This window comes from Rhodococcus sp. P1Y (assembly GCF_003641205.1).
In the GTDB taxonomy this organism is placed as follows: domain Bacteria; phylum Actinomycetota; class Actinomycetes; order Mycobacteriales; family Mycobacteriaceae; genus Rhodococcoides.
Genome location: NZ_CP032762.1, coordinates 3,562,459 through 3,620,129, shown reverse-complemented (window position 1 = coordinate 3,620,129; position 57,671 = coordinate 3,562,459). Strand labels below are relative to the sequence as shown.

General features: G+C 63.7%; 52 protein-coding genes (2 of these 52 only partly in view). 14 read left to right on the top strand and 38 right to left on the bottom strand.

Annotation, left to right across the window (positions count from 1 at the left end; translation table 11 throughout):
• The 7 genes from inhA to D8W71_RS16750 all read right to left on the bottom strand — a co-directional run.
• A protein-coding gene (inhA, locus tag D8W71_RS16780; RefSeq protein WP_121114925.1) for an NADH-dependent enoyl-ACP reductase InhA crosses the window boundary here: on the bottom strand, positions 1 to 14 show its 5' portion. 811 nt of this gene lie to the left of the window's left edge; only the first 14 of its 825 coding nucleotides appear in the window; its start codon is at positions 12 to 14; the stop codon falls past the left edge of the window.
• Positions 15 to 68: 54 nt separating this feature from the next.
• Entirely contained in the window at positions 69 to 791 is a 723-nt protein-coding gene (gene fabG1 / locus D8W71_RS16775; RefSeq protein WP_121114922.1) for a 3-oxoacyl-ACP reductase FabG1, read from the bottom strand.
• 66 nt (positions 792 to 857) lie between these two features.
• The gene (locus tag D8W71_RS16770) at positions 858 to 1,850 is read right to left on the bottom strand and encodes a VWA domain-containing protein (protein WP_121114920.1); all 993 of its coding nucleotides are present in this window, start codon (positions 1,848 to 1,850) and stop codon (positions 858 to 860) included.
• On the bottom strand, positions 1,847 to 2,818 hold the full coding sequence (locus D8W71_RS16765) for a DUF58 domain-containing protein (RefSeq protein ID WP_121114918.1): 972 nt from the start codon (positions 2,816 to 2,818) through the stop codon (positions 1,847 to 1,849). The genes D8W71_RS16770 and D8W71_RS16765 overlap by 4 nt, the downstream gene beginning before the upstream one ends.
• The gene (locus D8W71_RS16760; protein WP_236077467.1) at positions 2,815 to 4,158 is read right to left on the bottom strand and encodes an AAA family ATPase; all 1,344 of its coding nucleotides are present in this window, start codon (positions 4,156 to 4,158) and stop codon (positions 2,815 to 2,817) included. The genes D8W71_RS16765 and D8W71_RS16760 overlap by 4 nt, the downstream gene beginning before the upstream one ends.
• Positions 4,159 to 4,335: 177 nt before the next feature.
• Entirely contained in the window at positions 4,336 to 5,820 is a 1,485-nt protein-coding gene (locus D8W71_RS16755; RefSeq protein ID WP_121119383.1) for an NlpC/P60 family protein, read from the bottom strand.
• A 451-nt stretch (positions 5,821 to 6,271) separates the two neighbouring features.
• Complete coding sequence (locus D8W71_RS16750; RefSeq protein ID WP_236077466.1) at positions 6,272 to 6,862, bottom strand: Rv1476 family membrane protein; 591 nt, start codon at positions 6,860 to 6,862, stop codon at positions 6,272 to 6,274.
• A 323-nt stretch (positions 6,863 to 7,185) separates the two neighbouring features.
• Here D8W71_RS16750 and D8W71_RS16745 point away from each other — a divergent pair, with 323 nt between their 5' ends.
• Positions 7,186 to 9,996: an aconitate hydratase gene (locus D8W71_RS16745; protein ID WP_121119379.1), complete on the top strand. Its 2,811-nt coding sequence runs from the start codon at positions 7,186 to 7,188 to the stop codon at positions 9,994 to 9,996.
• A 114-nt stretch (positions 9,997 to 10,110) separates the two neighbouring features.
• Positions 10,111 to 10,686, top strand: a complete 576-nt coding sequence (locus D8W71_RS16740; protein WP_121114916.1) for a TetR/AcrR family transcriptional regulator — start codon at positions 10,111 to 10,113, stop codon at positions 10,684 to 10,686.
• A gap of 10 nt (positions 10,687 to 10,696) precedes the next feature.
• Here the strand turns inward: D8W71_RS16740 and D8W71_RS16735 are convergent, their stop codons facing one another.
• Together D8W71_RS16735 and D8W71_RS16730 are read right to left on the bottom strand one after the other, a co-directional pair.
• The gene (locus D8W71_RS16735; RefSeq protein ID WP_236077465.1) at positions 10,697 to 10,966 is read right to left on the bottom strand and encodes a helix-turn-helix domain-containing protein; all 270 of its coding nucleotides are present in this window, start codon (positions 10,964 to 10,966) and stop codon (positions 10,697 to 10,699) included.
• A gap of 115 nt (positions 10,967 to 11,081) precedes the next feature.
• On the bottom strand, positions 11,082 to 12,713 hold the full coding sequence (locus D8W71_RS16730; RefSeq protein WP_121114913.1) for an ABC-F family ATP-binding cassette domain-containing protein: 1,632 nt from the start codon (positions 12,711 to 12,713) through the stop codon (positions 11,082 to 11,084).
• A 171-nt stretch (positions 12,714 to 12,884) separates the two neighbouring features.
• Here D8W71_RS16730 and D8W71_RS16725 point away from each other — a divergent pair, with 171 nt between their 5' ends.
• From D8W71_RS16725 to ku, 3 genes are read left to right on the top strand one after another with little or no spacing between them, the layout of a single operon-like run.
• Positions 12,885 to 13,673, top strand: coding sequence for an SDR family oxidoreductase (locus D8W71_RS16725; RefSeq protein WP_121114911.1), 789 nt, complete (start codon positions 12,885 to 12,887; stop codon positions 13,671 to 13,673).
• Positions 13,670 to 14,788, top strand: coding sequence for a lycopene cyclase family protein (locus D8W71_RS16720; protein WP_121114909.1), 1,119 nt, complete (start codon positions 13,670 to 13,672; stop codon positions 14,786 to 14,788). The genes D8W71_RS16725 and D8W71_RS16720 overlap by 4 nt, the downstream gene beginning before the upstream one ends.
• Positions 14,789 to 14,840: 52 nt before the next feature.
• A complete protein-coding gene (ku, locus tag D8W71_RS16715; protein ID WP_121114907.1) occupies positions 14,841 to 15,812 on the top strand; it encodes a non-homologous end joining protein Ku in 972 nt (323 codons plus the stop codon).
• 66 nt (positions 15,813 to 15,878) lie between these two features.
• On the opposite strand, the gene D8W71_RS16710 is transcribed toward ku, so the two are convergent.
• Genes D8W71_RS16710 through D8W71_RS16680 form a run of 7 tightly spaced genes read right to left on the bottom strand, consistent with a single transcriptional unit; the run spans position 15,879 to position 22,285 of the window.
• Positions 15,879 to 16,277, bottom strand: a complete 399-nt coding sequence (locus tag D8W71_RS16710; RefSeq protein ID WP_236077464.1) for a metal-sulfur cluster assembly factor — start codon at positions 16,275 to 16,277, stop codon at positions 15,879 to 15,881.
• Entirely contained in the window at positions 16,274 to 16,753 is a 480-nt protein-coding gene (gene sufU / locus D8W71_RS16705) for a Fe-S cluster assembly sulfur transfer protein SufU (protein WP_121114905.1), read from the bottom strand. Before sufU ends, D8W71_RS16710 begins: the two co-directional genes overlap by 4 nt.
• Positions 16,753 to 18,039, bottom strand: a complete 1,287-nt coding sequence (locus D8W71_RS16700) for a cysteine desulfurase (protein WP_121114903.1) — start codon at positions 18,037 to 18,039, stop codon at positions 16,753 to 16,755. The genes sufU and D8W71_RS16700 overlap by 1 nt, the downstream gene beginning before the upstream one ends.
• A 3-nt stretch (positions 18,040 to 18,042) precedes the next feature.
• A complete protein-coding gene (sufC, locus tag D8W71_RS16695; RefSeq protein WP_121114901.1) occupies positions 18,043 to 18,846 on the bottom strand; it encodes a Fe-S cluster assembly ATPase SufC in 804 nt (267 codons plus the stop codon).
• Between the two features lie 29 nt (positions 18,847 to 18,875).
• Positions 18,876 to 20,093, bottom strand: a complete 1,218-nt coding sequence (sufD, locus tag D8W71_RS16690) for a Fe-S cluster assembly protein SufD (protein WP_121114899.1) — start codon at positions 20,091 to 20,093, stop codon at positions 18,876 to 18,878.
• Positions 20,094 to 21,500: a Fe-S cluster assembly protein SufB gene (gene sufB, locus D8W71_RS16685; RefSeq protein WP_442972056.1), complete on the bottom strand. Its 1,407-nt coding sequence runs from the start codon at positions 21,498 to 21,500 to the stop codon at positions 20,094 to 20,096.
• A gap of 35 nt (positions 21,501 to 21,535) precedes the next feature.
• On the bottom strand, positions 21,536 to 22,285 hold the full coding sequence (locus D8W71_RS16680; RefSeq protein ID WP_201265414.1) for a helix-turn-helix transcriptional regulator: 750 nt from the start codon (positions 22,283 to 22,285) through the stop codon (positions 21,536 to 21,538).
• A 342-nt stretch (positions 22,286 to 22,627) separates the two neighbouring features.
• Here D8W71_RS16680 and mptB point away from each other — a divergent pair, with 342 nt between their 5' ends.
• The 4 genes from mptB to D8W71_RS16660 are packed head-to-tail and all read left to right on the top strand — an operon-like array spanning position 22,628 to position 27,042.
• On the top strand, positions 22,628 to 24,271 hold the full coding sequence (gene mptB / locus D8W71_RS16675) for a polyprenol phosphomannose-dependent alpha 1,6 mannosyltransferase MptB (protein ID WP_121119373.1): 1,644 nt from the start codon (positions 22,628 to 22,630) through the stop codon (positions 24,269 to 24,271).
• A gap of 50 nt (positions 24,272 to 24,321) precedes the next feature.
• A complete protein-coding gene (locus D8W71_RS16670; RefSeq protein WP_236078025.1) occupies positions 24,322 to 25,230 on the top strand; it encodes an ABC transporter ATP-binding protein in 909 nt (302 codons plus the stop codon).
• Positions 25,227 to 26,027, top strand: a complete 801-nt coding sequence (locus D8W71_RS16665; protein WP_121114891.1) for an ABC transporter permease — start codon at positions 25,227 to 25,229, stop codon at positions 26,025 to 26,027. The genes D8W71_RS16670 and D8W71_RS16665 overlap by 4 nt, the downstream gene beginning before the upstream one ends.
• A 55-nt stretch (positions 26,028 to 26,082) precedes the next feature.
• A complete protein-coding gene (locus D8W71_RS16660; protein ID WP_201265108.1) occupies positions 26,083 to 27,042 on the top strand; it encodes a COX15/CtaA family protein in 960 nt (319 codons plus the stop codon).
• A gap of 120 nt (positions 27,043 to 27,162) precedes the next feature.
• Here D8W71_RS16660 and D8W71_RS16655 read toward each other — a convergent pair whose 3' ends face one another.
• Positions 27,163 to 27,549 (bottom strand): hypothetical protein, encoded by a 387-nt coding sequence (locus D8W71_RS16655; RefSeq protein ID WP_121114887.1) that lies wholly within the window; start codon positions 27,547 to 27,549, stop codon positions 27,163 to 27,165.
• Between the two features lie 62 nt (positions 27,550 to 27,611).
• Positions 27,612 to 28,628 carry a heme o synthase gene (locus D8W71_RS16650; protein ID WP_121119371.1) on the bottom strand — a complete coding sequence of 339 codons (1,017 nt, stop codon included), beginning with the start codon at positions 28,626 to 28,628 and terminating at the stop codon, positions 27,612 to 27,614.
• Positions 28,629 to 28,949: 321 nt separating this feature from the next.
• Here D8W71_RS16650 and tkt point away from each other — a divergent pair, with 321 nt between their 5' ends.
• The 5 genes from tkt to pgl are packed head-to-tail and all read left to right on the top strand — an operon-like array spanning position 28,950 to position 35,397.
• Positions 28,950 to 31,049 carry a transketolase gene (gene tkt, locus D8W71_RS16645; RefSeq protein WP_121114885.1) on the top strand — a complete coding sequence of 700 codons (2,100 nt, stop codon included), beginning with the start codon at positions 28,950 to 28,952 and terminating at the stop codon, positions 31,047 to 31,049.
• 4 nt (positions 31,050 to 31,053) lie between these two features.
• Positions 31,054 to 32,178 (top strand): transaldolase, encoded by a 1,125-nt coding sequence (gene tal, locus D8W71_RS16640; RefSeq protein ID WP_121114883.1) that lies wholly within the window; start codon positions 31,054 to 31,056, stop codon positions 32,176 to 32,178.
• Between the two features lie 3 nt (positions 32,179 to 32,181).
• Entirely contained in the window at positions 32,182 to 33,753 is a 1,572-nt protein-coding gene (gene zwf / locus D8W71_RS16635; RefSeq protein WP_121114881.1) for a glucose-6-phosphate dehydrogenase, read from the top strand.
• Positions 33,750 to 34,658: a glucose-6-phosphate dehydrogenase assembly protein OpcA gene (gene opcA / locus D8W71_RS16630; RefSeq protein ID WP_328588792.1), complete on the top strand. Its 909-nt coding sequence runs from the start codon at positions 33,750 to 33,752 to the stop codon at positions 34,656 to 34,658. Before zwf ends, opcA begins: the two co-directional genes overlap by 4 nt.
• On the top strand, positions 34,651 to 35,397 hold the full coding sequence (pgl, locus tag D8W71_RS16625) for a 6-phosphogluconolactonase (protein ID WP_121114877.1): 747 nt from the start codon (positions 34,651 to 34,653) through the stop codon (positions 35,395 to 35,397). Before opcA ends, pgl begins: the two co-directional genes overlap by 8 nt.
• 212 nt (positions 35,398 to 35,609) lie before the next feature.
• Here the strand turns inward: pgl and D8W71_RS16620 are convergent, their stop codons facing one another.
• The 20 genes from D8W71_RS16620 to D8W71_RS16525 form a co-directional block, all read right to left on the bottom strand.
• Positions 35,610 to 36,773 (bottom strand): epoxide hydrolase family protein, encoded by a 1,164-nt coding sequence (locus D8W71_RS16620; RefSeq protein WP_121114875.1) that lies wholly within the window; start codon positions 36,771 to 36,773, stop codon positions 35,610 to 35,612.
• Positions 36,774 to 36,839: 66 nt separating this feature from the next.
• Positions 36,840 to 39,671, bottom strand: coding sequence for a phosphoenolpyruvate carboxylase (ppc, locus tag D8W71_RS16615; RefSeq protein ID WP_121114873.1), 2,832 nt, complete (start codon positions 39,669 to 39,671; stop codon positions 36,840 to 36,842).
• A 103-nt stretch (positions 39,672 to 39,774) separates the two neighbouring features.
• Complete coding sequence (gene secG, locus D8W71_RS16610) at positions 39,775 to 40,008, bottom strand: preprotein translocase subunit SecG (RefSeq protein ID WP_121114870.1); 234 nt, start codon at positions 40,006 to 40,008, stop codon at positions 39,775 to 39,777.
• 124 nt (positions 40,009 to 40,132) lie between these two features.
• Positions 40,133 to 40,918, bottom strand: a complete 786-nt coding sequence (gene tpiA / locus D8W71_RS16605) for a triose-phosphate isomerase (RefSeq protein ID WP_121114868.1) — start codon at positions 40,916 to 40,918, stop codon at positions 40,133 to 40,135.
• Complete coding sequence (locus tag D8W71_RS16600) at positions 40,908 to 42,137, bottom strand: phosphoglycerate kinase (RefSeq protein WP_121114866.1); 1,230 nt, start codon at positions 42,135 to 42,137, stop codon at positions 40,908 to 40,910. Before D8W71_RS16600 ends, tpiA begins: the two co-directional genes overlap by 11 nt.
• Before the next feature lie 4 nt (positions 42,138 to 42,141).
• Positions 42,142 to 43,161: a type I glyceraldehyde-3-phosphate dehydrogenase gene (gene gap, locus D8W71_RS16595; RefSeq protein ID WP_121114864.1), complete on the bottom strand. Its 1,020-nt coding sequence runs from the start codon at positions 43,159 to 43,161 to the stop codon at positions 42,142 to 42,144.
• 121 nt (positions 43,162 to 43,282) lie between these two features.
• A complete protein-coding gene (whiA, locus tag D8W71_RS16590) occupies positions 43,283 to 44,266 on the bottom strand; it encodes a DNA-binding protein WhiA (RefSeq protein WP_121114862.1) in 984 nt (327 codons plus the stop codon).
• Positions 44,257 to 45,270 (bottom strand): gluconeogenesis factor YvcK family protein, encoded by a 1,014-nt coding sequence (locus D8W71_RS16585; protein WP_121114860.1) that lies wholly within the window; start codon positions 45,268 to 45,270, stop codon positions 44,257 to 44,259. The genes whiA and D8W71_RS16585 overlap by 10 nt, the downstream gene beginning before the upstream one ends.
• Complete coding sequence (gene rapZ / locus D8W71_RS16580) at positions 45,267 to 46,184, bottom strand: RNase adapter RapZ (protein WP_442971978.1); 918 nt, start codon at positions 46,182 to 46,184, stop codon at positions 45,267 to 45,269. The genes D8W71_RS16585 and rapZ overlap by 4 nt, the downstream gene beginning before the upstream one ends.
• The gene (gene uvrC / locus D8W71_RS16575; protein WP_236077463.1) at positions 46,181 to 48,391 is read right to left on the bottom strand and encodes an excinuclease ABC subunit UvrC; all 2,211 of its coding nucleotides are present in this window, start codon (positions 48,389 to 48,391) and stop codon (positions 46,181 to 46,183) included. Before uvrC ends, rapZ begins: the two co-directional genes overlap by 4 nt.
• Positions 48,392 to 48,439: 48 nt before the next feature.
• Positions 48,440 to 48,895, bottom strand: coding sequence for a PH domain-containing protein (locus tag D8W71_RS16570; protein WP_121114858.1), 456 nt, complete (start codon positions 48,893 to 48,895; stop codon positions 48,440 to 48,442).
• Complete coding sequence (gene ribH / locus D8W71_RS16565; protein WP_121114856.1) at positions 48,892 to 49,389, bottom strand: 6,7-dimethyl-8-ribityllumazine synthase; 498 nt, start codon at positions 49,387 to 49,389, stop codon at positions 48,892 to 48,894. The genes D8W71_RS16570 and ribH overlap by 4 nt, the downstream gene beginning before the upstream one ends.
• Positions 49,386 to 50,675 (bottom strand): bifunctional 3,4-dihydroxy-2-butanone-4-phosphate synthase/GTP cyclohydrolase II, encoded by a 1,290-nt coding sequence (locus tag D8W71_RS16560; protein ID WP_121114854.1) that lies wholly within the window; start codon positions 50,673 to 50,675, stop codon positions 49,386 to 49,388. The genes ribH and D8W71_RS16560 overlap by 4 nt, the downstream gene beginning before the upstream one ends.
• A 78-nt stretch (positions 50,676 to 50,753) precedes the next feature.
• Complete coding sequence (locus D8W71_RS16555; protein WP_121114852.1) at positions 50,754 to 51,368, bottom strand: riboflavin synthase; 615 nt, start codon at positions 51,366 to 51,368, stop codon at positions 50,754 to 50,756.
• A 7-nt stretch (positions 51,369 to 51,375) separates the two neighbouring features.
• Positions 51,376 to 52,440: a bifunctional diaminohydroxyphosphoribosylaminopyrimidine deaminase/5-amino-6-(5-phosphoribosylamino)uracil reductase RibD gene (gene ribD / locus D8W71_RS16550; protein ID WP_121114850.1), complete on the bottom strand. Its 1,065-nt coding sequence runs from the start codon at positions 52,438 to 52,440 to the stop codon at positions 51,376 to 51,378.
• Positions 52,437 to 53,117: a ribulose-phosphate 3-epimerase gene (rpe, locus tag D8W71_RS16545; protein ID WP_121114848.1), complete on the bottom strand. Its 681-nt coding sequence runs from the start codon at positions 53,115 to 53,117 to the stop codon at positions 52,437 to 52,439. Before rpe ends, ribD begins: the two co-directional genes overlap by 4 nt.
• Before the next feature lie 78 nt (positions 53,118 to 53,195).
• Entirely contained in the window at positions 53,196 to 54,707 is a 1,512-nt protein-coding gene (locus D8W71_RS16540; RefSeq protein ID WP_121114846.1) for an RsmB/NOP family class I SAM-dependent RNA methyltransferase, read from the bottom strand.
• Complete coding sequence (gene fmt, locus D8W71_RS16535; RefSeq protein WP_201265107.1) at positions 54,704 to 55,627, bottom strand: methionyl-tRNA formyltransferase; 924 nt, start codon at positions 55,625 to 55,627, stop codon at positions 54,704 to 54,706. The genes D8W71_RS16540 and fmt overlap by 4 nt, the downstream gene beginning before the upstream one ends.
• Before the next feature lie 85 nt (positions 55,628 to 55,712).
• Positions 55,713 to 56,363, bottom strand: a complete 651-nt coding sequence (locus tag D8W71_RS16530; protein ID WP_121119366.1) for a PadR family transcriptional regulator — start codon at positions 56,361 to 56,363, stop codon at positions 55,713 to 55,715.
• 226 nt (positions 56,364 to 56,589) lie between these two features.
• Positions 56,590 to 57,671, bottom strand: the 3' portion of a protein-coding gene (locus D8W71_RS16525) for a primosomal protein N' (RefSeq protein WP_442972055.1). Its footprint extends 952 nt past the window's final position; only the last 1,082 of its 2,034 coding nucleotides appear in the window; its start codon lies beyond the right edge, outside the window; it ends in the stop codon at positions 56,590 to 56,592.

Below are 57,671 nucleotides of genomic sequence, written 5' to 3'. Positions count from 1 at the left end.
AGCAATCCGCCCATGTGAAGTCTTCTTCCTAACCGATCGGTGTCAACGAGTATTCGAGTACGAACTGATCAGTGACCCATACCGAGGCCACCGTCGACGGGAATGACAGCCCCGGAGACGTACGAAGCATCCGGCGAAGCGAGCCAGCTGATCACGCCTGCGACCTCGTCGGTCGTGCCCTTGCGGGAGAGCGGGATAGCGCTGATGGCCATCTCCTGGTACTTGTCGTCGAGCGCCTGTGTCATCTCGGTGTCGATGAATCCGGGTGCGACCACGTTCGCGGTGATCGATCGCGAACCGAGTTCACGGGTCAGCGACCGGGCAAGACCGATGACACCTGCCTTGGACGCTGCGTAGTTCGCCTGACCGGGCGTGCCCATCAGGCCGACAGCCGATCCGAGGAAGATGAATCGACCGTACCGAGCGCGCAGCATGGACCGGCTCGCGCGCTTGGCAACGCGGAACGCGCCGGTGAGGTTTGCGTCGATGACTTTGGAGAACTGCTCTTCGCTCATCCGCATGATCAGCGTGTCGTCGGTTATGCCTGCGTTGGAGACGAGTACCTCGACGGGTCCCTGCTTCTCCTCGACCTCTTTGAATGCGGCGTCTACTGATTCGGAGTCGGTGACGTCGCACACGACGCCGAACAAACCTTCGGGCACGCCCGACCCGCGGTGGGTGACGGCGACCTTGTGCCCGTCGGCTGCGAGACGCTGGGCAATGGACAGACCGATGCCTCGGTTACCTCCGGTGACGAGTACCGATCGTGCGATGAAGTCGGGTGTGGACATGCCTGCAACCTATCTGTTCGTGCTGGAATGACAAAGCGGAACTTACTGGTGAGTAATACCAGCGAATCAGGGCAATCTTTGCCGAAGAACCAAAGCGGAACCCAATCCTGTTGCGGTGAAAAGAACTCCGAGAATCAACCACGGTCGGCTCGCGTCACCTCGGGTGATCTCGAATCCGATCTGTTCTTCGAGCGTGTCGTAGACCGCTCTCAGCTCCTCGAGTGACGAGGCTGTGAAGAAACTGCCACCGGACAGCGAGGCAATCTCGCGCAGCGACGGATCGTCGACGGGTACAGGCACGCGCTCACTACCCGATTCGCTCTCGATGTCCACGGTGCCGTAACTCGTACCGAAGGAGATCGTGGAGATCGGAACGTCCTTCTCGGCGGCGGCGCGCGCGGCGGTGTAGCCACCACGCGGATCGTCCGGGTTCTCGGGAACAGTCTGCTTACCGTCCGACAGCAACACGATCCGTGCAGGCGGCGCGGCGTCGCCGCCGCCGAGTACCGCGCCGAGTGTGTCGATCGACTGCAGCGACGTGAAGATCGCCTCGCCGGTGGCGGTTCGTTCACTCAGTTGAAGCTTGTCGATCGCGGCTTTGGTCGCTTCACGATTCGCCGTCGGCGACACGAGCACGGACGCCGTGCCCGCGAACGCCACCAATCCGAGGTTGATGCCAGGAGTGAGACCGTCGGCGAACGACTTTCCTGCTTCCTGAGCTGCGGCGAGACGAGACGGCTCGACGTCGGTTGCCTCCATGGACAGAGATACGTCGATGACAAGCATGACGGTCGCCCTGTTGCGAGGCACCCGTTGGTCGGATGTGGGGCCTGCCAACGCAACGGTCAGCAGCAACAGGCCGACGAGAACAAGCGCGGTGGGTACGTGACGGAAGTACCCGGGACGGGTCGGGGCGACCTTCTCCAGCAACTCCATGTTGGAGAAGCGAAGGGTGTACTTGTGGCGCCGACGCTGAACCACCACGTACCCGGCAACAAGCCCGGCGACGACCAGCAGGAACAGCAACCACCACGGGGCGGTGAACTCGGACAGGCTCACCGGCGGCCTGCCCGTGCCGTGTTGACCGCGCTCGATCCGAGGGTGTGTCTGCGCGAGGACACGAATCTGACCACGTCGGCGATCCAGTCGCCATCCGTACGCAGGGTGAGCCTGGGCGCGCCACACCGTCGAAGCACCCGCTCCACATCCGACCTGTGCGCGGCCGCGGCCTCGGCGAAATCGGCTCGCAGTTGCGGCGTCGTGCTGAACTCTCGGGTGCGCCCGGATTCGGGATCGTGCAACACCACATCTCCTACGTCGGGAAGCTCGAGGTCACGGGGGTCGACCACCTCGACGGCAAGCACATCGTGCCGCGCGGAGATCGCTCGCAGTGAGCGTTCCCAGTCGATCGGGCCGAGAAAGTCGCTGATGACAACGGCCATTCCGCGTCTGCGCTGCGGCCTGCGCAAGGCTTCGATGGCCCCCTTCAAATCGCCGCGGACACCGTCCGCCGCGCTGGGAGTGGTGGCAATGGCACGCAACATCGCCTGCGAGTGCACCTGTCCCCCTCGTGCCGGGATTCGGGTCGTCGTGGCGCCGTTCGCGACGACGGCACCGATTCGGTTACCGCCGCCGCTGGTCAGGTGGGTGATCGCTGCCGCTGCCGCAACGGCCAGATCACGCTTCTCGCACCCTGTGGTGCCGAAATCGAGGCTCGCCGACAAATCGAGCACCATCCACGTCTCCAGCTCACGATCGGCCACGGACTGCCGAACGTGCGGGTGCGTCGTCCGAGCGGTGACGGACCAGTCCATCTGACGCACGTCGTCACCCGGTTGGTACTCCCTGGCGTCCCCCGGTTCGGATCCCGGTCCGGGGATCAACCCGAGGTGGTCACCGTGTAGAACACCGTCGAGTCTGCGTCGAACCGTCAGCTCGAGCGTTCGCAGCGCAGCAGAAAGCGAGGGGTCGCGGATTTCGCCGCCACGGAACGACGGCGGCCTCGGCTCGTGTCGGCGCGCACTCACTGCTTCTGGCTACCCGCGGTCGACTCGGGGGTCGTCGACTTGTCGAGAGACGGAGCGTGTTGCTCGTATTGCCCCTGCGTTGCCGTTCCACCGTTGCCGGGAAACTGGCCCGCGGGTGGCTGTTGGACGGGGTGACCCGGCTGTGCATTCTGACCCGGCTGCGCATTCTGACCCGGCTGTGCAAATTGCTGACCCGGCTGCGCGAACTGCTGCGGTGGAAACTGCTGCTGCGGTGGGAATTGTTGCTGCGGGAACTGCTGCGGCGCGGCAGGACCGGCTGGGTTCGCAACGCCGCCCACTGCTTGCGGTGCAACCTGAGGCAGTCCCACGGTCTGCAGGATCTTGGTGATGACGTCCTCGGGAGTGACCTCATCTGCGAGTGCGTCGTACGACAGGACCAAGCGGTGCCGAAGCACGTCCGGGATCACTTCCAACACGTCCTGCGGTACGACGTAATCACGACCGCGAAGTAGAGCGAGTGCGCGCGAGGCCGAGATGATGCCCAGCGTCGCACGTGGTGATGCGCCGTAGGCGATCCAACTGGCGACGTCGTCCAGGCCGAGCTGTTCCGGTGTCCGGGTCGCTGCGATCACGCGGACGACATAGTCGACGAGAGCGTGATGCACGAACACACTGCTCGCCACCTTCTGCAGGCGGACGAGCTCCTCGGGGTCGAGGATCTGCTTCGGCACCGGCACCGCGGTTCCCATGCGGTAGACGATTTCTCGCTCTTCTTCGACCGACGGGTAGTCGACGACGATCTTGAAGAGAAAGCGGTCTCGCTGCGCCTCGGGGAGCGGGTAGACACCCTCGTTCTCGATGGGGTTCTGGGTTGCCATCACCAGGAACGGGTCAGGCATCGAGAAGGTTTTGCCACCGATCGTCACGTGCCGCTCGGCCATGACCTCCAGCAGCGCGGATTGGACCTTCGCCGGCGCGCGGTTGATCTCGTCGGCCAGTACGAAGTTTGCGACGACCGGTCCGAGCTCGGTGTCGAATTCCTCACGTCCCTGCCGGTAGATGCGAGTTCCGATCAAGTCCGTCGGAACCAGGTCGGGAGTGAACTGGACTCGCGAGAACGATCCGCCCACCACCTTCGCGAACGTCTCGACCGCGAGCGTCTTGGCCACGCCCGGAACACCTTCGAGGAGAACGTGCCCGCGGGCCAGTAGTCCGACGAGGATGCGTTCGACCAGCCGATCCTGGCCGACGATGACTCGCTTGACCTCGTAGACGGCCTTCTCGAGAATCTGCACGTCCGAGGCGAGTCCGGTTACGTCCGCTCGGCCCGAACCGCTCCCCGTTTCGCCGTTCGGTTCGCTGCCGTCACGTGATGCCACCAAGAATCCACCGCTTTCACTCGACACATTTCGCCGGGCACGTCCCTGCATGTCCGTCGCCAACTATTCCAGGTGACGGGCTGCGAACACCGACTGTCCCTCCCGAGGCTACCGACACCCGACCGCGAGCCTAGTCGTACCGACCGGTTGTCCCCGGTCGACTGCCCAACCCCCGTGTCAGGACACCATGCGAACCGCGTACGGCGTCATACCGTCGTAGCGGACCGGCGATACCTTGACCACACTGCCGGACTGCGGAGCCTCGAGCATCTTTCCATCGCCCAGGTACAGCGCGACGTGCTGGCTCGCGTTCGGTCCGTAGAACAACATGTCACCGCGTTTCATGTCGGAGGACGGCACCTGCTTGCCCGCGGTGTACTGGTACCCGGTGTAGTGCGGCAACGAGATCCCGAGACCGGCGAACGCGTAGATCATCAAACCCGAGCAGTCGAACCCAACCTTGTTGTAGTCGCCGAAACTGTCTGCGACGCCGCCGTCACGGATCCCCTTTGTCGGACCGTTCTCGTCTCCGCCTCCCCACGAGTACGGGACACCGAGTTGCGACATTCCTCGATCGATCGCGAGTTCGACAGCGGCACTGCCGGTGACCGACGGCTTGGCCTGACTCGAACTCTTCGGCTTCTTCGGCGTTGTTGTGGTCGTGGGCGCAGAACTGGAGTCGTCGTCGATGTCCGTGTGAGATCGCTGGCCGGCTGCAGCGGCTGCGGCGGCTGCCGACGCTGCCTGGTTCGCTGCCACCCGCGCGGCTGCCTGTACCGCGGCATCACGCGCTGCCGCAGCAGCAGCGGCGATGGCCGCATCCTCGGCCGCCTTCTGGGTCTCCCACGCCGAGTATGCGTCGCGCTGTCCTTCCAGGCCGGCGACGTCCGATCTCGCGAGGATCAGTTGACTCTGCGCCGAGTCCCGCTGGCCTTCGATTTCTGCCTTCTGCGCAGCCTGTGCGTCGAGCGCTGCGCGAGCAGTTTCGATCGCCTGCTCGGCATCGGCCTTCTTCGATTCGGCGTCGGCCGACGCTGCATCTGCTTGCTGCTTGGACTCACGGGCGGCCGAATCCTTGTTCGCCTGCTCGGTGCGCGCGCGCTGCAATCCGTCGAGGACGGCGTTCTGGCTGGTGGAGAGAACCTTCAGGACCTGTGCCCTGTCCAGGACGTCGTCCGGTCCGCTGGACCCGAGGAACGAAGACACGGACGCGACGCCGCTTCCCTGTGTGTAACTCGAGACCGCGAACTCGTTGAACTTCTGTTGCGCAGCTTGGATTTGGGTACCGGCGTCGGCGAGGGCCTGCTGAGCGGTCACTACGAACTGTGCGGCGATGTCGGCCGCGTCGCGCGCGTTCTGCAGATCGACGAGCGCCTTGTTCACGTCTTCCCGCTTTATCGCGACCTCGGCGTCGAGTTGTGCCAGTTGCTGGTTGGCCGCTGCGACCTGATTGATGAGCTGGCCGACGGCTCCAAGTTGCTGCTCGACGCGTGATCCGGCCGCAGCGATGTCGGAATCGGACGGGTTCGGCGGAGGCGGCGGAACGGCAGAGGCGGTACCCGTCGCAGCACCGAGCAGTGCTGCAACCACGCCAGCAGCGATCAGAAGTCGCGTCGTGCCCGAGAACGCGCTACGGCTGCTGCCGCGAAATGCTCGCCTCACAAATGTCTCCCTCGGTCCCGGCTCTCGCGAAGCCCTCCCGTGGAGGGTTTCGACGCCGGACGAACGAATTCGGAGACACCTCGGATCGGATGTCACCGTCACGTTCACCGGGCAGGGAGAAAGCGCGCAGCGACAACTCAGGTGTCGACCACGTCAGCCACACCCGAAGCACAGACCCCGCGAGCGAACCCGCGTAGACCTCTGCCCTCTGCGACACTCCTTCCCCAGCAGTGCCAATGGCACCGTACGACACTTTGCACCCTAAGGAAACTCCAGTCACAAACGACACAAATGTAATTCGACCTGCGAAAACGCGCTGAAATGGGACGTTCCACAAAAACAGTTTTTTGGACTTTTTCGACCGAACGTCAAAATGCCCCCGACCGAAGGGCCAGGGGCAAGGTGCCGGGCGTCGTGTCAGGTACGTCGTCGTGTCAGGTACGTCGTCGTGTCAGGTACGTGGGGCGGGTGCAGCGTTCGCGTCGTTCGAGGAGTCGACGTCATCCGAGGAGTCCACGGCCTTCACCCGGTTTCGCCGACGAACCTTCGCGGCCGCTGTGACCGCCGCGCCCGCTGCGACGATCACGATCAGGACAACGGTGATCAGTGACCACGGAGCCTGTGGCCCCACCAGTGTGTCCACGAAGTTGTTCGCCGCCACGACAGGATTCCCGGTATACGTCGTGTCCTGACCTGCCTCGAGCGTTACTCGACTGATCGTGTCGCTGAACGACCCGACCTGACCGGGACTCAGCACGAGCACGGTCCCGCCGTCCTCGGCTCCTACCGCGGTTGCGAGGTCGCGCAACTGGGAGTCGTGGCGTGGATTGTCCGGTACCACCACGATGCCCAGGTCGATGCCGTTCTCCTGAGCTCGCTGGACCGTTGCAAGGAGGTCGCCCTCGATCGACGCCGGAGCGCTCACGCCGTCGGCCGCAACCTCCGCCACGATGGAGTCGACGTCGACGCCGGCCGGTACGTCGGCCTTGAAGGGGAGCGTGGCCCCGAGAGGGGAAATGGACAGGATCGGTTCAGGCGTCACGGAGAATCCAGTCGAGTAGCGGCGGCAGTCTCATCGGCCCGAACCCTACGTGATGAGCCCGCCGTCGCATCCGCGACTTACCGTCCGCTCGCGCCGGACTGAGGATGCCCTGCATTGCGCAGGTTCGCGAACTGCACGAAGATCGATCATCGGGGCAGAACCGCAGAGATGTAGGCTGCCCTTCGTTTCAACAGGACAAGCGTACTGTTAGACTCGGCGTCGAGACGTGAGTTACGCGGCCCCACGGTGCCTGCGACATGCGTCTCGCTTCAACCGTCGACACAGCCCTGTCGGCGGTGTGCCTCAAGACGAGTGGAGCTGAAGTGACCGCCAGTAATGATTCGTTCGGTGCAAAGGGCACCCTCGAAGTCGGAGAGAACTCGTACGAGATCTTTCGACTTTCGGCCCTGCCCGGAGCCGAGAAGTTGCCCTATGCATTGAAGGTCCTCGCGGAGAACCTCCTTCGCACCGAAGACGGTGCCAACATCACCGCCGACCACATCCGCTCGATCGCGTCGTGGGATCCCTCGGCCGACCCGAGCATCGAAATTCAGTTCACCCCTGCCCGCGTCATCATGCAGGACTTCACCGGTGTCCCCTGCGTCGTCGACCTCGCCACCATGCGTGAGGCCGTCACAACCCTCGGTGGTGACCCGAACAAGGTGAACCCGCTCTCCCCCGCCGACATGGTCATCGACCACTCGGTCATCCTCGACGTCTTCGGACGCGAGGACGCGCTGGAGCGCAACGTCGACCTCGAGTACGAGCGCAACGGCGAGCGGTACCAGTTCCTTCGCTGGGGCCAGGGCGCATTCGACGACTTCAAGGTCGTCCCTCCGGGCATGGGAATCGTCCACCAGGTCAACATCGAGTACCTGGCACCGACGGTCATGACTCGTAAGGGTCAGGCCTACCCCGATACCTGCGTCGGCACCGACTCGCACACGACGATGGTCAACGGCCTCGGTGTTCTCGGGTGGGGCGTCGGCGGCATCGAGGCCGAGGCAGCCATGCTGGGCCAGCCCGTCTCCATGCTCATCCCCCGCGTTGTCGGCTTCAAGCTCTCCGGCGAGATCCAGCCGGGCGTCACGGCCACCGACGTGGTTCTGACTGCAACCGAGATGCTGCGTAAGCACGGCGTCGTCGGCAAGTTCGTCGAGTTCTACGGCAAGGGCGTCGCCGAGGTTCCGCTCGCGAACCGGGCAACCCTCGGAAACATGAGCCCCGAGTTCGGATCCACTGCCGCAATCTTCCCGATCGACGAAGAAACGATCAACTACCTGCGTCTCACCGGCCGCAGCGACGAGCAGCTCGCTCTCGTCGAGGCGTATGCCAAGGAACAGGGCATGTGGCACGATCCCGAGAACGAGGCCGTGTACTCCGAGTACATCGAACTCGATCTCAACACTGTCGTTCCGTCCATCGCCGGACCGAAGCGTCCGCAGGACCGAATTCTGCTGTCGGAGTCCAAGATTGCGTTCCGCAAGGACATCCACAACTACGTCGAGGAGAACCACCCGGCGCACGAGGGTGACAGCAAACTCGACGAGGCCCTCAACGAGTCGTTCCCGGCCAGCGATCCCGCATCGCTGAGCTTCGCCGAAGACGATGCAGTCGACGTTCGTTCGGCGGCCTACGGTTCCGAAGGCCGACCGAGCAAGCCCGTTCGCGTCATCACCGACGAGGCCGGCGAGTTCATCCTCGACCACGGTGCTGTTGTCGTCGCGGGTATTACGTCCTGCACCAACACCTCGAACCCGTCGGTAATGCTCGGTGCTGCACTGTTGGCCCGCAACGCCGTCGACAAGGGTCTGTCCACCAAGCCGTGGGTCAAGACGAACATGGCGCCGGGCTCGCAGGTCGTCACCGACTACTACGAGAAAGCCGGCCTGTGGCCGTACCTCGAGAAGCTCGGCTACTACCTCGGCGGCTACGGCTGCACGACGTGTATCGGCAACACCGGACCGTTGCTGGAACCGATCTCCAAGGCAATCAACGACAACGACCTCTCGGTCACTGCCGTCCTGTCCGGCAACCGCAACTTCGAAGGCCGTATCTCCCCCGATGTCAAGATGAACTACCTGGCTTCGCCGCCTCTGGTCATCGCTTACGGCCTCGCGGGAACGATGGACTTCGACTTCGAGACGGATTCGCTCGGCGAGGACCACGAGGGCAACCCCGTGTACCTGAAGGACATCTGGCCGTCCTCGCAGGAGATCGAGGAGACCATCCAGTCCTCGATCAGCCGTGACATGTTCAGCAAGTCCTACGAGACGATTTTCGCCGGCGACCACCGTTGGCAGAACCTCTCCACTCCAGAGGGCGACACGTTCGAGTGGGATCCGAAGTCCACCTACGTACGGAAGCCTCCGTACTTCGATGGCATGACGATGGATCCGGCACCTGTCTCCGACATCAAGGGCGCCCGAGTTCTCGCACTCCTCGGCGATTCGGTCACCACCGACCACATCAGCCCTGCTGGTCCGATCAAGGCGGGAACGCCTGCTGCTCAGTACCTGGACAGCCACGGCGTCGAGCGCAAGGACTACAACTCGCTCGGCTCGCGTCGCGGTAACCACGAGGTCATGATTCGCGGAACCTTCGCGAACATCCGCCTCAAGAACCAGCTTCTGGACGACGTCTCCGGTGGCTACACCCGCGACTTCACCCAGGACGGTGGACCGCAGTCCTTCATCTACGACGCGTCACAGAACTACCAGGAAGCGGGCATCCCGCTCGTTGTCATCGGTGGCAAGGAGTACGGGTCGGGGTCCTCGCGTGACTGGGCCGCCAAGGGCACGTCGCTTCTGGGCGTCAAGGCCGTCATCACCGAGTCGTTCGAGCGCATCCACCGCTCCAACCTCATCGGCATGGGCGTCGTCCCCCTTCAGTTCCCGGTGGGCGAGAGTGCGAAGTCGCTGAAGCTCGACGGAACCGAGACCTTCGATATCGTCGGTATCGAAAAGCTCAACGAAGGTACGACCCCGAAGACGATGGCGGTCACGGCAACCAAGACCGATGGCACCAAGGTCGAGTTCGACGCCGTGGTTCGTATCGACACCCCAGGTGAAGCGGACTACTACCGCAACGGTGGCATCTTGCAGTACGTTCTCCGCAACATGATTCGGGGCTGATCAGCTCCACGTCCAATGTTGTGATCTTCTCGTTGGCGGCGATGGGCCCGGAAGCCGAGTGCCTTCCGGGCCCATCGCCGTTCGAGGACTCTCCTGAGAGTAGGTACGGCATCAGTGCCCAAGGTCAGTGAAGACCAGTTGGCCGCGAGGCGGAGTGAAATCCTCGACGGCGCGCGAAAGTGCTTCGGAGAGTACGGGTACGAAGGCGCGACAGTTCGCCGGCTCGAGGAGTCGACAGGACTCTCTCGCGGGGCGATCTTTCATCACTTCAAGGACAAGGACGGCCTGTTCCTTGCCCTCGCGAAGGAAGATGCCCGCCGCATGGCCGAGGTCGCCGCGAATCAGGGCCTCGTTCAGGTGATGCGGGACATGCTCGAAGAACCGGACCGCTTCGAGTGGCTCGGTACCAGGCTGGAAATCGCGAGAAGACTGCGCACCGACCCGGATTTCAGAAAGAGCTGGTCGGAACAGTCCGCCGAATTGACCGACGCCACAGCTGCGCGGCTGGACCGTCAGAAGACGGCGGGCCGACTCCGCGACGACGTAGCGCAGGAAGTGATGGTCGAGTACCTCGATCTCATTCTCGACGGCGTCGTCGCGCGCATCGCTTCGGGTCAGGGCGGCCACAACCTGTCGGCTGTTCTCGATCTTGTGGAGGAGTCGGTGCGGAAACCGGATTCGTCGGGATAGGACAGCGACGTCAGGTCGTCGCGGTCACTTTCTTACGATTCGGTCCGCCGCGCGATCGCAACACCGTGCCGGACTCCGCGAGCACCTTGTGCACGAACCCGTACGATCGGCCGGTCCGGTCGGCGAGAGACCGGATGCTGGCGCCTGCCTCGTACTGCTCGCGCAGTGTCGTCTGCAAACGATCGCGCGAATCTCCCGTAATTCGAGCACCTTTCGCATACGCCGAACCCCGCGCTCGACCCGCCGCGACGCCCTTCGATCCATCCCTCGCACGCGCCATGGGTTCCTCCAGTCAGCGCCGCACTCACCGAATTCCCCCCGCCTGTCCAGGGTAGATGACGCGCTACGGTGCCACGAGCGAACAGCCGAATCCCACGGCGCCTCACCGAGGGCGATTACGCGAGCTGAATCAATTCGAGGTAGTCCTGAGACCAATGGTCCTCGGTGCCATCGGGAAGAAGAATGACCCGCTCGGGTGAAAGTGCTTCTGCTGCACCCGGATCGTGCGTGACGAGAACGACGGCGCCCTTGTAGCTTCGGAGAGCGTCGAGAACCTGCTCGCGGGAAATTGGATCGAGGTTGTTGGTCGGTTCGTCGAGCAGCAGTACGTTTGCCGCCGAGGACACCAAGCCAGCCAGGGCGAGACGGGTCTTCTCGCCTCCGGACAGTGTCCCGGCGGGCTGCTCCAGCTGGGGTCCGGTGAACATGAACGCTCCCAACAGCGACCGGAGTTCCTGCTCTCCGGTGTCCGGAGCGGCGTGTCTGATGTTGTCCCACACCGACGCGTTGTCGTCGAGAGTGTCGTGTTCCTGCGCGAAGTACCCGACGCGCATTCCGTGGCCTGGTTCGATGTCACCGGTGTCGGCTTTCTCGGTGCCAGCCAGAATGCGTAGCAATGTCGTCTTTCCCGCACCGTTGAGTCCAAGCACCACCACCCGGCTGCCCCTGTCGATCGCCAGATCGACACCCGCGAAAATTTCGAGAGATCCGTACATCTTGGTGAGGTTCTTCGCCATGAGCGGCGTCTTGCCGCAGGGCGCAGGCTCGGGAAAGCGAATATGAGCGACCTTGTCGGACACCCGTTCGGCGTCGAGGTTGGCAAGCAACTTGTCGGCGCGCTTCGCCATGTTCTGTGCCGCGACGGCTTTCGTTGCCTTGGCGCCCATCTTGGCGGCCTGGACGCGCAGCGCGCCTGCCTTCTTTTCTGCGTTCGCGCGTTCACGACGCCGGCGCTGTTCGTCGGTCGCACGCGCGTCGAGGTACTTCTTCCAGTTCATGTTGTAGATGTCTGCCTCACCGCGCACCGCGTCGAGAAACCAGACACGGTTGACGACGTCTCCCAGCAATTCCACATCGTGGCTGATCACGACGAGTCCGCCTTCGTGGTTCTGCAGGAAACCGCGAAGCCAGGTGATCGAGTCGGCGTCGAGGTGGTTGGTCGGCTCGTCGAGCAACAAGGTCGTGTTCGAGCGGCCGCCGCTGCCGTCCGACGCCGCAAACAAGATGCGGGCGAGCTCGACACGTCGCCTCTGACCACCGGACAGTGTGCGCAGGGCTTGACCCAGAATGCGATCCGGCAGTCCGAGGCTGTTGGAGATACGAGCCGCTTCGCTCTCGGCTTCGTATCCACCGAGGGAGGCGAAGCGTTCCTCGAGTTCGCCGTACTTGCGCACAGCGCGGTCGAGCCGATTCTCGTCGGCTACCTCGGCCATGAGCGCCTGCTGTTTCTCCATCTGGCTCAGAAGGGTGTCCAGACCCCGAGCCGACAACACCCGGTTCTTTGCAAGAACGTCGAGGTCGCCCTCCTTCGGATCCTGCGGCAGGTACCCCAGGTCACCGGTCCGCACTACCGCACCCGCGTACGGTTCGCCCTCGCCCGCGAGAATGCGCAGCGTTGTCGTCTTTCCTGCGCCGTTTCGACCGACCAGGCCGATGCGGTCACCTCCCTGAATACGGAGGGCAGGCCCTGGCGCCGAGAGCAACGTGCGGACACCGGCACGAACTTCCAAGTCGGTGGCGGTGATCACACGAAGCTCCTAGCGATTGCGGGTGAGGTGCAGAACTTGTGTCGGCCGAGACGCTGGCAATACACCAGAGAAGAGAGACGGTCGACTTCCGACCCGAGCAACCACTCATTTTAGCCCCTCCGACGGTGTGCTTCGGACACACTCGACAGTGACACCGGTAACGTCTCGCCCATGACCGCTGCGAACACCGAACCGAACAAGAACCTGACCGGACGAGTTGCTCTGGTCACAGGCGCCAGCCGAGGAATCGGGAAGGCAATCGCCGCCGAACTTCTCGCCAGGGGCGCACGCGTAACCATCACTGCCCGCAAACCGGAACCTCTCGCGGAGGCGGTTCGCGATCTTCTCGCCGGTGCCGGCGAGGGCGCAGAAGTCCTGGCCGTCGCCGGCAATGCGGGTGACGGCGACTCCCGTCGGGACGCGGTGGCGCAGACAGTGGAGAAGTTCGGGTCCCTCGACATCCTCGTGAACAACACCGGCATCAACCCCGTGTACGGATCTCTCATGGACGCCGACCTCGACGGAGTCAAGAAAATTTTCGATACCAACGTGGTCGCCACGCTCGGGTTCGTGCAGGAAGCATTTCACGCGTGGATGGGCGAGCACGGCGGCGCTGTCGTCAACCTTGCCAGCGTTGCAGGGCTGCGTTCGACCGGTGTCATTGCCGCGTACGGAGCGTCCAAGGCAGCACTGATCCGGCTGACCGAGGAACTCGCCTGGCAGCTCGGCCCGTCGATCCGAGTCAACGCAGTTGCGCCGGGCGTTGTGAAGACCAAGTTCGCCGAAGCGCTGGTCGCCGAAGGCGAGGAGAAGGCCGCATCGGTTTATCCGATGAAGCGACTCGGGACGCCGGAGGACGTTGCGAGTCTCGTCGGCTTCCTGGTGTCGGACGAGTCGTCCTGGATCACCGGTGAAACCATTCGCGTCGACGGAGGCCTCCTGGCAACCGGCGGGCTGTGAACCCGACTCTGTTCGCGGACCTCGTCGTCGTCGGTCTCGGTCCGGCGGGGCGCGCGCTCACGAATCGCGCCTGCGCTGCGGGTGTGGACGTCATTGCTGTCGACCCACACCCGCACCGCCGGTGGACCCCTACCTACTCGTCGTGGCTCGACGAATTGCCTGCGTGGCTGCCGACATCGGTCATCGGGTCCGTCACCGAGAACCCGGCCGTGTTCACCACGAGACGTCAGTCGATAGCCCGTTCGTACTGCGTCCTGGACACCTCCGAACTACAGCGCGCGCTCGACATCTCAGCTGCCCGAACACTCACTGCCACAGCACAGTCGGTGACGTCGTCCGAGGTGGCACTCGTCGACGGGACGCGGGTTCTGGCACGCGCGGTCGTCGACGCACGCGGAACGGCAGGAATCGATGGGCTCGCCGAGCAAACCGCCTTCGGCGTGGTCGTTGCGAGGACCATTGCCGAACCGTTGCTCGAAGGCGCTGGGGCCTGGTTCATGGACTGGCGTCCGGACAACGGCGCCGATTCCTCGGACACGCCGAGCTTTCTGTATGCGGTCGCCCTCGGGCACCAGGACATTCTCCTCGAGGAGACATGCCTCGTCGGTACCCCGGCTCTCGAGTACCGGGAGCTGCGACAACGGCTGCACACTCGACTTGCAGGTCGAGGACTGACGTTGTCCGGGAACGAGACGGTCGAACGTGTTCGGTTCCCCGTACAGCCACCTCGTCGCGAACGAGGAGACGGCCGTGTCGAGCGCTTCGGTGCACGATCGTCGATGATGCATCCTGCCACCGGCTACAGCGTCGCGGCGTCACTCGCATCGGCAGACGACATGGTCGACGCCGTCCGACGTGGAAAGAAGATCGGGACGCTGTCGGCGTGGACTGTGCAGCGGCTCCGAAACCTCGGATTGAGGACCGCACTCGGTCTCGATCCGGCGTTGGTGCCGCAATTCTTCGCAAGCTTCTTCGACCTACCTGTTGCGGCTCAGAAGGCGTATCTGTCCGGTCGCTCCGACGCGCTGGGTACCGCACTTGCCATGACACGCATGTTCCCCACACTCCCCACCTCGGCCCGACTCGCCATCGCGCGTTCTGTAATCGGGCGGTGAATTTCGCGCTGGGGGTCGACTCACACTCACATCGTGAGGAATCATTGACCCCATGCGTTCCATTTGGAAGGGTTCGATCGCCTTCGGGCTGGTCAACGTCCCGGTCAAGGTGTACTCCGCGACCGAGACCCACGACATCAGGTTCCACCAGGTGCACGCGAAGGACGGTGGACGGATCAAGTACGACCGCATCTGCTCCGAGTGCGGCAAGTCCGTCCAGTTCGCTGACATCGACAAGGCGTACGACTCCCCCGATGGCGAGCGAGTGATCCTCACCGACCAGGATTTCGACAAGCTCCCTGCCGCCGAGAAGCACGAAATTCCGGTTCTCGAGTTCGTTCCCACTGATCAGATCGATCCGATTCTCTTCGACAAGAGCTACTTCCTCGAACCCGATTCGTCCTCGCCGAAGGCCTACGTTCTGCTGCGCCAAACCCTGCTGGAAACCGAACGAACAGCCCTTGTCCACTTCACGTTGCGTCAGAAGACCCGGCTGGCAGCACTTCGTGTGCGTGACGATGTGTTGGTGATACAGACGCTTCTGTGGCCCGACGAGGTGCGTGCCGCGGAGTTTCCGTCGCTCGACGACGCACCCGACGCCAGGCCACAGGAAGTCAAGATGGCGACATCGCTGGTGGAAAGTATGTCCGCGGACTTCGATCCGACCGAGTACACGGACGACTACCAGATCGAACTGCGCAAACTCATCGACGACACCATCGCGAACGGCGGCGAGAAGGTCATCCACACCGAGGAGGAGTCCTCGGACGACGGTGAGGATGCAGAAGTAGTGGACTTGGTCGCTGCGTTGCAGCGAAGCGTCGAGGCCGCAGGCAAGAACGCCAAATCCGGGGATAGTTCTTCCGGAAGCAAGTCTTCGGGTGAGAACTCGTCCGGGGGCGGCGCTCAGAAGGCGCCAGCCAAGAAAGCCGCAGCGAAGAAGGCTCCCGCGAAGAAGACAGCAGCAAAAAAGGCGGCTGCCAAGAAGACTGCCGCCAAGAGCACCGAAAGCAAGAGCGCCTGATCCATACGGCGGCACGCCCCGCGTGTAGTGCGCACCCGGGCGTGCCGCCGTATGGATCGACCCGTTCTACACCGTGAAGCCGAGCGCTCTGAGCTGCTCGCGGCCGTCGTCGGTGATCTTGTCCGGACCCCATGGCGGTAGCCAGACCCAGTTGATCTTCAGGTCCGAGCACAGACCGCTACGCACAAGCGCGCCGCGAGCCTGATCCTCGATGACATCGGTCAACGGACATGCCGCCGATGTCAGCGTCATGTCTACTGTGACGATGTCCTCCGAGTCGATCTTGATGTCGTAGACCAGACCGAGATCGACGACGTTGATGCCGAGCTCCGGGTCGACGACGTCGCGCATCGCTTCTTCGAGGTCTTCGAGAACTTTGATTTCCTCGACGGTCAAGGCGACCGGCGTTGTCTCGGTTCCCGCAGCTGCGGGAACCGGGGTTTCGGTGACTGGTGTGTCGGTCATGCTTGCTGTCCTCCGGAAATTGCTGGTGCGTCGGTGGGCGCCTCTACTATGCGAACAACCGCGTCCTTGAAAGCCATCCACCCGAGCAGTGCACACTTGACGCGTGCGGGATACTTCGCCACTCCGGCGAATGCGATTCCATCGCCGATGACATCTTCGTCGCCTTCGACGGTACCGCGGCTACCGACCATCTCGCTGAACGATTCCACGATTCGCATGGCTTCCTCCACGGACTGCCCGATAATCTGATCGGTCAGCACCGACGTGGATGCCTGGCTGATCGAGCAGCCTTGCCCGTCGTAGGAGACGTCGGCGATCGTGCCTGCGTCGTCGATATGCACGCGTAGCGTCACCTCGTCACCGCAGGTCGGGTTTACGTGGTGCACCTCAGCGCCGAACGGTTCCCGAAGTCCGCGACCGTGCGGATGCTTGTAGTGATCGAGGATCACTTCCTGGTACATCTGTTCCATCCGCATCAGGATCCGCCCCCAGGCTGTCCGGTCGCGCCGAAGAAGCTCTGCGCGCGGCGGATCGCTGCGGCCAACACCTGCACTTCGTCGACGGTGTTGTACGCCGCGAACGAGGCGCGTGCCGTCGCTGCTATGCCGAATCGGCGGTGAAGCGGCCACGCGCAGTGGTGTCCGACGCGAATGGCGACACCCTCGTCGTCGAGAATCTGGCCCAGGTCGTGCGCATGGATGCCGTCTACGACGAAGGACACAGCCGATCCACGGTTCACATTCTCGGTCGGTCCGATCACTCGAAGCCCGTCGATGTTTGCGAACTCTGCCAATGCTGCTGCGACAAGCGATTTCTCGTGCGCGGCGATGGCGTCGATGCCGATCTTCTCGATGTACTGCACTGCAGCCCCCAGCCCGACGACCTGAGACGTCATCGGAACACCGGCTTCGAACCGCTGCGGCGGAGGTGCGTAGGTGGTCTTGTCCATCGTCACGGTTTCGATCATCGAACCACCGGTGATGAACGGGGGCATGGCATCGAGCAGCTCTGCTTTGCCGTAGAGAACACCGACGCCGGAAGGACCGAACATCTTGTGACCCGAGAATGCGGCATAGTCGACGTCGAGTGAATGCAGATCCACTGCCATGTGCGGCACCGACTGGCACGCATCGAGAACAACGAGCGCTCCGACCGCACGGGCCCGCCGGACCAACTCCTGCACCGGCGCGACCGCACCCGTCACGTTGGACTGGTGAGTGAACGCAACGACCTTGACGGCGTCGGTCAATTCCAGCGAGTCCACGTCGATTCGTCCGTCGTCCGTGACGCCGTACCACCGCAGTGTTGCACCGGTCCGACGAGCCAGCTCCTGCCACGGAACCAGATTTGCATGGTGCTCGAGCTCAGTGATCACAATCTCGTCGCCAGGTCCGACACAACGTTCGAATCGGTCGTCAGCGAGAACGTAGGTGACGAGGTTCAGCGCCTCGGTCGCGTTCTTGGTGAACACCATCTCGTCGAGATCGGCACCGACGAACGACGCGATGAGACCACGCGCACCTTCGTACGCGTCGGTCGCCTCCTCGGCAAGTTGGTGCGCGCCTCGGTGCACCGCGGCATTGCACGTGACAAGGAAGTCGCGCTCGGCATCGAGCACCTGAACCGGACGCTGAGACGTCGCACCCGAATCGAGGTACACCAGCGGCTTGTCATCACGCACCGTGCGCCCGAGAATCGGGAAATCGGCACGAATGGCCGTGACGTCGAATGCAGCGTCCTTCAAGCCTGCTGGTGCAGACATTGCCTACGCTCCTGTCGTCGCATCCTGCGTGAATGCTGCGTAACCGTTTGTCTCGAGCTCGTCTGCCAGCTCTGCTCCGCCGGACTGGACGATCTTGCCGCCGACGAAGACGTGCACGAAATCAGGATTGATGTATCGCAGGATCCGCGTGTAGTGGGTGATCAAGAGCACGCCGCCGCCCACCGTCGCGCCGGTGGAGTCGACCCAGCCGCGCTCCTTGTAGGTGTTGACGCCTTCCGACACGACTCTGAGCGCGTCCACATCGAGACCGGAGTCGGTCTCGTCGAGTATTGCGATCTTCGGCTTCAGCAGTCCGAGCTGAAGAATCTCGTGCCGCTTCTTCTCGCCGCCGGAGAAACCTTCGTTGACGCTGCGCTCGGCAAACTCTTCCTTGATCTCGAGCTCGCCCATCGCGTTCTTAACTTCCTTGACCCACAGGCGAAGCTTGGGGGCATCTCCCCGAACAGCCGTGGCTGCCGTGCGCAAGAAGTTGGACATCGAGACGCCCGGTACCTCGACGGGGTACTGCATCGCGAGGAACAGGCCTGCACGTGCGCGTTCGTCGACACTCATCTCGAGCACGTCTTCACCGTCGAGCGTGATCGTTCCGGAGGTGACGGTGTACTTCGGGTGGCCCGCGATCGCGTACGACAGCGTCGACTTGCCGGACCCGTTGGGGCCCATGATGGCGTGAGTCTCGCCGGAGCGGACCGTCAGGTCCACGCCTTTCAGAATGTCGATCGGGTCGGCGGTAGCGTCCGAGTTTGCGACGCTGACGTGCAGGTCACGGATTTCGAGCGTGGACATGAAAATTCCTTACGAAGTTCGATGAATGTCTAAGCGCCGGTGACGGCGAGTTCGGTCTCGATAGCTGCGTCGAGACGATCACGCACTGCTGCAACCGGAATGCGGTCGATGATCTCGTGGAAGAAACCGCGAACGATCAGCCTGCGGGCAGCTTGCTCGGAGATTCCCCTGGCGCGCAGATAGAAGAGCTGCTCGTCGTCGAATCGGCCGGTGGCGCTTGCGTGTCCGGCGCCGAGGATCTCACCGGTCTCGATTTCGAGGTTGGGAACGGAGTCCGCACGAGCACCATCCGTCAGCACCAGATTGCGGTTGAACTCGAACGTACTGGTGTCTTCGGCTCCGGCTCGAATGAGCACGTCGCCTATCCATACGGTGTGCGCATCGACCTTGCCCGGGCCGGTCTCGCCCTGAAGGGCGCCCTTGTAGAGCACGTTGGACTTGCACTTCGGTGCGGTGTGGTCGACCAGCAGACGCTGTTCCAAGTGCTGACCCGCGTCGGCGAAGTAAATCCCCAGCAGCTCGGCGTCGCCACCCGGCGCGTCGTAGTGCACGGTCGGGCTGACTCTCACGAGATCGCCGCCCAGGCTCACATTGAAATGCCGAAGTACCGAGTCCCGACCGAGTCGGGCGTGGTGTGCCCCGACGTGCACTGCGTCGGACTGCCAGTCCTGGATGACCACCACGGTCAGATTGGCGGTGTCGTCGAGAACGAACTCGATGTTCTCGGCGTACGTTCCGCTACCGACCTGATCGATGACGACGGTGGCTTTGGCGAACTTCTCGAGGCGAATCTGAAGGTGCCCGTAGGACACCGCATCGGTGCCAGGCCCGGTGACGGTGATCGCGATCGGCTCCGCGATTTCCTTCTCGGTACCGACAGTCACGACCGTTGCCTCGCCGAAGGACGAATAGGCTTGTGCAGCAACACGATCTGCGGGTACACCTGCGACACCGATGCGCGCGTCGTCGCGTGCCACCTTTTCCACTGTCACACCTTCGGTGTTGGCCACCGCGATATCGGCTTCCGCGGTGGCGACAGCGGAGCCGTCGTGCAGACCGCGCAGACGGCGTAGGGGTGTGAACCGCCACAGCTCGTCACGGCCTGACGGGATCTCGAACGCGTTCACGTCGTACGAGGTGAACTGCGCGCCCTTGTTCGCGACCAGTTTCGTCTTGTCTTCCCTGGACGGATTCTCGGACACGACTGCGCCGATCACTCCATCGACGGGTACCGCTTGGTTGCTCACTTATCCGACCGATCCTTCCATCTGAAGCTCGATGAGCCGGTTGAGCTCGAGCGCGTATTCCATCGGGAGTTCGCGAGCGATCGGCTCGACGAATCCGCGAACGACCATGGCCATTGCCTCGTCCTCGGTCAGGCCACGGCTCATGAGGTAGAAGAGCTGATCGTCACTGACCTTGGAGACCGTGGCTTCGTGACCCATCGACACGTCGTCCTCGCGAATGTCGACGTACGGGTAAGTGTCCGAGCGCGAGATGTTGTCCACCAGAAGCGCGTCGCATTTCACCGTCGATCGCGATCCGTAGGCACCCTTGTTGATTTGAATCAATCCGCGGTACGAGGTGCGACCGCCGCCACGTGCAACCGACTTGCTGACGATGTTCGACGAGGTGTGCGGCGCGAGGTGGAGCATCTTCGAGCCGGTGTCCTGGTGCTGGTCCGGTCCTGCGAACGCGACCGACAGAACCTCGCCCTTGGCGTATTCACCGGTCATCCACACTGCCGGGTACTTCATGGTGACCTTGGAACCGATGTTGCCGTCGACCCACTCCATCGTGGCGCCCGCTTCTGCTTTGGCGCGCTTGGTCACGAGGTTGTAGACGTTGTTCGACCAGTTCTGGATGGTCGTGTACCGGCAGCGACCACCCTTCTTGACGATGATCTCGACGACCGCCGAGTGCAGCGAATCGGACTTGTAGATCGGCGCGGTGCAGCCCTCGACGTAGTGCACGTAGGCACCCTCGTCGACGATGATCAGCGTGCGCTCGAACTGGCCCATGTTCTCGGTGTTGATTCGGAAGTACGCCTGCAGCGGAATGTCGACGTGGACGCCCGGCGGGATGTAGATGAAGGAGCCACCCGACCACACGGCCGTGTTGAGCGCGGAGAACTTGTTGTCACCAGCCGGAATGACGGTGCCGAAGTACTCGCGGAACAGCTCGGGCTGCTCTTTCAGGGCGGTATCGGTGTCGAGGAACAGAACGCCCTGTGCCTCGAGATCCTCACGGATCGAGTGATAGACGACCTCGGACTCGTACTGAGCTGCAACGCCCGAGACCAGACGCTGCTTCTCGGCCTCGGGGATGCCGAGCTTGTCGTAGGTGTTCTTGATGTCTTCGGGTAGGTCGTCCCAGGTGGCGGCCTGCTTCTCGGACGAACGAACGAAGTACTTGATGTTGTCGAAATCGATGCCGTCGAGGTCCGACCCCCAGTTGGGCATGGGCTTGCGATCGAACGTCTTCAGAGCCTTCAGGCGCGCCTCGAGCATCCACTCGGGCTCGCTCTTCTTGGCAGAGATGTCTCGGACCACGGCTTCGGACAGTCCGCGCTTCGCGCTGGCACCGGCCACGTCGGAGTCGGCCCAGCCGAAACCGTAGTTACCGAGCGACGCGATGGTCTCGTCCTGAGTCATCGGCACCGCGGGTGTCACCTGGTCTGGTGTGACGGTCATGCGAGCTCCTTCCGGAGGCTTGTGCGTTTTCCGGCACGGGGCTGCGCGCCGGACGTTGTGGAGGGGGTGTTCAGTGTGGAGGGGGTGTTCAGTGGAACGTGGGTGGTGCAGGCGCAGTCGCCGTTGGCGATGGTCGCCAGGCGTTGTACGTGGGTTCCGAGCAATTCGGCGAACGCTGCACGTTCTGCATCGCACAGCTCGGGGAACTCCGACGCCACGTGCGACACCGGGCAGTGGTGCTGGCAGATCTGTACGCCATTTCCCACCACCCTGGTCGAAGCAGCAAAACCTGCGGCTGTGAACGCGTCGGCAATTCGGTCGGCGGCTTCCTCGACGTCAGCCGGACGGTCCCCCGAAGCAGGTTCGACATCGGCGACGATCGCGTCGACGCGCTGACGAGCAAACGCTTCGATGGCGGCGTCTCCACCGATCGTGCGGAGCTGCCGCATGGCCGCCCCGGCAAGATCGTCGTACGTGTGCCCGAGCCTGTTTCGGCCGACCGCAGTCAGTTGAAAGTGTTTCGCGGGGCGCCCTCGCCCTCGCTGACGTAAGGCCGCAGCTGGAGCTACCCGAGCTTCGCCGTTGTCGATCAGCGCCTCGACGTGTCGCCGCACGCCGGCCGCGCTCAGACCGAGCCTGTTGCCGATGTCGGAAGCGGTGATCGGGCCTTCCTCCAGGAGCAAAGTGACGACCGCGGATCGAGTGTGACCTTCCGGGCCTGCGGTAGCCTGACCTGCGACGGACATGCCCGCGGCAGACGAGGACTCGGCAAACGAAGGCGTGCCGCCTACGGCGCTCACTTCCGCGCGCTCAGTACTCGTTGCTGTTTTCACAACACCAGTGTGACGGAATTGCGATCACCGGTCCAGCAAGGGTGCCCTTCTTCACCCGAAGGCCGGACCAGGGAATATCGAGCCCGCACCGCCGGTTACACACTGGCGACCGACGGACCTGCGACCAACGGCGTTCGCTGTAGCGGAACGTGTCACGGTTACGCTGCCCAAGTGCCAGCGACCGCAGACGAACAGAATGCCGACGACATCACGCCGGATGCGGCCCAGTCCCTCCGGCTACGTACGGTCGGTTCGATAAGGCGATTTGTCGGCCTCGACACCAACAAGCCAGCATCGAGTGTCGCGATTCTGCACGGCGACGAAGCCGAGGCTCCCGGTCTGAACGAATCCGAGACCGGTCAGTTGCGGGGAATCCGACGGTTCGGCGCTGCGGGCGCCATCCTGATGGCCGCCGGCGCGCTCGGCGCGGGTGCGCAGCCGGTCCTGCAGAACCCGGTTGTCGGGATTCGCATACTTAGCCTTCCGTCACGGATGGCGACGACAGCGTTGACCGTCACCATGATCGGAACCGTCATGGTGGTCCTCGCGTGGCTGCTGCTCGGCAGATTCGCAGTAGGTCGTCTGCGCGACGGCAATGTCCCGCGGCGCCTGACCAGGTCGCAACTCGATCGAACGCTGCTTCTATGGATTCTGCCGCTATGCGTGGCGCCGCCGATGTTCAGTCGCGACGTGTACTCGTACCTGGCGCAGAGCGAGATCACCGCGCGAGGGCTCGATCCGTACGCGATCGGACCGGCTGGTGCACTCGGCGTGGACAACGTTCTCACCCGTACGGTTCCGAACATCTGGCGAGACACCCCGGCACCCTACGGTCCGCTGTTTCTCTGGATGGGCAAGGGCATCACCTGGCTGACCGGGGAGAACATCGTTGCCGGAATATTCCTGCACCGCCTGCTCGCGCTCGCCGGGGTGGCGCTCATCGTGTGGGCGCTCCCCCGCCTCGCCCGCAGGTGCGGCGTCGCCGCGGTCAGTGCGCTGTGGCTCGGCGCCGCGAACCCACTACTTCTGTTCCACCTGGTAGCCGGAATACACAACGAAGCTCTCATGATCGGCCTGATGCTCGCCGGCACCGAACTTGCGCTGCGGGCAATCGAGTCCGCTTCGCCGTTGCGCGGTACATCGCTCATGCTTCTGGTCTCCGGCGCAGCGCTCATAGCGCTGTCCTCGACGGTCAAGATTCCGTCGCTGATCGCCCTCGGCTTCGTGGGCATGGCGCTCGCCAGGCGGTGGGGAGGATCGCTCAAGGCGGTCGGATCGTCGGCTGCGCTGCTCGGCGCCATTGCCCTCGTCATCATCGGTGGTGTCAGCGTCGCGAGCGGACTCGGGATCGGCTGGGTCCACACGCTCGGCACCGCAGGGGTCGTACGTAGCTGGATGTCGATCCCCACCATCCTCGGCCTCGGCACCGGGTTCACCGGAGTGCTTCTGGGATTGGGCGACCACACCACAGCTGTGCTCAGCCTCACACGGCCCATCGCCGCGGTCGTTGCGGGATTCGTCTCGCTCCGCATGTTGGTCGCAGTACTGAAGGGGCGGCTGCATCCGGTCGGCGCGCTCGGGGTGTCCCTCGGAGCGCTGGTCCTGCTGTTCCCCGTCGTGCAGCCCTGGTACCTACTGTGGGCGGTGACCCCGCTCGCGGCGTGGGCAACCACGCGGGCATTCCGTGGACCCGCAATCATCTTTTCGTCGATCGTCAGCGTCATCCTCATGCCCAACGGCAGCGAGTATCTGCCGTTCCAGATCGTCCAGGCAGCTGTAGTGACAATTCTGACCATTGGAATCCTCTATCTCCTCACCCGCTCCCGACTGCCGTGGCGTGCGCCGACCGGACCACCGGCGCGCGGCGAATCGGCCGGGGAATACGCTGGTCTCTCGTGATCTCCGGTGCGCAACTGAGTAGCGAGGCGTCGAAATCGACGTGCCCCGCTGTGCAACTGACGGACGTGCGGAAGTCATACGGCGGAGTTGCCGCAGTGGACGGACTCACCCTGGAGGTCGGCCGGGCTCAGGTGCTGGCGCTACTCGGCCCGAACGGCGCGGGCAAGACGACGACGGTCGAAATGTGCGAAGGGTTCGTCGCACCGGAATCCGGCGCAGTTCGGGTGCTCGGGCTCGACCCCGTAAGCCAGTCGTCCCAGCTGCGTCCTCGCATCGGGGTGATGTTGCAGGGCGGCGGCGCGTACCCGGGCGCCAAGGCAGGCGAGATGCTCCGCCTCGTCGCGTCGTACTCCGCCGACCCGCTCGACCCCGACTGGCTCCTCGATTGTCTAGGCCTGGAGCAGGCCGTCAAGACTCCCTATCGGCGTCTGTCCGGCGGCCAACAACAGCGCCTGGCCCTCGCGTGCGCCCTCGTCGGAAGACCGGAACTGGTGTTCCTCGACGAGCCGACAGCCGGCCTCGACGCCCAGGCACGCCTGTTGGTGTGGGAATTGATCGACGCCCTTCGCCGGGACGGCGTCAGCGTGCTTCTCACCACGCACCTGATGGACGAAGCGGAACAGTTGGCCGACGAGTTGGTCATCATCGACCACGGGAAAATCGTTGCGTCGGGCACCGCCTCGGAGTTGACCAAGCAGGGCGCCGAAGGGCGACTGCGTTTCTCCGCGCCCCCGCGTCTCGAGTTGTCGCTACTCGACGCTGCCTTGCCCGCCGGTTACCACCCCACTGAGGAGACACCGGGTTCGTACGTCATCGAAGGTGTGATCGAGCCGCATATTCTCGTCAGCGTCACCTCGTGGTGCGCCGAGCAAGACGTACTCGCCACCGAGCTCCAGGTGGATCAACGACGCCTCGAGGACGTATTCCTCGAACTGACCGGCAGGGAGCTGAGACGATGACCGCGCGCAGGGATGTCCGTCTCGCCGACAATCGATTCGAAGCAGGCCTCTTCACACCGAAGCCTCGCGCGAGTTCGCCGACCGCGATGTTGGCTGCCCAGTCCATGCTCGAGCTGAAGCTGTTGCTTCGTAACGGCGAACAACTTCTACTCACGATGTTCATCCCGATCACGCTGCTCGTCGGGCTGACGTTGTTGCCACTCGGCGCGATGGGTGACCACCCGGTGAATCAGGTCGTTCCTGCCGTCATGATGGTGGCGGTGATGTCGACAGCATTCACCGGCCAGGCGATCGCGGTCGGCTTCGACCGTCGCTACGGGGCACTCAAACGACTCGGTGCCACACCCCTGCCGAAGTGGGGAATCATCGGGGGCAAGTCTGCGGCGGTGCTTCTCGTCGTAGTCCTTCAGTCCGTAGTACTCGGATCCATCGCTCTCGCCCTCGGATGGCGGCCCGCAGTCGCCGGTCTTCTCCTCGGCGCACTGGTCATCGCGCTAGGAACTGTGACGTTCGCGACGATGGGCCTGCTACTCGGTGGAACCCTTCGCGCGGAAATCGTGCTCGCACTTGCAAACATTCTGTGGTTCGTCATGCTCGGTATCGGTTCGCTGGTGGTGCTGGCCGACGACCTGCCGACTGCACTGCACGTCGTGGCTCGACTCGTACCGTCCGGTGCACTCGCCGAATCTCTGGGTCGGGCAGTCACCGGCACCATCGACTGGTTCGGGATCGCAGTGCTCGCTGTATGGGCTGGGCTGTGCGGTTGGCTCGCGGTACGAACCTTCCGCTTCACGTGACTCCTACGGGCGGGTCAACGACAGCGTGTAGTTGATCGCCGATTACCATCCATATGTGCTGTATCGAGCCTATCTCCGCGTAGTCGACCGCCTGCCGTTACCGTCGTTGCGGGTTCAGAAGATCCTCGCGTTCATCGTCATCCTCACTCAGGGTGGCATCGCCGTGACCGGAGCGATCGTGCGCGTCACCGCATCGGGGCTCGGCTGCCCGACGTGGCCCCAGTGCTTTCCCGGCAGTTTCACACCCGTCGGCGTATCGGAAGTCCCCGTTCTGCATCAAGCTGTGGAATTCGGCAATCGCCTACTGACCTTCGTCGTCGTCCTGGCTGCCGCGGCGATCGTCCTGGCTGTGACCCGAGCGCGTCGTCGTCGCGGAGTGATCGCGTTTGCCTGGCTCATGCCCCTCGGTACCGTCGTCCAGGCGATTCTCGGGGGTATCACCGTGTTGACCGGCCTGCTCTGGTGGACCGTGGCCATCCACTTCGTCGCCTCGATGGCCATGGTGTGGCTCGCCACGCTGTTGTACTTCAAGGTCGGGCAATCCGACGAGGACACGATGGTGACGAAAACCGTTCCGGAGCCGTTGCGTCTGCTCACCGGGCTGTCGGGCATCGTCCTTGCCGGTGTGCTGATCGCCGGAACCATGGTGACCGGTGCAGGACCACACGCGGGCGACAAGAGTATCGACGAACCGGTCCCCCGCTTCGAGGTCGAGGTCGTAACCCTCGTTCACCTGCATTCGCAGTTGCTTATCTGCTATCTGGCGTTGCTCGTCGGCCTCGGGTTCGCGCTGTACGCGGTCAAAGCACCCGAGCTGGTCAAGTCTCGGCTGAAGGTCCTTCTGGCACTCGTGGTTGCGCAGGCACTCGTCGGCGTCGTCCAATACCTGACGGATGTCCCGGCGGTCCTCGTCGCGATACATGTGGCCGGTGCGGGTGCATGTACCGCTGCCACGGCGGCCGTCTGGGCCGCGTGCCGAGTCCGCGAATCCGCTCGTGAACCGATCGAGGCGTGAACAAGCTCGCACTTCAGGCCTAGAAAAGAGGAGAGGTAGCCGGTCTCCCCCTCAGACGACCGACTACCTCTCCACCTATTTCGACGCAAGGAACCGGCGAACGGTTCCCACGGTTTCGAACTATTTTTCCGACGCTGCGTTGCGCGCCTTCGGGAAACGCGTCTGATGGGCAACCCAGCCGGCCATCTTCTTCCAGTGACCTGGAGCCGGGTTCACGGAGCTTACGAGTTCGCGGTCCCACTCGGACTCGGTGAGTCCGTCGACCGCGGCGACGAGAGCGTGCGCGATGTCGTTGTTCTCCACAACCTGGTCGCCCAGCACCCCGTCTGCACCGACCAAGGTGACCCTGGTACCGACACGGCCGATCGGCTGAATCACCACGTTGCCCGTTCCGCCGTGCTCTCCGACGAAAGTCTTGACGGCGGACAAGGCACGAGGGGGCACCTCGACCTTCGCACCGACAGCCTTTCCGTCGTCACCTGCAGTCATTTCCGCTTCCGTCGTCATGCTCCGACAATACCGCTCGGTAACTTTCGCAGGATCACTGCCATGCCGTGTGTCGAAGGAAGTCAGGACAGCAAGGTTGCGAGTGTGTCCCACCCGACGACCGAGTCGACGGCCAAGCCGCAGAACACCAGTGCCAAGTATTCGTTGGAGAGAATGAACAGCTTGAGCGGCTTGACCGGTGTGCCCGCTCGGACTCCGGCGTACAGACGATGCGCGACGACCAGGAACCAGATTCCCGATGCCAGCGCCACGACTGCGTAGATGACACCCGAGCCAGGTGCGAGCGCCAAAGTCGCGGCGACGGTCGCCCACGCGTACAGCACAATGTGCTTGGTGACCTTCTGCTCCGACGCCACGGCAGGCAGCATCGGAACGTTTGCGGCCTGGTAGTCCTCTTTGTAGCGGAGCATCAGCGCCCAGGTGTGCGGCGGAGTCCACAGGAAGATCACGAGGAACATGACCACGGCCTGCCAGCCGATGGTGCCGGTCACAGCCGACCAGCCGATCATCACCGGCATACACCCGGCCGCGCCACCCCACACGACATTCTGGGACGTCCGGCGCTTGAGCACGAGTGTGTAGACGAAGATGTAGAAGCAGATGGTGACGACGGCAAGAATGCCGCTCAGCAGGTTGGTGGTGAACCACAACCAGAAGAACGAGACGATTCCGAGAGTCACTCCGAATACGAAGGCATGCGAGACGGGCATCGCTCCGCGTGCAAGCGGGCGCTTCGCAGTTCTCGCCATGACCTTGTCGATGTCCGCGTCGGCCACCATGTTGAGACAGTTGGCGCTGGCGGCAGCGAGCATTCCGCCGAACAACGTCGTCAGAATGAGTCCGGGTTGCACGTGGCCCCGGTCGGCAAGGAGCATCGCCGGGATTGTGGTGACCAAGAGAAGTTCGATCACCCGTGGCTTCGTGAGCGCGACGTACGCCATGAACAAGGCCCACGCCCGTCGTGGCGCCGACTTCGGCCCAGCCTCGTTCGGATCTACCTCGTCTACGAGCTCGTGGTCTTCGGGATGACCAGCGCCGCCTGCGAATCCGTGGCCGCCCGGTTGCTGCCCAATTCGCACTACGTCTCCTCGCACGGGCTCGAAACACACATGATCGTCGTCGCAAGCGAAAGCCGACGGAGTCGATTCGCTGCGCACTACTACAAGCGATGGTAGACGGCGACCGACTCGTCTCCAATTCTCAGGGCACCCAAAGTGAAGAACTCGTCCCTCTGCCGGTAACGCTCGAGCAACCCGCAGTACTCGTTGCAGGAGCCCAATGGGGGGAAGGCACGACAGCGGGCGCGCTCGGAACTAGGCTGGTGGCGGACGTGTGTGCGATCCGGTTGTGATCGGTCACGTTCATGTCTCACTCGTACCAATGTCAGGAGATCTCTGCTCGTGTCGATCACAGACGATATTGACGTCCTCACCACGGCGCACCACCCCAGCGACTGGACGGACCTGGACACCAGGGCGGTCGATACAGTCAGAGTCCTCGCTGCCGACGCGGTTCAGAAGGTCGGTAACGGTCACCCCGGTACCGCGATGAGCCTCGCTCCGCTCGCCTACACGCTCTTTCAGCGCACGATGCGTCACGATCCGACCGACACGCACTGGATCGGCCGTGACCGCTTCGTACTGTCGTGCGGGCATTCGAGCCTGACGCTGTACCTCCAGCTCTACTTGGGCGGTTTCGGGCTCGAACTCGTCGACATCGAGTCCCTGCGTACCTACAAGTCGAAGACCCCGGGCCACCCCGAGTTCCGACACACCGACGGCGTCGAGATCACCACCGGACCACTCGGCCAGGGACTCGCCTCCGCGGTCGGCATGTCGATGGCATCACGACGCGAGCGCGGCTTGTTCGACCCGGAACCTGCTCTGGGCGAGAGCCCGTTCGACCACTTCATCTACGTCATCGCCTCCGACGGCGACATCGAAGAAGGAATCACCTCCGAGGCGTCGTCGCTCGCGGGCACCCAGCAGCTCGGCAACCTGATTCTGTTCTACGACGACAACAAGATCTCCATCGAGCACGCCACCGACATCGCGCTGTCGGAGAACACCGCCGCCCGCTACGAGGCCTACGGTTGGCACGTCCAGGTCGTCGAGGGCGGCGAGAACGTCACCGCCATCGAGGAAGCCATCGAGGCGGCCAAGGCGGTCACGGACAAGCCGTCGATCATCGTTCTTCGTACGATCATCGGTTTCCCGGCACCGACGATGATGAACACCGGCGCGGTCCACGGAGCCGCTCTGGGCGACGAGGAGATCGCGAAGGTCAAGAAGGCCCTCGATTTCGATCCCGAGAAGAAGTTCGAGGTCACCGACGAGGTAATCGCGCACACCCGCGCCCTGCAGGAGCGTGGACGCAAAGCGCATGCCGAGTGGAACACCGAGTTCGACGCCTGGGCTGCACGCGAGCCCGAGCGCAAGAAGCTTCTCGACCGTCTGACCGCCGGTGATCTCCCGGAGGGCTGGGCCGACGTCCTCCCCACCTGGGAGCCGGGCAGCAAGGCCATTGCGACCCGCGCAGCGTCCGGCGAAGTTCTGAACGCCGTGGGACCCGTACTCCCGGAACTGTGGGGCGGCTCGGCCGACCTCGCGGGTAGCAACAACACGACCATCAAGGGCGCCAAGTCCTTCGGCCCCACGTCCATCTCGACCGACGACTGGGACGCCGAGCCGTACGGTCGCACGCTGCACTTCGGCATTCGCGAGCACGCGATGGGCGCCATCCTGTCGGGCATCGTCATGCACGGGCCGACCCGCGCGTACGGCGGCACGTTCATGCAGTTCAGCGACTACATGCGGCCGGCAGTTCGCCTCGCGTCGCTGATGGACATCGACCCGATCTACGTCTGGACGCACGACTCCATCGGACTCGGCGAAGACGGCCCGACGCACCAGCCGGTGGAGCACCTCGCGGCATTGCGCGCGATCCCGAACCTGTCCGTCGTTCGCCCCGGTGACGCCAACGAGACGGCGCACGCCTGGCGCGCGGTGCTGGCCAAGTCCAGCAGCAGCGGTCCCGTCGGTTTGGCGCTGACGCGTCAGGGCATCCCGATCCTCGAGGGCACGAGTTACGAAGGTGTCGCCAAGGGCGGGTACATCCTCTCCGAGTCCTCGAAAGCGGCCCCGGACGTCGTACTCATCGGCACCGGTTCCGAACTGCAGTACGCGGTCGAAGCACAGAAGCAGCTCGAAGAACAGGGAGTAGCGGCACGCGTCGTGTCCATGCCCTGTGTCGAATGGTTCTTCAGCCAGGACCAGAACTACCGGGACCAGGTCATCCCGCCGACCGTCAAGGCACGCGTCTCGATCGAAGCCGGTATCGCAATGCCCTGGTACCAGATCGTCGGCGGTTTCGGCGAGATCGTGTCGCTCGAGCACTACGGCGAGTCGGCAGACGCCAAGACGCTGTTCCGCGAGTTCGGCTTCACGGCCGAGGCCGTCACCGCAGCCGCACAGCGGTCGATCACCAACGTGAAGGGATAACACCATGACCCAGAACAAGAATCTCGCAGATCTGTCCGCCGCAGGCGTGTCCGTCTGGCTCGACGATCTGTCGCGTGACCGGATCTCCTCCGGAAACCTGAAGGATCTGATCGATACGAAGAGCGTCGTGGGCGTCACGACCAACCCGTCGATCTTCCAGGCCGCACTGAGCAAGGGCAACGCGTACGACGCTCAGGTCACTGAGCTGGCCGAACGCGGAGCCGACGTGGACGCGACCATTCGCACGGTAACCACCGACGATGTGCGTAACGCATGCGACCTCTTCACTTCCGTGTACGAATCCACAGCGGGCGTCGACGGGCGCGTGTCCATCGAGGTCGACCCTCGGCTCGCGCACGACACCGAGAAGACGATCGCGCAGGCGGTCGAATTGTGGAAGATCGTCGATCGTCCCAACGTTCTGATCAAGATCCCGGCGACCGAGGCCGGAATCCCGGCGATCGCCAAGGTCATCGGTGAGGGCATCAGTGTCAACGTGACTCTGATCTTCTCGGTCGAGCGCTACGAACTGGTCATCGGCGCCTACCTCGACGGGCTCGAAGCTGCCCGCGCCGCCGGCCACGACCTGTCCAAGATCCATTCGGTCGCGTCGTTCTTCGTCTCTCGCGTCGACACCGAGATCGATGCCCGTCTCGGCAAGATCGGCACGCCCGACGCCGAGGAACTCAAGGGTAAGGCTGCTCTCGCGAACGCTCGACTGGCGTACGTGGCCTACCAGCAGACGTTCGAGGTCGGACCCCGCTTCCACGAACTGGCCGGCTCGGGCGCTCGCCCGCAGCGACCACTGTGGGCATCCACCGGTGTCAAGAACCCGGCGTACCCGGACACGCTCTACGTCACGGACCTGGTCTCCCCCAACACGGTGAACACCATGCCGGAGAAGACCCTCGACGCCGTAGCCGATCATGGAGACGTCACCGGAGACACCATCTCCGGCAAGGGGCCCGAATCCCAGGAAGTGTTCGACAAGCTCTCGGCCATCGGCATCGACATCTCGGACGTGTTCATCACGCTGGAGAACGAAGGCGTCGAGAAGTTCGAGGCGTCGTGGACCGAACTGCTCGAGGCAACCGGCGAGCAGCTTCGCCAAGCGGGCCAGAAGAGCTGAGACGTGAGCACCGCAGCCACTGACACCCACGATTCCCCCCACGAGGATCCACCGGAGTGGCACAACCCGCTCCGCGACCCCCGTGACAAACGACTACCGAGAATCGCGGGACCGTGCAGTCTCGTGATCTTCGGCGTCACAGGAGATCTCGCGCGTAAGAAGCTCATGCCTGCGGTGTACGACCTGGCGAACCGGGGGTTACTCCCCCCCGGTTTCGCCTTGGTCGGTTTCGCCCGACGTGAGTGGGGCAACGACGATTTCGGCAAGATCGTGCACGACGCCGTCCGCGATCACGCGCGAACTCCGTTCAGCGAGGAAGTGTGGAACACCCTCGCCGAAGGATTCCGATTCGTGCAGGGCACCTTCGACGACGATGCGGCGTTCGATCAGTTGGCGAGCACTCTGGCGGAGTTGGACGAAACCCGCGGCACGGGCGGCAATCACGCGTTCTACCTGTCGATTCCGCCCGGCGCGTTTCCCGTCGTGCTCGAACAACTCTCGCGATCCGGCCTCGCACAGAGCGAGGCCGACAGGTGGCGACGCGTCGTCATCGAGAAGCCGTTCGGTCACGACCTGGCGAGTGCGAAAGAGCTCAACGCCATCGTCAACCGAGTGTTCCCCGAGGACAGGGTCTTTCGTATCGACCACTACCTCGGCAAGGAGACGGTTCAGAACATCCTGGCCCTGCGTTTCGCCAATCAGCTGTTCGACCCGATCTGGAATGCGCACTACGTCGACCACGTTCAAATCACCATGGCCGAGGACATCGGACTCGGTGGTCGTGCCGGTTACTACGACGGAATCGGCGCGGCCCGTGACGTCATTCAGAACCACTTGCTTCAATTGCTGGCGATCACGGCGATGGAAGAGCCGGTCAGTTTCAGCCCGTCGGAACTGCAGTCCGAGAAGATCAAGGTTCTCTCGGCGACGAAGCTGGCTGAACCGCTTGACCGAACGTCCGCCAGAGGCCAGTACGCCGCTGGTTGGCAAGGAAGCCAGAAGGTCAAGGGACTCAAGGAAGAAGAGGGCTTCGACTCCGAATCCAACACCGAGACCTACGCGGCCATCACACTCGAAGTCGACACGAGGCGGTGGGGCGGAGTTCCGTTCTACCTGCGCACCGGCAAGGCACTAGGGCGCCGGGTCACCGAGATCGCGATGGTCTTCAAGCGAGCACCACACCTGCCGTTCGACGCCACGATGACCGAAGAACTCGGGCAGAACGCACTGGTCATTCGTGTGCAGCCCGACGAGGGTGTGACCATGCGCTTCGGATCGAAGGTGCCAGGCTCGAGCATGCAGGTACGTGACGTGAGCATGGACTTCAGCTACGGCCAGGCATTCACGGAGTCCTCGCCGGAGGCCTACGAACGGTTGATTCTCGATGTATTGCTGGGCGAGCCCTCGCTGTTCCCAGTCAATGCCGAGGTCGAGCTGTCGTGGAAAATCCTCGATCCGATTCTCGAACACTGGGCCTCGGGAGGAACCGCCGAACCTTACGAGGCAGGTACGTGGGGTCCGAGCTCGGGCGACGAGATGATGCAGCGCACCGGACGCGAATGGAGAAGGCCTTGATCGTCGACATTCCCGCAACCACGACCGCCGAGGTCGGCAAGCAGCTCGTCGAACTCCGCGAATCGGGCGGCGCGGTCACCATCGGCCGCGTTCTCACCTTGATCGTGGCGAGTAGAAACCCCGACAAAGCCGAGCGTGCGATCGCGGCAGCCAACGAGGCGAGCCGCGAACATCCCTGCCGCGTCATCGTATTGACACGGGGTGACCGTACAGCCGAGTCCAGCCTCGACGCGCAGATCAGGGTGGGCGGCGACGCAGGTGCCTCCGAAGTGGTGGTACTCCGGCTCAACGGAGAACTCGCCGATCACGAGCACAGCGTGGTCATCCCGTTTCTGTTGCCGGACACCCCGATCGTGGCCTGGTGGCCGGACGAAGCACCGGCAGTTCCAGCGAAGGATCCGTTGGGCCGGTTGGCCATTCGTCGTATCACCGATGCCACCAACGCACCGGACACCACCGCCGCGATCAAAGGCCGGTTGTCGAGCTACACCGACGGCGACACCGACCTGTCGTGGAGCCGCATCACCTACTGGCGCGGTCTGTTGGCGACGGCGCTCGATCAAGCACCGCACGAGAAGGTCGTGTCCGCTACCGTCTCGGGACTGAGCGAGGAACCTGCGCTCGACATCCTTGCTGGTTGGCTCGCAGCCAAGCTCGATGTTCCCGTCCACCGCCGTACCGGCGAACTTCGAGTCGAGCTGCAGCGCGAAACCACCACCATCTCGATCACGAGGCCGCAAACCGGCAAGACGGCGACGTTGCGTCGCACCGGTCAGCCGGATTCGGAGGTCGCACTCGCGCGCCGTGGGACACGCGAGTGCCTCGCGGAAGAACTCCGCCGCCTCGATACGGACGAGATCTACGAGTTGGCACTGAACGGATTGTCGAAGGTGAGCTATGAGTGAAACGTCGGTACTGCAGTTCCTCGACGCGGAGGCGCTCGTCGACGCTGCTCGAACTCGGTTCGTCGAGGTCGTGACCGCAGCACAAGCAGAGCGAGGTACTGCGTCAGTCGTTCTCACCGGCGGTGGCACCGGAATTGCGCTGCTCGAGGCTCTTCGTAAGGACTCGGGAACCATCGATTGGGCATCGGTCGACGTGTACTTCGGTGACGAACGATTCCTTCCCGCCGGTGACCCCGAGCGCAACGAGGTACAGGCGGCCGAGGCATTGCTCGACCACGTCGGCGTCCACCCGGACCGAATTTTCCGCATGGCCGCATCGGACGGTCCGCATGGGAGCGACCCGGAGGTGGCCGCCGTGGCGTACGCGCAGATCCTCGGGGCGCACTCGGATGGCGAACACACACCGGCATTCGACGTGCACTTGCTGGGCATGGGCGGTGAGGGGCACATCAACTCGCTGTTCCCGCACACCGATGCCGTACGCGAGAAGCATCAGTACGTCGTCGCAGTGGAAAACTCACCCAAGCCGCCGCCCGTCCGAATCACGTTGACGCTGCCCGCAATTCGGCGGGCCAAGCACGTGTGGTTGCTCGTGTCGGGAGCGGCCAAAGCGGAGGCCGTGGCCGCCGCCGTGGGCGGAGCAGACCCGGACGATTTTCCGTCCGCAGGAGCTATCGGGTCCGAATCCACCGTCTGGTTCCTCGACTCAGGTGCTGCGTCGCAACTCGACAACAACTGATCGGCCGTCTGTCGTTCAGTCCGATGGCGTTCGATCCCCTAGTCCGTCGGGGGTTGGGCGCCATCGGTGTCTGTATCGACTGATTCGATGTCGTCGACGCGAGTGAACGGTTCGGACTCCGGTCTCCTTGCGTACACACGGTAGGCCGTACCGTCGCGCCACGACCGAAGGTGATTTCTGCACTGCCTCATACCGATTCAGACGCACACGGTCTACGTACGGTTCCATTGCGCCCTCAGCACTCCCGCGAAGAACTCACGGATCTCCGTCACCAACTCGGCGGGAGTCTCCATCGGTGCGAAGTGACCGCCGTGGTCGAACTCCGTCCACCGGACGATGTTGTTCTGTCTCTCCGCGATTGCTCGGATGCTTGCGTCGCGAGCAAAGACTGCGACTCCGGTAGGAACTCCGGACGAGGCCAGGTCCGCACCCCAGGCACTCGATTCCTTGTAGAGGCGCATCGAGGATCCGATCGTTCGTGTGAACCACAGGATGCTGATCTGAACCAGCAGACTGTCTCTGTCCATCGCATCGTCGGGACTCGACGCCGCCGGGTCGACGTAGGAGTTCACCACGTCGACCACCCATGCCAGCAAACCTGACGGTGAGTCGGTGAGACCGGGCGAGAGCGAGGCCGGACGTGTCGAATGGATGCTCGCGTACGACGACGTCTCGGCGTTGTTCCAGTCGGCCAGCGCGGCAAGCTTGGCCTTATCCTCTTCGCTGAAGCCCGATCCGTCCTCGTCCCACGACGGAATAGTGAGTGGACCGTTGAGGTGAACGCCGAGAACACGGTCCGGCGCGATACGGCCGAGTTGTGGCGCGATGAACGATCCTGCGTCCCCGCCCTGCGCACCGTAACGCTCGTAGCCGAGTTCCTCCATCAGCTTCGCCAGCACTTCGGCGGACCGGAAAGTGTCCGTATCCCCAACTCGGACGGTCGGGCCGGAGAATCCGAACCCGGGCAACGTCGGTAACACGAGGTGGAACGCCTGAGCTGAATCGGCCCCGTGCGCTTTCGGATTCGTCAGCGGCTCGATCACCTCGGTGAAGTCCTCGAACGGCCAACCGTGGATCAACATCAGAGGAACGGCATCCGGGTCGGGCGACACCACGTGAAAGAAGTGAATCTGCAGCCCGTCGATGTCGGCCAAGAACTGCGGATAGCCGTTCAGCCGAGCTTCGTGTGCCTTCCAATCGAATGTCGTGGCCCAATACTCGGCAAGTTCACGCACGTAGGATGTCGGGATCCCGTAGGTCCACCCCACGCCTGAAAGTTCGTCCGGCCAGCGAGTATCGGCGAGCCGTCGGCGTAGATCGTCGACGTCCGACTGTGGGACATCGATTTCGAATGGCTGGATGTCGCGTGTGGTCATGAAACGGACGTTAGCGACGATCGAGGACAACCCTGGTCCTCGATCGTCACCGATGCCTACTCGCGACTAACCGCTGTTACGGAGCGCAGTCGCAAGACCGTTCATCGTGAGCAGAATTCCACGCTTGACTCGCTCGTCGTCGTCACCTGCGCGGTAGCGGCGGAGCATCTCGACCTGCATTTGGTTCAACGGTTCGAGGTAAGGAAAACGGTTGTGAACCGACCGCTCCAGTGCCGGGTTGTCTTCGAGCAGGCGGGAGTACCCGGTGATCTTCAGGTACATCTCGACGGTCTTGGAGTGCTCGGCCTCGATCATTCCGAAAATTCTCGATCGCAGTTCTTCGTCGGGAACGAGTTCGGCGTACCGAGCTGCAATTCCCAGGTCCGACTTCGCCATGACCTGCGCGAGGTTCGACAGTACGGTCTGGAAGAACGGCCATTTTCGGTAGAGGTCGGTCAGTACCGCCAGTTTTGCGTCGTCACCGTCGACCCACTCTTCGAACGCCGATCCGGTGCCGTACCACCCTGGCAACATCACGCGACACTGACTCCAGGACATCACCCACGGAATAGCGCGGAGGTCGTACACCGAATTGGTCGGCTTGCGGGAGGCGGGCCTGCTACCGATGTTCAACTCCCCTACCTCTGCGACAGGGGTGGACGTTCGGAAGTACTCGACAAAGCCGGGCTCGTCGTGAACGAGTCGGCCGTATGCAGCGCGAGCCTTGGCTGCCAGGTCGTCGAGAACCTCGTAGGCGGGTTCCGCACCGTCGCCGAGCCCCTCCACATCGAGGAGCGTCGATTCGAGAGTCCCCGCGACGAGTGATTCCAGGTTCCGCCGAGCCATCGACGGCTCAGCGTACTTGGCTGCGATGATCTCCCCCTGCTCGGTGAGACGAAGCGATCCCTGCACGACTCCGGGAGGCTGCGCGAGGATGGCATCGTAGCTCGGCCCGCCGCCCCGGCCGACCGTGCCGCCACGACCGTGGAACAGCCGCAATCTGATTCCGGTCTTACGCGAGGCTTCCAACAGATCGAGCTCGGCGCGATACAGCGCCCAGTTGGCCGCGAGATAGCCACCGTCCTTGTTCGAGTCGGAATACCCCAGCATGACTTCCTGGTTCATGCCGCGACCTGCGACCAACGCTCGATAGACGGGAACGTCGAGGGTCGCGACGAGGGTCGCCGCGCCTTGCTGAAGATCTTCGATGGTCTCGAACAACGGGACGACGCCGACGGTCGACGTCGGGGCCGATCCGTCGGCACCTGGATCGAAGATGCCCGCCTCCTTCAGCAACAGCGCGGCCTCCAACATGTCGCTCACCGACTGGCACATGCTGATGATGTAGTTCTGGATCGTGTCGGGGCCGAGATGATCGATTGCAACCTTGGCGGCGCGCACGATGCCCAATTCCTTGGCCGCCAGCTCACTGAGCTCGGCCGAAGGGCCCACGAGCGGCCGTCGTGTGGTGAGTTCGCGTGAGAGCACAGCAACACGCTCGTCCTCGTCCAACGACAGATAGTCCGGGTGCACTCCCGCCCAGGCCAACAGTTCTGCGACAACCTCCTCGTGGGTCTCCGAGTTCTGGCGCATGTCGAGGGCTTGGAGGTGAAACCCGAACGTTTCCACCGAACGACGAAGCGACAGCAGCCGGTCGTCGGCGATCAGCGCATCACCATCGGCGCGCAACGCGCGGTCGATCGTGTCGAGGTCGTCCAATACCTCTTGTGGAACGTCGTACGGCCTCGAACCGAGGTCGAGACCGGCAACGGGAACCGAATCGAGTACCGCGCCCGCCGTCGCGGTGAGTCGTGCACGGATTCCGCGTATCGCCACGCGATACGGCTCGTCGTCGCGCCGGTCGTCCGGGTCACCGGACTCTGCTGCCAGCGTTGCCAACTCCTCGGTGACGGCGACCAGCCGAGCCGACATCGACAGTTCCTTCTCCAAAGCGACCAACTCGTCCAAGTACCGTGAGAATGCTGCGTACCCGGCCTGGTGGGTAGCAGTGTGAACAACTTCCCCGGTCACGTTCGGATTTCCGTCGCGGTCTCCCCCGATCCACGAACCTGGACGCAGAATGGGCCGCGGAAGAAGCTCATCATCCGGCCAGCGCTGGCGAAGTGCCTCACGAACGTCGGCGTTCAACGTCGGAATGACGTCGAACAACGACGTCTCGAAGTATCGGAGCCCCACTTCGATCTCATCCTGGATACGTAGGCGAGAGAGCCTGATCAATGCCGTCTCCCACAGCGTGAGCACCTGACGCCTGATCGACGCATCGACGACTGCAAGCTCTTTCGCCGCACTCGTTGCCTTGTCCGAGTGTGCAGCGACCGCGATCTCTCGTCTTCGCATGAGTGCTGTGATCTTCGTCTGAACATCGAACACCGTGCGACGCCGAGTTTCGGTCGGGTGGGCCGTGATGACCGGGGCGACAAGGGAATCGGTCAGAGCATCGGCGACCTGTTGCCGGGTGAGATTCGCGGCGTCGAGCTTCACCCAGGTCGCAGCGAGGCTGCTGTCCTGGGGCGGATCTTCGCGTTCGAGGTGGATCGCCCGACGGCGCTCACGGTGCAGGTCCTCCGCCAAGTTGGCGAGCAGAGAAAAGTGGCTGAAGGCACGAATAAGTGGAATAGCTTGTGCAACTTCGAGATCGGCGTAGATACCGAGGGAATCATCTCGCTCGACTTCCGAGCGACGCACCGCGAAGGATTCGAGCCGTGCACGTTCGACGAGTTCGAACACCCCGTCACCCTCATGCTCGCGGATGATCTCGCCGAGAATGCCGCCCAGGTAGCGAATGTCCTCCCGCAGCGGCTCGGTCAACTCTCGGCCCTGCGTGGTAGGAGTGACGAACGCGGGCGAACCAGGCGACTCGAATGGGGTTTCACTCATGGAACGATTATCGTCCACGTACCCCCGCGACGCAGTCCAAGGGTCTGTACGAGCGTTCGCCCAACCATCGAGTGCTAGGTCAGCGCGAAGCGGTACACATGAATCAGGAGAACTTGATCTCCAGGCCGATACCGAGGATAGCGATAAGCCACACGATGCCGGTGAAAACGGTCAGACGATCGAGGTTCTTCTCCACGACAGTAGAACTCGAGAGCGAAGACTGAACGCCACCGCCGAACAGACTGGACAGGCCGCCGCCCTTACCCCGGTGCAGAAGCACCAGAAGAATCAGCGCCAAGCTGGTGACCACCAGCAGAATATCCAGGAACAGTTCCATGTCCGCCTCACAATAGATTCAGCTCACAACCCGTGACAGCCTACCTGCACTACGCACACTGCCGTGTCACGCCCCTCCTCGGGCGTGACACGGCAGTGACGATCCGATACCGGTGACTACCGGATCAGGGTAGTGGTCCACCTGCGGCGATCGCCGACAACGTGGCGAATTCGTCCGCTTTCAACGACGCTCCACCGACGAGCGCACCATCGACATCGGCTTGACCGACGATCTCTCCGACGTTCTTCGCGTTGACCGAACCGCCGTACAGGACGCGGACGCCTGCAGCGACCTCGGCGGAGGCAAGTACTTTCAGCTCCTCGCGAATCGCCGAGCACACCTCCTGCGCATCCGACGCACTTGCGACACGACCGGTGCCGATTGCCCATACCGGCTCGTATGCGATGACGACCTTCGAGATGTCCTCGGCGGACAGTCCCTCCAGCGAACCGCGAAGCTGAGCGACGTTGTACGACACATGCTCCCCGGCCTCACGGATGTTCAGGCCTTCGCCGATGCACACGATGGGTGTCAGGCCGTGCTTCAGCGCAGCCTTGGTCTTCGCGAGCACGATGGCGTCGTCCTCGCTGTGCAAGGTTCGACGCTCCGAGTGTCCGACGACGACGAAGCTCACACCGAGTTTGGCGAGCATCGAGCCGCTGATCTCGCCGGTGTAGGCACCCGATTCGTGAGCCGATACGTCCTGCGCACCGAAGGTGAGCAGGAGCTTGTCGCCTTCGATCAGCGTCTGCACACTGCGGATGTCGGTGAACGGCGGGATGACCGTCACGTCGACCTTGTCGAAGTACTTCGCCGGTAGCGAGAAGGCGATCTTCTGCACCAGAGAAATCGCTTCCAGGTGGTTCAGATTCATCTTCCAGTTGCCTGCAATGAGCGGCTTACGCGCCATCGGTATTCACCCCTTCCAGTGCTGCGATGCCGGGGAGCTGCTTGCCCTCCAGGTATTCGAGGGACGCACCTCCCCCGGTGGAGATGTGCGAGAAGCCATCGTCCGGCAAGCCGAGCGCCCGCACAGCCGCAGCGGAGTCGCCACCGCCGACGACACTGAACGCGCCCTTGGCGGTCGCCGCGACGATCGATTCTGCGATCCCCTTGGTGCCCGCCGAAAACTTCTCGAACTCGAACACGCCTGCGGGACCGTTCCAGAAGATGGTCTTCGCATTGGACAGGACGACGGAAAAACGGCGAACCGATTCGGGGCCGATGTCGAGGCCCATCCAGCCGTCGGGAATTTCCGACGCCTTGACGGTCTTCGCTTCGGCATCCTTCGAGAACGCGTCGGCGACGACGATGTCCACAGGAAGGTGAATGACGTCTCCGAATCGCTCGAGCAAGTCCTTGCAGACGTCGATCTGGTCTTCCTGCAGCAGCGACGAACCAACGGCGTAGCCCTGCGCGGCGAGGAATGTGAACGCCATTCCGCCGCCGATAACGAGGGTGTCCACCTTGGGTGCGAGGGCCTCGATCACGCCGAGCTTGTCGGAAACCTTGGAACCACCGAGCACCACGGCATAGGGGCGAGCCGGATCTTCGGTGAGCTTCGCGAGCACGTCGACCTCGGTTGCCACCAGTCCGCCTGCGTAGGACGGCAACAGCTTCGCCACGTCGTACACCGACGCCTGCTTGCGATGCACCACGCCGAAGCCGTCGGACACGAACGCGCCCCGCCCGTCGGTCAAAGCGACGAGTTCGGCCGCAAGTTGAGCTCTCTCGGCTTCGTCCTTGCTCGTCTCGCGAGGGTCGAATCGGATGTTCTCCAGCAGCAGTACGTCACCGTCGGTGAGCCCTTCGGCGCGGGCCTGAGCGTCCTGCCCGACGACGTCACCAGCCAACTGGACGTGGCGACCGAGCAGTTCTGCGAGCTTCGATGCCACCGGAGCGAGCGAGTACTTCGCATCCGGCTTGCCGTCAGGGCGACCGAGATGCGCGGTCACGATCAGACTTGCGCCTGCATCCAGCAGCGAATTCAGCGTCGGGAGCGATGCCACGATCCGGCCGGGGTCGGTGATGACACCGTTCTCGATAGGGACGTTGAAATCCGAGCGCACGAGGACCGTGCGACCGGACACGCCCGTATCGATCAGGTTCTGCAGAGTCTTGACTGCCATGTGATCAGAGGGACTTTCCGACGAGGCCGATGAGGTCGGCGAGGCGGTTGGAGTAGCCCCACTCGTTGTCGTACCACGACACGATCTTGACCTGATCGTCGATGACCTTGGTGAGGCCGGCATCGAAAATGGACGAGTGCGGGTCGGTGACGATGTCCGAGGAAACGATCGGATCCTCGGTGTACTTGAGGATGCCCTTCAGCGGGCCCTCGGCAGCTGCCTTCATCGCAGCGTTGATCTCGTCGACCGAGGCCGACTTCTTCAGGTTCGCCGTGAGGTCGGTGACTGAGCCGGTCGGGATCGGGACACGAAGTGCGTATCCGTCGAGCTTGCCAAGCAGCTGCGGGAGGACCAGGCCGATGGCCTTGGCCGCACCGGTGCCGGTCGGAACGACGTTGAGGGCCGCGGCGCGTGCACGACGGAGGTCGCTGTGCGGGCCGTCCTGCAGGTTCTGGTCCTGGGTGTACGCGTGGATCGTCGTCATCAGGCCCTTGACGATGCCGAACTCGTCATCGAGAACCTTGGCGATCGGGCCGAGGCAGTTGGTGGTGCACGACGCGTTGGAGATGATGTTCTGGCTACCGTCGTACTTGTCGTCGTTGACGCCCATCACGATGGTGATGTCCTCGCCCTTGGCGGGCGCGGAGATGATGACCTTCTTGGCACCGGCATCGAGGTGGCCCTTGGCCTTCGCGGCGTCGGTGAAGATGCCCGTCGATTCGACTACGACGTCGACGCCCAGGTCACCCCACGGAAGAGCCGAAGGGCCCTCGCGCAACGACAGTGCCTTGATCTTCTGGTCACCGACGACAATGGTGTCGTCACCCTCGAGGCTCACGTCGTACGGCAGGCGGCCGAGGATGGAGTCGTACTTGAGGAGGTGAGCCAGGGTGGCATTGTCCGTGAGGTCGTTGACAGCCACGATCTCGATGTCGGTGGTGCCGAGAGCTTTCTGCGCATCGACCGCCCTGAAGAAGTTACGTCCGATGCGGCCGAAGCCGTTCACGCCTACCCGGATCGTCACTGTTCGCTCCTAAGTTGTTGAACCAATTGTCGTATTCTGCGTGCGGGTACGTCCCCACATGCGCTTTCCACCCTAGTGGTCGGGCACCGGTCGCGCGCGCGTCACCCGTCGCCTCCGGTTTTCAGGCTTCGTCGAGCAGTTCGGCGGTGACCGCCGATTCGGTGTCCGGGATTCCCGTGTCCTTGGCCTTCCGGTCCGCCATCGACAGCAGGCGCCTGATCCGGCCCGCAACCGCATCCTTGGTCATCGGAGGGTCTGCCAGCTGGCCGAGTTCCTCGAGCGATGCCTGACGGTGTTGCACCCTCAGGGCCCCCGCAGCGGCGAGATGATCGGGAACGTCGTCGCCCAGGATGTGCAGGGCGCGCTCCACGCGCGCAGCTGCGGCGACTGCCGCGCGCGCCGACCGCCTGAGGTTGGCGTCGTCGAAATTAGCAAGCCGGTTTGCCGTGGCCCGCACCTCGCGCCGCATGCGGCGCTCTTCCCACACGAGCCTGGTGTCCTGAGCGCCCATCCGCGTCAGCAACGCCCCGATTGCCTCGCCGTCTCGGACAACGACACGATCGGTCCCGCGGACCTCGCGAGCCTTGGCTGCAACACCGAGACGGCGCGCCGCACCGACCAGCGCCAACGCAGCCTCCGGTCCCGGGCAGCTGATTTCCAGCGCCGAGGATCGACCCGGTTCCGTCAGCGAACCGTGTGCGAGAAAGGCGCCCCGCCATGCAGCTTCGGCATCACCGACGGTGCCTCCGACGACTTGCGCGGGCAACCCACGCACTGGCCGACCGCGCATGTCCAGAAGCCCGGTCTGCCGCGCCAACGCCTCGCCGTCCTTGGCCACACGCACCACGTACCGCGAGCTCTTGCGCAGACCACCTGCACTGAGCACATGGACATCGGACGAGTACCCGTAGAGGTCGAAGATTTCGCGACGAAGGCGCCGCGCGATCGACCCGAGATCGACCTCGGCCTCGACGACGACCCGTCCGGCAACGATGTGAAGACCACCGGCGAAACGCAGCAAGGCCGAAACCTCGGCCCGTCTGCAACTCACCTGAGTGATCGCGAGCCGCGAGAGCTCGTCCTTCACCTCCGCTGTCATGGCCACGAAGTGATCCCCTCTCTGCGCGGCGCACTCGTCGCGGCACCGGTCTCGGACGAGACGATGCTACCGAGGGCCGCAGCCAACTTTCCGAAATGATGAGCGTGAGTACCTGGTTCGGCGACATCGACGTAGACGACCTCGGCTCCCAGTCGCGAAGCTGCTCGCTCGAGATGTTCGCGCTCTCCTCCCGGAGGAACGAACGCCGAATCGACGACCACATGATCGACGCCGAATTGCGGTGCGTGTTGGGACAGTACGTGCAGATGTCGCTCGGCGGAGAATCCAGTGGTTTCGCCGAGCTCCGGCGCGAGATTGAGCACGAGGACTTTCGCCGCGGACGATCGATCGAGTGCGGCCAGCAGATCGGGAACAAGGATGTGCGGAATCACACTGGAGAACCACGAACCGGGACCGAGCACCACCAGATCGGCGACCTCGATGGCCGCAACGGCTTCAGGAGTAGCGGGCGGATCGGACGGCAACAGGCGAACTCGACGAACCTTGCCTGGAGTCGTCGCTACCGCAACCTGACCGCGGATCACACGGCTCACACGGGGGTCGTCCTCGAGGCCCGACACGTCCGCTTCGATGTCGAGTGGTATCGGTGCCATCGGCAGCACTCGCCCGTCTATACCCAGCAATGTCGCCGCCTCGTCGAGCGCGAGCACCGTGTCACCGAGCACCTCGGTCAGCCCAGCCAGAATCAGGTTGCCGACCGAGTGGCCCGCCAGTGCTCCCGATCCGCCGAAACGATGCTGCATCACATCGGCCCACAGCCGCGCGCGCGGACTGTCTGCGGACAGAGCGGCCAGCGCCATACGGAGATCACCTGGAGGTAGAAGGCCGAGCTCCGCTCGCAGACGGCCGGAGGATCCGCCGTCGTCCGCAACGGTGACGACTGCCGTCACATCGGAGGCGAGCATCCGAACCGCACTCAACGTCGCGTACAGCCCGTGTCCGCCGCCGAGTGCGACGACCTTCATGTCTGTTCGGTCGTGCTCCGTCATTCGCGGCCCATATCGCGATGCAGGACACGCACCGACAGGTCGTCGTGTCGTTCCAGCATCGCCGCCAGCGCCTCGGTCATCGCCACACTCCGATGCTTTCCCCCGGTGCACCCCACTGCGACGGTCATGTAACTCTTCCCCTCCCTGCGATAGCCATCGACTGTCAACTGCAACAGGTGGTGGTACGTCTCCAGATAGTCCTGGGCACCGTCTTGACCCAGCACGTAGTCGCGCACTGCCGGCTCACGCCCAGTATGTTCGCGCAGTTCTGGGACCCAGTGCGGATTCGGAAGAAAGCGGACGTCGCAGACCAGGTCGGAATCGATCGGGAGGCCGTACTTGAAGCCGAACGACTGGACGGTGACGCCGATCATCGCCGTGTCGGCGCTCCCGAACGACGATTCGATCTTGCGACGAAGCTGATGGACCGACAACGACGTGGTGTCGACGATCACGTCCGCGGCGGCCCGAACCTGAGCCAGACGGGTCCGCTCGGCCGCGATGCCCTCCGTCAGAGTCGCGTCCTGGCCGTCGTTCTGGAGCGGGTGACTACGACGATTGGATTCGAATCGTTGGATCAGAACCGCATCCGTGGCGTCCAGGAACAACACCCGATTTCGAACGCCCTTCGAGTCGAGCTCCCTCACCACCCACCCCAGGTCGCCGGTGAACAACCGACTCCGCACGTCCATCACAAGGGCCAAACGCTCGATCCGCGGTTCCGATTCCAGCCCGAGATCGATCATCTTGGAGATCAGTTCGGGCGGAAGGTTGTCGGCCACGTACCAACCCAGGTCCTCCAGAACTTTGGCCGCGGTGCGTAGACCGGCACCCGACAGACCGGTTACCAGGGCTACCTCGATCTCATGGGTAGGCCGATCCTGCTCTTCGGTCCGAATGTCCGATTCGCTCACGTCGAAGCCCGCTCTGTCGAAGTTGTCTCGCGCCGGCCCCGAACATCATTGTCTCTGGCACTACCGTCCCCGGCACTGCTGTCCCCGGCGCTACTGTCCTCGGTCGTGCCTGTGTCTTCGGTCCTGCTCGCCTCATCATTCACCAAGCGCGGCTCGGGCGGGAGTGCTTCAGGGTCGCCCGCTACCAGCTCTACCGGGTCGCCCGCTCCAAGCTCTACCGGGTCGCCCGCTCCCAGGGCCTCGAGGACGGACTTCGCTGTTGCCGCCCCGATCCCGGGAACCTCCGTTATCTCCGCGACCGTAGCCTCCTTCAACTTCGCCACTGATCCGAAGTGCGTCACGAGGGCAGTTCTTCGGGCCTCCCCCAACCCCCGAACCGAATCGAGTGCCGACGCCGTCATTCGCCGGGATCTCTTGCTGCGATGGAACGTGATGGCGAAACGGTGAGCCTCGTCGCGGACGCGTTGGAGGAGATACAGAGACTCACTCGTCCTCGGCAGGATCACGGGGTCCGATTCGCCGGGCACCCACACCTCTTCCAACCGCTTTGCCAACCCGACGACGGCAACGTCGGTCACACCCAGTTCGTCGAGAACCTCCGCCGCTGCGGCCACCTGCGGTGCACCGCCGTCCACGACGAACAGATTCGGTGGGTAGGCGAATCGCCGCGGACGCCCGGTTTGTGGGTCCAACGACGCCTCCGGCGAGAGGTCCCCTCCCGAGCCGCTGTTTCCCGCGTCGGAGCTGTGGCGCAGGAACCGGCGGCGCGTGACCTCGGCGATGCTGGCGACGTCGTCGGAGTGGCCGTCGCCCGCAGCTTCCTTGATGGCGTAGTGCCGATAATCGCTCTTGCGTGGGAGGCCGTCCTCGAACACCACCAACGACGCGACCACATCGGTACCCTGCACGTGCGAAATATCGATGCATTCGATGCGCAAGGGTGCGGAGTCCAGATCCAGCGCCTCCTGAATGCCCTGCAATGCCGCTGACCTGGAAGTGAAATCCCCCGCTCGCTTCAACTTGTGTTGCTGCAAAGCCTCTTTCGCGTTGCGTTCGACAGTTTCGGCGAGAGCTCTCTTGTCACCCCGTTGAGGAACTCTGAGTTGCACGTTGGATCCTCGCAGTGTGCTCAACCACAACTGGACCTCATCCGCGTTTGCCGGAAGCACCGGCACGAGGACCTCTTTGGGAACCGCGTTGGAACTGCCGTCCTCGTTGCCCGGTGTCTGCGACGAGAGGGCAGCTTCCTGCCCGTAGAACTGAGTGAGGAACTGTTCGACGAGTGCCGGAAGGTCGGACTGGTCGTCGCCCTGCATTTCGATGACCTCGCCTGCTTTCTCCACCACCCACCCGCGCTGCCCGCGTACTCGTCCTCCGCGAACATGGAAGACCTGAACCGCGGCCTCCAACGCGTCGGTTGCGAATGCGACCAGATCGGCGTCGGTACCGTCGCCGAGTACGACTGCCTGCTTCTCCAACGCTCGCTTCAACGCGCCTACGTCGTCGCGAAGACGGGCGGCAGTCTCGAAGTCGAGGTCGTCCGAAGCCCTCTGCATTCTCCGCTCGAGCTGCCGAACGAGCTTGTCCGTCTTGCCGGACAAGAAATCGCAGAAGTCCTCGACGGTCTGGCGGTGTTCGTCCGCGGACACACGACCGACGCAGGGCGCCGAGCACTTGTCGATGTATCCGAGCAGGCACGGGCGGCCGATCTGTTTGTGCCGCTTTAGAACTCCCGCTGAACACGTTCGAGCGGGAAATACGCGCAGCAGCAGATCCAGCGTCTCGCGGATTGCCCACGCGTGCGCATACGGACCGAAGTAGCGAACGCCTTTACGACGCGGGCCTCGGTAGACGAACAGCCTGGGATACTCCTCGTTCATCGTGACCGCGAGCATCGGATAGCTCTTGTCGTCGCGGTACCGAACGTTGAAGCGGGGATCGAACTCTTTGATCCAGTTGTACTCGAGTTGCAGCGCTTCGACTTCGGTGGTGACGACGGTCCACTCGACCGACGCGGCGGTGGTCACCATCTGCCGGGTACGCGGGTGCAACGACGCAACGTCGGCGAAATACGAATTGAGACGGCTTCTCAGGCTTTTGGCCTTGCCGACGTAGATCACGCGTCCGTGCGGATCACGAAATTTGTACACCCCTGGCTCGACCGGGATGGTTCCGGTAGCCGGGCGATACTTAGCTGGATCGGACACGTATTCCAGGCTAGTCGCAGGGTCCGACGAAGTTCACAGGGCGAGCGATCATCTGACGTCGCCCGAGTACTTCGCCTCGAGGGAGCGGAAGGTACGCACTGCGGCCACCGCATGATCTCTGTCGTTCGACTGAATGGCCATCACTGGTATGAACTCGTCGTCGGGGATGTCGACGCGAGCCCACATGGCCCCCTCGGGGAAAGACAGCCCGCGTACCAGATCCCACTCGATGAGACGTTCGGAGAGGATATTGCGCACTGCGACTCCGGCTTTCCCCACCCGGACGCGCGGTCTGGTCAGCAGCAGAGCAATTCCAGCGAGCAGGAAACCGATACCTGCGAGGGCGATCTGATCTGCGGTACGGAAGTACACGCCGGTCGGCGACACACGAAGCAGAACCGCGACGGTGGTGTGCGCGACGACGAGAAGCACGGCGGCCGCAACGGCGTACCGGGCCGACTTCTTCGACCGAACTTCCAGATCCCACTCGCTCCCACTCGTCATCGGAAGGCCTGGTTCGTCCAAGGCTGACGCAAGTGCTTCAGTGTCAAGGCAGTGTCGATGGCAGCTGCGGCAGCCTGCGCTCCTTTGTCTTCCTTCGAACCGGGCAGACCGGAGCGATCCAGCGCTTGCTGCTCGTCGTCCGTCGTGAGGACGCCGTTGGTCACCGGTGTGCTCTCGTCGAGGGACACCCGAGTCAGTCCAGCGGTCACCGCGTCGCACACGTACTCGAAATGCGGTGTGCCGCCCCGGATGACGACACCGAGAGCGATCACAGCGTCGTGACTGCGGGCGAGGGCTTGAGCGACGACGGGCAACTCGATAGCGCCCGCAACACGGACGACGGTGACCTCGGTGACACCAGCCTCCGCAATCTTCTTTCGTGCGCCGGCGAGGAGAGCCTCGGAGATCGTTCGGTGCCACTGTCCTGCCACGACAGCGATCTTCAGATCCGACGCACCGTCGAGCTGAAGTTGTGGTTCGCCTTCGCCGCTCACGAGTTCGTTCCCGCTTCGTAGCCGGGAGTGGGGCCTACGGGACGACCGGTCTCGTAGTCGTCGAGACCGACGAGATCGTGGCCCATACGATCACGCTTGGTGCGCAGGTAGGTCAGGTTCTCCGCGTTGGCACGTAACGGCATCGGAACCCGCTCGGTGACGTGCAGGCCGTATCCATCGAGGCCCACCCGCTTCGCCGGATTGTTCGTCAGCAACCGCATCGACGAGATGCCGAGGTCCACGAGAATCTGCGCACCGATTCCGTAGTCTCTGGAGTCAGCGGGAAGACCGAGCTGGAGGTTGGCGTCCACTGTGTCGGAGCCCGCATCCTGAAGTTGGTAGGCCTGCAATTTGTGCAGCAGTCCGATTCCGCGCCCTTCGTGGCCGCGCATGTAGAGAACGACGCCACGTCCTTCTTGCGCGATCATGTCCAGTGCGGCATCGAGTTGCGGACCGCAGTCGCAGCGCAGTGAGCCGAAGACGTCACCGGTCAGACATTCGGAGTGCACACGAACCAACACGTCGCTTCCGTCGTGGTCCGGACCGGCGATGTCGCCACGCACGAGGGCGACATGCTCCACCTCGTCGTACACGCTGTGGTACCCCACCGCACGGAAGGTGCCGTGTGCGGTGGGTATCCGCGCGTCGGCTACACGAACGACATGCTTCTCGTGCTTGCGACGCCACGCGATGAGATCGGCGATGGAAATGAGGGCCAGGTCGTGATCATCTGCGAATACCCGAAGCTCGTCGGTCTGGGCCATCGCGCCCTCGTCCTTCTGGCTGACGATCTCGCAGATGACACCGGCGGGGCGCAGGTCGGCCATGCGGGCCAGGTCGACGGCTGCCTCCGTGTGACCGGGGCGACGAAGCACACCGCCGTCCTTTGCGCGAAGCGGCACGACATGACCTGGGCGGGTGAAGTCGTTGGCTCCTGTTGCCGGGTCGGCGAGCAGACGCATCGTCGCAGCACGGTCGGAGGCCGATATTCCGGTACCGATGCCCTCGCGGGCATCGACGGTGACGGTGTACGCGGTGCCGTGCTTGTCCTGGTTCGTCGAGTACATAGGGGGCAACCCGAGCCGGTCGCAATCGTCGCCCGACAACGGCACACACAGGTAGCCCGAGGTGTAGCGCACCATGAACGCCACGAGTTCCGGCGTCGCCTTCTCAGCGGCGAAGATGAGGTCGCCCTCGTTCTCGCGATCCTCGTCGTCGACCACCACCACAGCTTTACCTGCGGCGATGTCGGCAACCGCACGCTCGATACTGTCGAACCTTGTCACGTCCTACGCTCCATACGTTTGGTTCTGCGCCTTGGCACTGGGGTGCAGATACACCTCAACAGTACTTTTCCGACCTGATTACTCGGATGCCAGGGTCTGCAGCCGTTCCACGTACTTCGCGATGACGTCGACCTCGAGATTGACCGGTGTCCCGACATCCGAGTGCCCGAGCGTAGTCAGGTCGAGTGTGGTGGGGATGAGCGAGATCTCGAACCAATGCCCGGCGTCGTCGTCCCGCCCGAGCGCGGACACGGTGAGCGACACTCCGTCGACCGTGATCGAGCCCTTCTCGACGACGTAGCGTGCGACCGACGTCGGCATCGCGATGCGGACGACCGTCCAGTTCTCGGACGGCGCACGGCCGACGACGGTGCCCGTTCCGTCGACGTGCCCCTGCACGAGGTGACCGCCGAGTCGGCTGTTCAGTGCCGCGGCGCGCTCGAGGTTGACGCGGGATCCGACTTCGAGTCGCTGAAGGCTCGACCGGTTCAGCGTCTCCTGCATGACGTCGGCGGTGAATGCACCTCCGTCGAGGACATCGACGACCGTCAGACATACCCCGTTGACGGCAATGGAGTCTCCGTGCCCCGCATCCGATGTGACGACGGGTCCTTTGACCGTAAAACGGGCTGCGTCGGTGAGAGTTTCCTTACCGACGATCTCGCCGAGTTCCTCGACAATTCCGGTGAACACTTCTTTTTCACTCCTCTTCGGCGAGACCGCTCGGGCTCGCTGCATGCTCGTCGCGAATGGGTGTTGCGTCGACGACGATGTCCGATCCGAGCGGGAGAACCCTCTCGATTCTGAACCTGCGTGCGTCGGAAATTGTTCCGACTCCTGCATTCTCCACGGCGGCAGCGCCAGAACCGAGGATCACGGGCGCGATGTAGGCCACGATCCGGTCGACGAGCCCTGCTGCCAGGAACGCGCCTGCCAGCCGAGGGCCACCCTCGACGAGCACATCGGTGTGATCGCCGAGAGCCTCGATCACCGAGTGCGGATCGCGCGTGCGAAGGAACAGCGTGGGCGCGTCGGAATTTCGGATACGCGCGGATCCGTCGATCTCACGTTCGCCGACTACCACCCGTACCGGTTGGTGCTCCGCGTTCGTGCCGTCGGGAAGTCTCGCCGTCAACAGCGGATCGTCTGCCTCCACGGTCCCGGTTCCCACGACGATCGCATCGAGCGTCGCTCGCTGAGCATGGACGTGAGCGCGGGCTGCCGGCCCGGTAATCCACTGACTCGTCCCGTCCTCAGCGGCGCTGCGACCGTCCAGACTTGCAGCATATTTGAGCGTGACGTGGGGACGACCGGTTCTCTGCTTGTGCAGCCACGCCCGCAGCGGTCCCCGCGACACGTCCTCGGACGCAAGCCCCGACTCGACGTCCACACCCGCATCGGTCAGCGTTCGCGCGCCTCCTTCGGCCACCGGATTCGGGTCGGAGACGGCGAAGATCACCCGGGCGATGCCCGCTTCGACGAGAGCTTGTGAGCATGGACCGGTTCTGCCCGTGTGATTGCAGGGCTCGAGCGTCACGATCGCGGTTCCGCCTCGGGCCCGTTGTCCTGCCTGTTGCAACGCAACAACTTCGGCATGGGGTCCACCTGGAGGATGCGTGGCGCCTACGCCGACGACACGGCCTTCGACGTCAAGAACGACAGCACCGACGGGTGGGTTGGGACTGGTCCGACCTCGCACCACCTCCGAGGCATCGACGGCGAGGGTCATCGCCTCCGCCTCGGTTACACGGGCGCCCGCCGTCATGTCAACGACAGATGCTTCGACGCGCCCGCTGCCTGCGCTCGTAGACCACGAACAGCCGCGGCGGGATCCGCGGTCCCGTATACCGCCGATCCAGCCACGAAGCAGTCGATTCCTGCCTCGGCGGCCTGCTCGACGGTGTCCACGTTGATTCCGCCGTCGATCTCGACGACCAGTTTCAATTCGCCCGAATCGACGAGGTTGCGCACGATCCGGGCTTTGCTCAGAACATCGGCGATGAACGACTGACCCCCGAACCCGGGCTCGACGCTCATGACGAGCAGTGTGTCGAACTCGCGAAGGATGTCGAGGTACGGCTCGATGGGCGTACCGGGCTTGACGCTCAGACCTGCTTTGCCGCCTGCCGCCCGGATGTCCTTGGCCACCGCGATCGGGTCGTCCGTCGCCTCGGCGTGGAAGGTGACGTTGTACGCGCCTGCTTCGGCGTACGGCGGAGCCCACCGCGCCGGATCCTCGATCATCAGGTGGCAGTCGAGCGGGATGTTCGTCGCCTTCAGCAAGCTCTGCACAACCGGCAGCCCCAACGTCAGGTTCGGCACGAAGTGCGCGTCCATGACGTCGACGTGCAGCCAGTCGGAACCGGCTACGGCCTCGGCTTCTTCACCCAGGCGAGCGAAGTCGGCGGAAAGGATGGACGGTGCGATCATCGGAGCTGCCACGATTGGACAGCTTAGTGGGTGTGATCGGAACGTCCTCCGGGGTGTGGTCGGAGCGTCCCGAACCCCAGGACGCGCCGTTCAGTCGACCGGACGCTGCAAGGCAGCGAGGAACATTGCATCCGTTCCGTGCCGATGCGGCCACAGTTGTACCGAGGTGCCGTCACCCAACTGCGGCACGCCGGGAAGGAGAGTGCGTGTGTCGAGCGGAACGACTCCGTGTCGCCGAACTGCGTCCGCGACCACTGCAGTCGTCTCCGACAGATGAGGCGAGCACGTCGAGTACACCACCACGCCACCGGGCCGAACAAGCGTCAGCGCGGAGGCCAACAGTTCCTTCTGCAGTGATACGAGGGCGGCGAGATCGGTCGGTTTGCGACGCCACCGCGCTTCGGGCCTGCGTCGAAGGGCACCGAGTCCAGTGCAGGGCGCGTCGACCAGCACTCGGTCGTAGCCCCCGTCCAGACCTGGGTCGCGTCCGTCAACGGTGTGGACGGTCACGGGCAGATCCTTGGTCGTCTTCGAGACCAGGTCAGCGCGGTGTGGAGTCGGCTCGACCGCATCGACTACAGCCCCGTCGATCGCGGCGATCGCGCCGAGCAACGCGGCTTTGCCACCTGGTCCCGCACAGAGATCCAGCCATCTACCGCCGTCTTCACCGATCAGCGGAGCAAGCGTGAGGGCACGGGCGACAAGTTGGCTGCCCTCGTCCTGCACCCCGGCGAGTCCGTCGCGCACTGCGTCAAGTTTCCCGGGATCGCCGCCGTCGAGGTACACGGCGTACGGCGAATACTTGCCCTCCTCGCCACCGGTGATCAGCGAGAGCTCTTCGGCCGAGATCTCGCCGGGCCGTGCGACGAGATGCACTGCGGGCCTGGCGTCGTCGGCCTCCAGTACATCGGCAAGCTCGGCGGCGTCTGCACCGAGAGAGTCCGCGAATGCCTGCGCGATCCACTTCGGATGCGCGTACTCGAATGCCAGGTGCCCGACCGGATCTTTCGACGCCTCGGGTGCGAGCTGGTCGATCCACTGCTCTGCGGTCTTCTCCGAGACGCGTCGCAGTACTGCGTTGACGAATCCTGACTTGCCCGTGCCGAACTCGGCACGCGTCAGGTCGACCGAGGTGGCGACGGCAGCGTGTGGCGCAACTCGCGTGCGCAACAGCTGATACGCACCCAATCGAAGGATGTCGATCAACCCACCGTCGATGTCGGCAATTGCCCTGCCAGAGCCACTTTCGATGACGGCATCCAGAAATCCGCGGGCACGCGATGTGCCGTACGCGAGTTCCGTGGCCAGCGCTGCATCCCTCGTGTCGAGCTTTCGATCACGCAGCAAACCGGGAAGCACAAGATTCGCGTAGGCGTCGCGCTCACGGACGGCCTTCAAGACATCCCGTGCAGCCAGCCTCGCTTTGTCGACAGGGGGCACCGACGCCGGACCGTTTCCGCGATTCGGCCGGTTCGCCTGGGGGTTGCGCGATCCCGGCGACCGAGTCGGACGCTTCCCGCCCCCGGTCTGTTTGCCGCCGCCGCTGCCGCCGCCGCTGCTGCCACCGCGGCGAGTGCGGCCCTTGTCGTTCTCGGAGCTCACAGGGCCACCGCCGTTTCGGTCAGACGAGCACCACGTGCCCAGTCGAGTGCCTTCATGGTCTTCTTCCCCTGGGGCTGGATGTCGCCGAGGGACACGGCATTGGTGGCTGTTCCCACGAACACACCGTCTTTCCGGACGAGAACGCGGCCGGGTTCGAGCTCGACATCGGCGAGTGTCACCGGCGCGACCTTGAGTCGGATGTCACCGATCGTGGTCCATGCACCGGGAGCCGGCGTCACCGCGCGAATATGCCGGTCGACGGCGGACGCTGACGCGGACCACTCGATGCGGGCAGATTCGACGGTGATCTTCGGGGCGTACGAGACGCCGTCGTCGGACTGCGGAATTGCGGATGCCTCGCCTGCTTCTATCGCGTCGAGAGTCGCCTCGAGCAAGAGTGCACCGCTGATTGCGAGACGCCCCAACAGGTCGCCGGATGTGTCGGATGCAGCGATGGATTCGGTGACCACACCGAGAACCGGGCCTGTGTCCATTCCTTCTTCGAGAAGGAACGTCGATGCGCCGGTGACGTCGTCACCTGCGGCAATCGCAGCCTGCACTGGCGCCGCGCCGCGCCATGCAGGAAGGAGCGAGAAGTGGAGATTGATCCAGCCGAACTTCGGAACGTTCAGAACCGGGCGCGGCAGCAACGACCCGTATGCCACCACAGGGCACACGTCGGGTTCGAGCGCGGCGAGCTGTTCGAGAAATTCCGGTTCGGAGGGCCGACCGGGCGTGAGTACGGGAATGCCGCGACTGTCTGCAAGCTGGCCGACCGGCGAGCGGTTGATTTTTCGTCCGCGCCCTGCGGCTGCGTCGGGCCGGGTGACCACGGCGACCACGTCGTGTTTTTCCGACGCGAGCAGTCGCTCCAACGACGGTACGGCCGGGTCAGGCGTGCCTGCGAACACAATTCGCACCAGTGGACTCCCAGAAATAGGTGGAACGGACTTCTCTCGAACCACCTATCCTAGGGAGTGCCTGTCGGCTGCCCTAACCGTCGTGTCATGCGTCGGGTTCTACGTTCTCGTCTTCCGCCAGAATTCGGTACAACCGACGACGCGCATCGGCGAGAACGTCGCTTGCGGCCTGCACCTGCGCGGGTGTTCCGACCGCGGCGACCTGACCCGCTGCACCCATCAGCAGTCCGATCAGTCCACGCAGATCCATGGCGTCGCCGCCGACACTGCTCCTGACGTCGTCCCACGGCGATCCGAGGTCGTCTCGGTGCTCTTGGACGTACTTTTTGCCCTCGGCCGTCAGTCGCGCGGTCTTGCGACCTTCGACTTTCTCGATGAGGACCAAGCCCTCGTCTTCCAATTGAGAGAGCGCCGGATAGATGGACCCTGGGCTCGGCTTCCATGCGCCTTCGCTCTTGGCGACAATCTGTTGGATGAGTTCGTAACCATGCATGGGCGACTCGTCGAGCAGTAGGAGGACAGCTGCTCGAACGTCTCCTCTGCGGCCACGTCCACCGCGACCTCGGCCACGACCGAGATTGCCGCCGGGTCCGAACCCACCCGGTCCGAACCCACCAGGTCCGAATGGACCCGGCACCGCGCCGAATCCTTCGCGACGGTGCGGCCCGCCGTGGCGCCCCCGCCTGCCGTGCTCACGTCCACCGTCGGGGATCTCGCTGTCCTGCGGAGTCCACATCGTGAAACCGTGGTTGCGCCGCGAACGTTCCGGCAGCCCGAATGCCGACAAACCCGGAAATGGCCATCCCCGCATTGTGTTGTTGTTTTCCATGTCCGTACTCCTTCAAGACTGTTAGTTGGACATATTGACGATATATCGGCAATGCAACTTTGACAAGAGTGCGCCCTGGCTTCGTAATTGCTCCCGGATTGGGTGGGGCGAGATAGACGTGCAGAAGAAGATGTCAACCAATACGAATCGGGTCGAACTGCACACGCACGGCCTCGGTGTTCTTACGCGCGCTGCTCGCCGCCTGGGAGTCCGCCAAGGACTTGGCGAGTGCGCCGCCTGCGCGACGCGGAACTCGCAGCAGGATTCGCTGAACATCTCCGGGAAGTCTGTCCTCGCCCCCGCCTGCCGGGAGTCGTTGCCCCTCGGGAAGCTCGACGGGCCCGAGAACCTCGGTACCGTCGGGCAGCGCGGTGCTCTCGACGAGCGCGGTGATAGCGGCTGTGGTTCCGTCCACCGCGGCGACGTGGACCGCGGGAGGGAACCGCACCTCGACCCGTTCGTCGAGCTGACTGCGCGCGTGGCCGACAGGATCCCACCTGACCAGAGCCTGAACCGTCGGAATCTCGGACTCGGCCACTACGACAACCCGTCCCCCATCAGTCCCCGATCTGACGAGTGCACCCGCGGTCATCCACCGTCTCAACGTCTCCTCGGCCGCACGCAGATCGGCGCGCCCGAGCAATGCCCAGCCATCCAGCAGCAGAGCCGCGCCGTAACCGCCTGGCGTCGACGGCTCCGCACCGACGGTCGAAATCACCAGCGACGCGCCGGCAGCCACCGAATTCAAGACAGCGGTGCCGCCCGAGGTGTGCACCGGCACACCGGGAAACGCGCGACCCAGCTCCTCGGCGGTCCGGTGCGCACCGATCACCACAGCCCGCAACGTCCGAGATCCGCAGACCGTGCACTTGTGATTGGTGTCCGCAATTCCGCACCACCTGCACGTCGGACTGCCTGCGCCGTCGGCGCCAGGCGCCGAGGGAAGTGAGAGCGGCCCGTTGCACCGTCGACATCGAGCGGGGTTGCGGCATTTGCCACAGGCCAACGACGGGACGTATCCGCCCCTCGGAACCTGGACCAGGACTCCCAGCCCGTTCTTCAGTGCAGACCTGGCTGCATCGAACGCGATTGCGGGCAATCGCGCGGCCCGCGCTCCCGGGTCGCGGGCAAGAGCGTGATCACTGTCGGCCAGCGCCACGATGTGAGGTTGCCTGGCTCGCACAGTGTCCCGAGGGGCAACCAGGTCGTGCGCCC

What these genes read in the sequence shown, in the direction of transcription:
- D8W71_RS16710 (WP_236077464.1), bottom strand. Translation starts at nt 16,277, where the DNA reads ATGACCGACACACCAGTCACCGAAACCCCGGTTCCCGCAGCTGCGGGA.
- D8W71_RS16665 (WP_121114891.1), top strand. Translation starts at nt 25,227, where the DNA reads ATGACCGCGCGCAGGGATGTCCGTCTCGCCGACAATCGATTCGAAGCA.
- D8W71_RS16530 (WP_121119366.1), bottom strand. Translation starts at nt 56,363, where the DNA reads ATGTGGACTCCGCAGGACAGCGAGATCCCCGACGGTGGACGTGAGCAC.
- D8W71_RS16620 (WP_121114875.1), bottom strand. Translation starts at nt 36,773, where the DNA reads ATGACCACACGCGACATCCAGCCATTCGAAATCGATGTCCCACAGTCG.
- D8W71_RS16570 (WP_121114858.1), bottom strand. Translation starts at nt 48,895, where the DNA reads ATGACGAGTGGGAGCGAGTGGGATCTGGAAGTTCGGTCGAAGAAGTCG.
- sufB (WP_442972056.1), bottom strand. Translation starts at nt 21,500, where the DNA reads ATGACTCAGGACGAGACCATCGCGTCGCTCGGTAACTACGGTTTCGGC.
- pgl (WP_121114877.1), top strand. Translation starts at nt 34,651, where the DNA reads ATGAGTGAAACGTCGGTACTGCAGTTCCTCGACGCGGAGGCGCTCGTC.
- ku (WP_121114907.1), top strand. Translation starts at nt 14,841, where the DNA reads ATGCGTTCCATTTGGAAGGGTTCGATCGCCTTCGGGCTGGTCAACGTC.
- D8W71_RS16655 (WP_121114887.1), bottom strand. Translation starts at nt 27,549, where the DNA reads ATGACGACGGAAGCGGAAATGACTGCAGGTGACGACGGAAAGGCTGTC.
- D8W71_RS16600 (WP_121114866.1), bottom strand. Translation starts at nt 42,137, where the DNA reads ATGGCAGTCAAGACTCTGCAGAACCTGATCGATACGGGCGTGTCCGGT.
- sufC (WP_121114901.1), bottom strand. Translation starts at nt 18,846, where the DNA reads ATGTCCACGCTCGAAATCCGTGACCTGCACGTCAGCGTCGCAAACTCG.
- D8W71_RS16680 (WP_201265414.1), bottom strand. Translation starts at nt 22,285, where the DNA reads ATGTCCGTCGCAGGTCAGGCTACCGCAGGCCCGGAAGGTCACACTCGA.
- fabG1 (WP_121114922.1), bottom strand. Translation starts at nt 791, where the DNA reads ATGTCCACACCCGACTTCATCGCACGATCGGTACTCGTCACCGGAGGT.
- D8W71_RS16585 (WP_121114860.1), bottom strand. Translation starts at nt 45,270, where the DNA reads ATGACGGAGCACGACCGAACAGACATGAAGGTCGTCGCACTCGGCGGC.
- sufU (WP_121114905.1), bottom strand. Translation starts at nt 16,753, where the DNA reads ATGCGGATGGAACAGATGTACCAGGAAGTGATCCTCGATCACTACAAG.
- D8W71_RS16700 (WP_121114903.1), bottom strand. Translation starts at nt 18,039, where the DNA reads ATGTCTGCACCAGCAGGCTTGAAGGACGCTGCATTCGACGTCACGGCC.
- D8W71_RS16725 (WP_121114911.1), top strand. Translation starts at nt 12,885, where the DNA reads ATGACCGCTGCGAACACCGAACCGAACAAGAACCTGACCGGACGAGTT.
- tal (WP_121114883.1), top strand. Translation starts at nt 31,054, where the DNA reads ATGACCCAGAACAAGAATCTCGCAGATCTGTCCGCCGCAGGCGTGTCC.
- tpiA (WP_121114868.1), bottom strand. Translation starts at nt 40,918, where the DNA reads ATGGCGCGTAAGCCGCTCATTGCAGGCAACTGGAAGATGAATCTGAAC.
- D8W71_RS16735 (WP_236077465.1), bottom strand. Translation starts at nt 10,966, where the DNA reads ATGGCGCGTGCGAGGGATGGATCGAAGGGCGTCGCGGCGGGTCGAGCG.
- secG (WP_121114870.1), bottom strand. Translation starts at nt 40,008, where the DNA reads ATGGAACTGTTCCTGGATATTCTGCTGGTGGTCACCAGCTTGGCGCTG.
- ribD (WP_121114850.1), bottom strand. Translation starts at nt 52,440, where the DNA reads ATGACGGCGGGCGCCCGTGTAACCGAGGCGGAGGCGATGACCCTCGCC.
- ppc (WP_121114873.1), bottom strand. Translation starts at nt 39,671, where the DNA reads ATGAGTGAAACCCCATTCGAGTCGCCTGGTTCGCCCGCGTTCGTCACT.